The following is a 56,306-nucleotide window of genomic DNA, read 5'->3' as shown; positions in this document are numbered from 1 at the left end:
AGGAACTTCTCGAAGTTCCAGCGGACGTCGCCGGTGTGGCCGCCCGCGTCCGGGGTATCGACCAACGCATGGTAGAGGGGGTGTCGCCTCTCCCCGTTGACGTCGGTTTTCTCCGTCATCGGGAAGGTGACCCCGTAGGTGGTGGAACAGAACTGGGAGATCTCGTCGGGAGTTCCCGGCTCCTGCCCCATGAACTGGTCGCAGGGAACCCCGAGAACGGTGAAGCCGCGGTCGGCGAACCGTTCCTGAAGTCGCTGGAGACCTTCGTACTGGGGGGTGAGGCCGCACTTCGAGGCGACGTTGACGACGAGCACGGCCATGCCCTGGTACTGCCGCAGGTCGGCGGGGCCGCCCAGCAGGCTTCCGATCCGAACGTCGAAGACAGACATGAGCCCGATCCTAGGGGACCGGGCCGACGCGTCTCCGGGCGCGCGTCACGGCGATGTGATGATCAACCCAGCCTGTTCACGAACGTGGCCAGTGAGTCGCCCGCGTCGCCGAGCGCCGAGAACGCGCTGTTCACGACGTTCGCGGCGTTGGCCGGCTGACTCAACAGGTAGAAAATCACGAAAGCGAGAGCTATGAGCTTCATGTTCTTCTGACTCAGCATCGGCGCCGCCCCTCTTTGTGACGCAGTGACACACTGACCCTATTCAGTTGTGCCCTCCTGCATGTGCGCGTAACGAGAGTCTCATGCGACGGTAAGGTCCAGCGAGTGATGGCGGTCACGAAAACGAGCCCCGCACCTTGTCGGTACGGGGCTCGGCGATCGACAGCCGTCAGGGGATCGCGCTCACGAACTGCGACAGCGACTCGGCCGCGTTGCCGAGCCCGCCGGCGCCACTGCGGACCACGCCCGCCGCACTGTCGGGCCGGCTGATGATCCACCACGCCGCGAAGGCGATGGCTCCCCACTTCGCCCACTTCTTCATTGCGATCAGCGCCTTCCGTATTCGACCAGTCACTCACAGTGATTCCCTGTGTCGAGTACATCCGGCCCCCCGGGTTGGCAAAGAAACAGTCACACACCGGACAGTGACCTCACGGTGCCACGCCACCGCTCATTTGGTGATCACGCTCTTCGGCACGGCGGTGTCGTTCTTGAGGGCATCGAACAGCTGGAGCGCCTTGGCGCGGTCCCAGGTGATGTAGGAGCCCGCGGCCGGCGACGACCCGGCGCCGCCGATCGGCACGGTGGTGGTCACCCCGTCGCCGCCGCTGACGCCGCGCATCGACCACATCAGGCGCGCGAGGTCGATCAGGTGGTCCCCGTCGTCGACGAGGAAGTTCCCGGTGCTGTTGAGGGCGAGGGGGATGCTCCGGAACGGGTTGAACAGCACGCCCGGACTGGAGGACTTCTTCATGAGCGCCCCGAAGAACTGCCGCTGCCGGTCGACCCGGTCGAGGTCGGCGCGTGCGGACGCGCGGGTCCGCACGTAGCCGAGGGCCTGGCCTCCGGTGAGCGTCTGGCAGCCGGGCCTGAGATTCAGGCCGGCCTTGGAGTCTCTCATCGGCTCCTTGATGCACATCTCGACGCCGCCGATCGCGTCGACGATGCCGACGAACCCGCCGAACCCGATCTCGGCGTAATGGTCGATGCGGATGCCGGTCGCCTGCTCGACCGTGCGGGTCAGCAGCTTGGGGCCGCCGAAGGCGAACGCCGCGTTGAGCTTGTTGGAACCATGCCCGGGGATCGGTACGTAGGAGTCCCGCGGGAGGCTGACCAGCGTGGTGCCGCCCGCACCGGAGTGCAGCAGCATCATCGAGTCGGTACGCCGGCCCGCGGCCCTGCCGGTGGCGAAGTCACTGCGCTGCTGCCTCGACAGCCCTGCGCGGCTGTCGGACCCGACCACGAGCCAGTTCGTGCCCGGGGTGTCGGCGGGCCGTCCCGGGTAGTCGAGCGCGCTCTCGCGCTTGAGCCGCGAGTCCAGGTAGAAGTAGCCGCCGACCACGAGCAGCACGAACACGACGAGAAGGATGAGCAGCACGCGGCCGGGGCGCCTGCGACGGCGCACCCTCCGAGGCATCGTGTCCCCGTCGTGGCGGCCGCGTAGCTCGTCGTGGCCGAAGTAGGGATGGTCGTCGGGGGTCTTCACGCCGGTGCGGCGATCCGGCCAGCTGTCGTCCATCCCGCCAAGATAGACAATCCGCGCAGTCTTCGCGTCCTTCCGCTGCATGATGTGAAATCTCTCCTTGTCGCCACACTGTGCGATCTCCCCTGCGATCGGGTCACCCCCAAGGTGCAGACTCGTTTCAGAGGTCTGGCGAGCCGAGGGGGCTGGATGGGTGCACGCCTGCGCGGTCGGGCATGGCCACGTCGTCTCACGCGTCTCGTCCGCAGGCGCGAGCGCACCCGCCCCGCCGCGGCCCTCCAGTTGCCCGAGCTGACCGCGCACACCTGGACCTCGCGCGCCGGAGAGCTGGCCGAGACGCGCCTGCGCGTGGTGGCGTGGCGGCTGCCCGCGCTCATCTCGCAGGCCGTGCGACTGGCCTGGCGGGCGAGCAGGGCCGACACGTCGGTGACGATCGGGCTCAATCTCGTGGCGGGCGTCTTCACCGCGTTCGGACTGCTCGCCACCACGGGCGTGCTCACCGCGCTCTTCGCCGGCGGCCCCACGCCCGACCGGGTACGGGCGGCTCTGCCGTCGCTGGTGCTCGTCGGGGTGGCCACCGCGTTGCGAGCCGCCTTCCAGGCCGGGGCCGGGTGGGCTCAGGCACGGCTCGAACCACAGATCGACCGCATCGTCGAGACGCGGCTGTACGAGCTCACGACCGCGGTCGAGCTCGCGGCACTCGACGACGCCGACTTCCTCGACGACATGCAGCGGGCCAAGACCCGTGGCGTCACCGCCGCGCCGACCGTGGTGAGAACCGCCGTCGACGTGCTCACCGGGCTGGTCGGCCTCGTCGCGGCCGCCGGCACCCTGGGCGTGCTGCATCCCCTGCTGCTCCCGCTGTTGCTGCTGACCGCGCTGCCCGAGGGTTGGGCATCGGTACGAGCGGCGCGCATGCGCTACCTCACCATGCTGACGCTCGTGTCGAGCCACCGGCGCAAGTACATCCTGTCCGAGCTGATGGCCGATCGCGGGCACGCCGCCGAGGTGCGGTCGTTCACCATGCGCGGCTTCCTGCTTGGGGAGTACGACGCCCTCGCGTCCTACCAGCGGGATGTGGAGCTCGACCTGGCCCGGCGCCAGACGATCGCCAAGGTCAGCGGCGACGTCCTGCAGGGGATCGCGACCGCCGTCGTCTACGGCGCCCTGGGCGTCATGCTGTGGACGGGGGCCGTCCCCCTGGCGGTGGCCGGCACGGCCGTCCTCGCCATCCGCACCGGGCAGACCTCCCTGGCCAATCTGGTCTACGCGGTCAACCGCTGCTACGAGGAGGGCCTGTACTTCGGCGACTATCTCGGCTTCTGCGCCGACGCCGAACGGCGGATCCCGGCGTTCGCCGGAGAGGGCGGCGGCCGGGCCCCGGACGACTTCGAGCGGATCGTCGTCGACGACGTCACGTTCACCTACCCCAAGGCGGACGGCACGTCGCTGAACGGAGTGACCATCGAGGTGCGGCGCGGCGAGATCGTCGCCCTCGTGGGCGAGAACGGCTCCGGCAAGTCGACCCTGGCCAAGATCATGGCCGGCCTCTACGATCCGGACGCCGGTGAGGTGCGCTGGGACGGCATCTCACTGCGCGGCGTCGCTCCAGAGGCACTGCGCCGGCGCATCGCGGTCATCGCCCAAGAGTACACGCACTGGCCCATGACCGCCCGGCAGAACATCACGATGGGCCTCGAGCGAGGTGGCGACCGTATGGTGACGGAGGCCGCGGTGGCGTCCGGCGCCGACGAGGTCGTCGCCGAGCTGCCCCGGGGCTACGACACCCTTCTGGACCCTCGCTTCGAGGGAGGCGTGGAACTGTCCGGCGGGCAGTGGCAGCGGCTCGCCGTGGCGCGCGGCTTCTACCGCGACGCGCCCCTGCTGATCTGTGACGAGCCCACCGCCGCACTGGACGCCCGCGCCGAGCACGCGCTGTTCGAACGGATCCGGACGCATGCCGACGGCCGTACGGTCCTGCTCATCACGCACCGGCTCGCCAGCGTCCGCCACGCCGACCGCATCTATGTGCTGGACCACGGCCGGGTCATCGAGCACGGCGACCACGACACCCTGATGTCCCTGGGCGGCCTGTACGCCGAGCTCTACAGCCTGCAGGCCTCGGCATACGGCCAGGAGCCGGTGACCGGAGCGCTCGACGGCGAGGTGGGCAGATCCGCGTGAGGCGGCGCTCCGGCACGCCCCGGATCCGGCGGGGGCCCGGACCTCAGAGCACGCGCGAGGCGGGACGCCGACCCGGATCGAAGGGTCCGCCGGTCAGCCGCGCGTGGTGTACGGCACGCCCGGCGGCGAGCCGGTGCGGGTGCCACGCGTGTGCACCGACATCGCGTGCTGGACGAGCGTGATGAGGATCGACTTGGTGGAGTCGCGGTTGCGGGCGTCGCACTGCACGATCGGCACGTGCGCGCTGACCGACAGCGCCTCACGCACGTCCTCGGTGCCGTACTGGAACTCGCCGTGGAAGCCGTTGACCCCCACGACGAACGGCACCGCCGACTCCTCAAAGTAGTCCACCGCGGCGAAGGAGTCGGCCAGCCGCCGGGTGTCGACCAGCACCACAGCGCCGATCGCCCCTTTGATCAGGTCGTCCCACATGAACCAGAACCGGTGCTGTCCCGGCGTGCCGAACAGGTAGAGGATCAGGTCGCTGTCGAGCGTGGCCCGGCCGAAGTCCATCGCGACCGTCGTGGTGGTCTTGTCCGGTACCGCGGAGAGGTCGTCGATTCCCGCGCTGGCCGCGGTCATGACCGCCTCGGTGGTGAGCGGCATGATCTCCGAGACGGATCCGACGAACGTGGTCTTGCCCACGCCGAAGCCGCCACCCACGATGATCTTTACCGAGGTCATCGCATTGCTCGGCCCGCGGGCGATCGGATCAGAGTTTGCGAAGTCCACTGAGAACCCTTTCCAGCAAGCGCACGTCGGGCTGCTCGTCGGCGGCACGCGACTGGTGCAGCCTGAGTAGTCCCTCATGCGCCATATCAGCGATGAGGATGCGGGCGACTCCTAGCGGAAGCCGCAACAGAGCAGAGATCTCGGCCACCGACCGCCACGCGCGGCAGAGGTCGATGATGGCCTTGTACTCGGGAGTGAGCGTGGTGATGTCACGCGGCGGATACGGCGCGACCGAGACCAGCGCCTCGATGGCCAGTTCATACCGGGGCCTCGTGCGCCCCCCGGTGACGGCATACGGGCGTACGAGCGAACGTGGATCGCCGGTCTCGGCGGAAGATGGCTCCGCCTGCGACGAATCCCGGGGCCGGCCCGGTGTGCCACCGTATCCAGCACCGAAATGCCTGCCGTGGTCCACCACGGTGCCTTTCGTCAGCGTCCGTCAATGTCTCGATCGTCCCGCCATTTCAGCGAGGCGGCCCCGCTCCCAACTCGGTACGCAGCGCGGGCGTCAGCACGCGGCCTACCCGCTCCACCAACAGGGTCATCTCGTACGCGACCAGACCCAGGTCGCACTCCGGAGCGGCGAGCACCGCGAAGACGGAGCCGTTGCGGATCGCCATGACGAACAGCAGCCCGCGCTCCATCTCGACGACGGTCTGGCTCACGCCGCCCGCGTCGAAGATCTGGGCGGCTCCCTGGGTGAGACTGGTCAGACCTGAGGCGATGGCCGAGAGCTGGTCGGCCCGTTCCGCTGGGAACCCGTCGGAGAACGCCAGCGGAAGCCCGTCGGAGGAGACGACGACCGCATGGGCAACCTTCGGAACCCTGCTTACGAAGTTCGTCACCAGCCAACTCAAGTCCTGCCGGTTCGGATCCCTCAAGGCGTTTCTCCCGTCCTGCTCGAATCATCGGGGTTGGTGGCCTGCGCCCTGCCCCGGTGCACACCCTGCTGAAAGCTGGCGAAGCGGTTTCGAATGGTATCCGCCGACTGCGGCGGCGTCTGCGGCGGTGGCGGTGCGGCCGACGGAGCGGCGGCCGGCGCCGCGGCGGCCGACGCGGCGTGAACCGCTCCGGGGACGCGGTTCTTACCGGGCACCCGCTTGGGCAGTCCCGCCGAGGTGCGCCCGCCGGAGTTCGGCTGCCGGACGATCTCGGCTGCCTGCCAGCCCTCGTCCGCCGGAGAGCTCCACACCGGCGGAGCCGTGTCCGCCGCCGGGGTCGTCCGGCGCTGGAACCACTCCGACTCCATGGCGTCGAAGATGGGCGAGCGTTCCTGCCGCTTCGGCAACTCGGCCGGCGGTGGCCCATCGTCCCAGGAGACGCCCCCGGGCTGCGCCTCCCACGACGGCATCTCCTCCGCCTGCGGCGCCATGCCCCGATCACGGTCCGGGGGCACGGCCGGCTGCGAACCGGTGGGCCGTCCGAGCGGGCGCGGTGGCCCCGCGGGCCGGCCGAACTCCGGTTGTGCACCGGCGCCGCCGAAGTCCGGATGCGCCGCCGCCGGCCCGCCGTAACCCGCCTGCGGCCCGGTGCCGCTGAAGTCGGGCTGCGCGCCGGGTTGCCGGCCGACGATCGGCTGCGGCGCGGTGCGCGTGTCGGGCTGGACGGGAGCCGGGTAATCCGCCTGCCCGGGAGCCGCGTAGTCCGCCTGCGCGGGAGCCGGGTAATCCGCCTGCGCGGGAGCCCCGTAGTCCGCCTGGACGGGAGCCGCGTAGTCCGGCTGCGGGCGAGCCGGGAAGTCCGGCTGGACCGGCGGCTGGAACGGGTCCCGGTGTCCGTCGTAGTCGGACGGGGCCGACGGGGACAGGGACGGCTGGTCGTCCCAGCGGCGGCGCCCGATCGCCTGGCGGTCGCCCGCGCCCGAGCCGATGGCCGCGGGCGGGCGGGCGGAGTTGATCGCGGGCACCTCCGGCACCATGTCGAGCTGCCTGCGGCGGGCCGACTGGTTCTCGTCCGAAGCGACGGCACGGGCCGGCAGCAGCGCGAACGCGGTGATACCGCCGGACAGCGCTGCACGGAGCTCCACCCGGATGCCGTGCCGGCCGGCCAGCCGGCCGACGACGAACAGGCCCATGCGACGTGCCACCGAGACGTCCACGACGGGCGGGTTCGCCAGCCGCCAGTTCGCGGCCTCGAGCTCTTCGGCCGTCATGCCCACACCGTTGTCGGTGATCTGCAGCATGGCGCCGCCGCCGCTGAGCATGTGGCCCGAGATCGTCACCTTGGTGTGCTCGGCCGAGAAGACTGTCGCGTTCTCGACCAACTCCGCCACGAGGTGGATCAGGTCGTTGACGACCGGGCCGATGACGGACACGTCGCCCTGTACGCGCACGCCGACCCGGTCGTACTGCTCCACCTCGGAGAGGGATGCGCGCACGATGTCAACGAGGGGCACCGGCTGGTTCCAGCGCCTGACCTGCTCCTGGCCGCCGAGGACGAGGAGGTTCTCGCAGTTGCGGCGCATGCGGGTGGCGAGGTGGTCGAGCCGGAACAGGCTGGCCAGCCGCTTGTCGTCCTGCTCGCCCTGCTCGAGGTCGTCGATCAGGCGGAGTTGCCGCTCGATGAGCGACTGGCTGCGCCGGGACAGGTTGACGAACATGGCGTTGACGTTGCCTCGCAGCATCGCCTCGTTCGACGCGAGCCGCACCGCCTCGCGGTGGACCTCGTCGAAGGCCCGGGCCACCTCACCGATCTCGTCGCTGGAGTTGATCTGAACGGGTTCGACCTCGATCCCGGCGGCCGCGGCCTGCGGATCACGGAGCCGCTCCACCAGCCCCGGCAGCCGGCTGCTCGCCACCTCGAGGGCACCGTCACGCAGGCGGCGCAGTGGCCGCACCAGCGATCGGGCGACGATGACGGTGGCACAGATCGCGAGGAGGAGACCGACCAGCAGAACGGCCGCATCGGTGAAGCCCGCGCGCCACGCGTCGTCCTTCAGGCCGCGGCTGTCGCTCACGAGGGAGGCGCTGATCCTCTGCTCGACCTTGCGCATGTTCTCGAGACGGGCCGTCGTCGCCGTCCTCCAGCTCTGCGCGGAGCGCGCGTTGAGCTGCGACCGCACCCCCAGCGTCGGCGAGTTACCCGACGCGATGAGGATCTGCTGGAAAAGCGCCTCGATCTGACCGATCTCGGGACCGGTGACCGTGTCGTCGAAGAACTGCCGCTGCGCGGTGGTGGCGGTCGAGCGGAACACCGTGAGCTGGCTGTCCTGCTGAGAACGGGTCGTCTGCAGCAGATCCCGCTCGGCCGGGGTCGAGAACCCCCCGGCGAGGAGCACGACCGTGGCCATCGCGCGTTCCTGCGAGGCCAGATCCTTCGCCCGCGCGAGGGCGGCGAAGGAACGGGTGCTCTCGGCCAGTTCCGCGTCGGGGCTTCCCTGCGAGATCAGGTCGTTGAAGTCCAGCAGCGCGGAGATCAGCTGGGAGTAGACGGCGATGGCGGAAGTCGCCGACGCGTTCGTCTGACCAGCGAGTTCACGAAGACCCGCCAGCGAGCCGAGGCGATACCGCAGGTCTCGTACCTTCGCCCGCACGAGCGGCGAATAGGAATTGCCGATATCGCCGATGAGGCCGCGCACGATGACGACGGCACGGTCGGTATCAGCACGCTGCTTACTCAGCGTGTCGTCCTGCTCGCGTCCCGCTGCCATGAGGTTCTGCGCCATGGAATCGCGCTCATCCTCGAGTTCCTGCACCAGATTGGCGAGGCCATCACCGAGCGTAGCCAGATGTTCAATTCGAGTGAACACCTGGGCATCGCGAATGTCGTCTCGCACGCGCAGTCCCGCAAGAATTCCGGCCACCATGGCCGGGATCATGATCAGCGCGATGAGGCGCACCGGCACACGCCAGTTCCGCAGCCTCAGTCGGCTCGATCCGGAACGCTGGTCTGCCTGCGCGTCCTTGACGTTCCGGAGGGACTCAGCTTCCGAACCTGGGGCGTGGTCCCGCTCCGCTGCTGGTCGCACTTCCCTCCATCACCTCTCACGGATAGATCGGCGTCGGGAAGTGCCGGAGCGCGGTTTAAACGCCCACGGCCTCTGACACCTTTGGGGCGACGGCCATTGGAGCACAGAGTAATCCAAACACCAAGTCGAACATTGGTTATTGCTCGCTTAGGGTAACTATCACCTTTTTTCCGGTTTGTCCACACATGACGGGTTTGCGTCTCACGTACGTAAACATCCCCGCAAAGCTGGGGTGTTACGGAGGGTCACTGCGCTAGAGTCGCCGACGTTCAGCTGCCCAAGGCGGCTGCTTCCCCCACATTTCGTCCTCTTGAAGGAGCGCTCATGAAGTTAACTCGTCTACGCCGCGCGGCGCTCGGAGGGGTGCTGGCCGCCGCGCTCGCGTTGTCCGCCGCCTGCGGCGGTGGAGACGCCGAGAAGTCCGCCAACGGGCTCGAGAAGACCGACCTCAACGTCGCCGTGATGCCCATCATGGAGGGTGCCGCTGTCCAGATCGGCATCACCAAGGGGTACTTCAAGGCAGAAGGCCTCAACGTCAAACTCCAGGTGGTGAGCGGTGGCGCCGAGGCCCTGCCCAAGCTCAAGGGCGGCAGCCTCGACATCAGCCAGGGCGGCCACGTGGTCTGGCTCCAGGCCGCGGACTCGGGCGCGCTGAAGCCGAAGATCATCGCTGAGGCCTCCTCGATGACGAAGAACCTCAACGCCATCCTCGTGGCGAAGAACTCCCCGATCCGGAGCCCCAAGGACCTGGCCGGCAAGAAGATCGGCACCAACGCCAAGGGCAACCAGATCAGCCTGCTCGTCCGCGCCGCCCTCGAGCCCTACGGCGTCCAGATCGACGAGGACAAGGACCTCGTGATCGCCCCCTTCCCCAACCAGGAGCAGCTGCTGAAGACCGGGAAGGTCGACGCGGTGGTCGTGCCCGAGCCGTTCGTCACCCAGCTGCAGCAGTCCATCGGCGCGCTGTTGCTGACCGACTTCTCGACCGGCCCGACCAAGGACATCCCGATCACGGGGTACGGCGCCACCGAGGAGTTCGTCCAGAAGAACCCCAAGACGGTGGCCGCCTTCCAGCGCGCCATCGTCAAGGCCCAGGCCGACGCCGCGGACCGAGCGGTCCTGCAGGAGGTCGTGCCCAAGTACACGAAGATCCCGGCCCAGGTCGTGAGCGTCGTCAACCTGAACGGTTACCCGACCTCCACCAGCACCATCAGGATCAAGCGAGTCGCCGACGTCATGAAGCAGTTCGGCTATCTGAAGACCGACGTCGACGTCAACGCCATGGTCATGCAGAACGGATGAGACGCGCTCACATCCTCCGCGGCGCGGCCGGGGTGGCGGGAGCGGTCGTGGTAGCCGAGCTGGTCTCCAGGACCGGGCTCGTCGATCCCGACTCGCTGCCGCCGGCCTCGGTCGTGCTGTGGCGGGCCGCGGAACTGGTGGTGGACACCGAGTTCCTCACCGATGTGGCCAACACGCTGAAGGCGTGGCTCGGCGGCCTGCTCCTGGCGACGGTCGTCGCCGTGGCGGCCGGGGTCGTGCTCAGTTCCACCCCCTGGCTGAACAGGGCCACCCGGATCGTGGTCGAGTTCATGCGCCCGATCCCGTCGGTCGCACTGATTCCTCTCGCAATAGTCACGTTCAGCTCACCTACCGAGACGAAAATGTCACTCGTCTTCTATGCGGCGAGCTGGCCCATCCTTATCAACACGCTGTACGCGCTGCGCGACGTCGACCCGGTCGCCAAGGAGACGATGCGCAGCTTCGGGTTCGGCAAGACCTCGGTGCTCGTGCGGGTGAGCCTGCCCAGTGCGGCGCCGTTCGTGGCGACCGGCGTCCGGATCGCGGCCGCTGTGGGCCTGGTCGTGGTCGTCAGCACGGAACTGGTCGCGGGCGCCGGCGAGGGCGTCGGCGGCTATCTGATGGAGACGCAGTCGGGCGGCGGCCGCCCCGACCTGATGCTCGCCGGCGCGGTGTGGGCGGGGCTGCTCGGCCTGCTCATCAACACGGCGCTGGTGGCGATGGAGCGGCGGGCGTTCCGCTGGCACACCGTACGGACGGCGGCGACGGCATGAGCGAGCGGGAATGACGACATGAGCGTCCTCACGAGCGAGCGCCCGAGCGGCGAGCGCCATGGCGAGCCGGGAAAGAGAGGCCGTCGCGGCGCTCCCGCGCTCGCCCTGGCGATCCTGACCGGAGCCGCCGCCCGCCTGTGGCTGATCGTGCTGCTGACCGCCGGGTGGGAGGTCGGCACCCGGATCGCCAAGGACCCCTTCTTCCCCCCGCCGTCCACGATCCTGCGGGTGATGCACGAGATCTGGTTCTCCGGCCCGGTCTCGCAACTGCTGCTCACCGACAAGGCGATCGACGACTTCCGCCCGAGCTTCATCAACCTGTTCGGCGGCTGGTCCCTCGCCGCCGCCGGCGGCGTCCTCCTCGGCATCGTCATCGGGCGATCCCGGGCGGTCGGCGAGATCCTCGATCCGCTGCTGCAGTTCGGCCGGTCGATCCCGCCGCCGACCCTGATCCCCTTCTTCATCGTCATCCTCGATCTGGGCACCCCGATGCAGGTCACGACGATCGCGTTCGGCGTGGTCTGGCCGGTACTGCTCAACACCATCGACGGAGTGCGCACGGTCGACTCCCTGCAGCTGCAGACGGCTCGGGTGTTCGACATCACCGGAGCGCAGCGGCTGCGGCGCATCATCCTGCCGGCCGCCGCCCCGAAGATATTCGCCGGGCTCCGGGTGAGCCTCGGCTTCGCCCTGATCCTCATGGTGATCTCAGAGCTCATCGGCAGCACGACCGGCATCGGCGCACATCTGATCAACTCGCAGCAGAGCCTGGAGCTGCCGGAGATGTGGGCCGGGATCGTCCTGCTCGGCCTGCTCGGCTGCCTCTTCAACGCGATCTTCGTACTCGTGGAACGCCGCTTGCTGTCCTGGCACCGCGGTGCCAGGCGCCTCGACTCGTGATGGTGGTTTGAGTGCTCGAAGTAGAGAACCTGACCCACGCCTACGGCGACGCCCCGCCCGTCATCGTCGGCATCGACCTGGAGGTCAAGCCCGGCGAGCTGGTCAGCATCGTCGGCCCCTCCGGCTGCGGGAAGTCCACGCTGCTCCGCTGCGTCGCCGGGCTCCAGTCGCCCACGGGCGGCCGGGTCCTGCTCGACGGCAAGCCCGTGGACAAGGTCCCCGGCAATCTGGCCGTCGTCTTCCAGGACTACAGCCGTTCCCTGTTCCCCTGGATGTCGGTCCGCGACAACGTCGCGCTGCCCCTGCGCCGTCGCGGTCTCGGCCGGGCGGAGCGTCGCGAGGCCTCCGGGAAGGCCCTCGAGTCGGTCGGCCTCGCCGACGCCGGGGCGAAGTACCCCTGGCAGCTGTCCGGCGGCATGCAGCAGCGCGTGGCCATCGCCAGGGCACTCGCCTACCGCCCGGAATTCCTGATCATGGACGAGCCGTTCGGCTCCGTCGACGCCCAGACCCGCGAGGATCTCGAAGACCTCCTCCTGCGTGTGCGCGGCGACTCCGGCATGACGATCCTGCTCGTCACCCACGACATCGACGAGAGCGTCTACGTCGGCCACCGGGTCATCGTGCTGAGCCGCTCCCCCGGGCGCGTACGCGCGGACCTGCCGGTGGGGCTGCCGTCGGCGCGCGACCAGATCACCACGCGCGAGCGGCCCGAGTTCGTGCACCTGCGCGCCGAGGTCGGGCGGCTGGTCCGCGGGCACGAGACGCCGGCGGACCCGGCGTCGTGACGGCCCCGGGTCACGTCGCCGCCGGCCTGGGCGGGGGTACCCGCGCGCTCGCCGGGATGCCGCCTCGCCGAGGTCACTTGGCGTCGGCGTAGCAGTCCACCGCGGCGATCTCCATCGGGAACACCACCTGGGTGGCGCCGAACAGCAGCCGCCCGGCCTCCGCGGCGGCGGCCCTGATCGCCGCCGCGACCTCATCGGCGAGTTCCTCCGGAGCGTGCACGATGACCTCGTCGTGCTGAAAGAACACCAGGTGCGGGCCCTGCCCGCGGTCCGGTCCCGGGGTGAGCCGGTCGAGCCGGCCGCGCAGGAGCGCCATGAGCGCCAGCGCCCAGTCGGCGGCGCTGGCCTGGACGACGAAGTTGCGGGTGAAGCGGCCGCGGCTGCGCAACGCCGCACCCGCCCGCGTCTCGTCCTGCCCGGCGAAGCCGTCCGAGGTCAGATCCCGCCAGGCGGCCGACGGCGGCGGGCAGGTGCGGCCCAGCCGCGACCGGACGAGCCGCCCCGCCTCGCCCGCGCGGGCCGCCGCCTCGACGTAGCCGAAGGCCTCGGGGAAGCGATTGCGCAGCACCGCGAGGAGCTGGACCGCCTCGCCGGTACCGCCTCCGTACATCGCCGACAGCAATGCGATCTTGGCCTTGCCGCGCGCGTCGTCGCGCGTCCCGAAGGCGTCGGACAGGGCCGCATAGAGGTCCCCCTTCGCCGCTGCGGCGGCGAAGGCCCGGTCGCCGGCGAGGGCGGCGAGCACCCGGGGTTCGAGCTGCGCCGCGTCGGCGACGACCAGGGTCCATCCGGGGTCGGCGACCACCGCGCGCCGCAGCACGCGCGGGATCTGCAGGGCGCCGCCGCCCCGGGTGGCCCAGCGGCCTGAGGGCACCCCGCCGACGACGTACTCGGGGCGGAAGCGGCCGGCCCGGACCCAGGAGTCGAGCCAGGTCCAGCCGTGCGCGGCGTGGATCCGCGCGAGCTCCTTGTACTCCAGCAGCAGCGGAACGGCGGGATGGTCGACCCGGCGCAGGACATGGGAGCGGGTCGACGGCACGATGACGCCGTCCGCGGCGAACGCCTTCACCAGCTGGGCCGGGGAGTCGGGGTTCACCGGCCTGCGAGTGGTGAACTCCCGGGCGATCCGGTCGGCGAGCTCCTGTAGCCGGCGGGGTCGCAGCCCCGGCGCGGGGCGGGGACCGAGCAGCTCGGTCAGCAGCGCGTCATGCCGCTCGGCCGACCACGGCAGTCCTCGGTGGGTCATCTCGGCGGCGATCAGGCCGCCGGCCGACTCGGCCGCGGCCAGCAGCCCGAGCCGCTCGGGTTGCTCAGTGGCTGCGATCCTGCGGCGCTGGTCGGCGTGCACCGCCACGAGCGCGGCCATCTCGTCGTCGTCGTCGGCGTCGCCGAACAGCGTGGGCTGGCCGCCGCCGGCCGGCGTGGCGTCCCCCGGCACCGGCTCGCCGCGCAGCCGGGCATAGGCCGCCTGGACCGATCGCGGCTGCCCGTAGTGCCCTTCGTGGGACAGGGCGAGCGCTTCGACGAGTTCGAGATCGTGACAGCGGGCGACGCGGATCCCGGCCCGGAGCAGCCGGGGATAGATCCGGCCGGTCGCCGCCCACACCCATCGCGGCGAGCCGGCGCTCTCGCGGGCCGCGATGGCGGCGACCAGATCGTCGACCCGCTCCTCAGGTCCGGCAGGAGTACCGTCCTCGGCCAGCGGGCGGAGCACTCCTGCCCCGTCCGCCGTCACCCCGGCCGCGATCCGCACGGCCCCCATTCTGGCCCCGGCGGCCACGGGCCGCGGCGTCGGCCGCCGCGCCCGTGGCGTGCCACGGTGAGATCGCGCGGATCAGGCCGCGAGGGGGACCTGGGTTCCGGCGGGGACGTCGCCGTACCGGTCGACGATCTTGTTCAGCTCCAGCTGGTAGTAGAGCGAGCCGAAACCGAAGATGCCCAGCAGGAAGCCGATGCCGCCGTTGCACGAGGGGGTGAGACCGGCCGCGCGCTGCGCGTTGGCGATGTGCCCGGCGAGCTTGACCCAGACCACCAGGTTCCAGATGCCGAGCGTGATCCAGCCGAAGAAGATCGACAGAACCGCGCTGGTGGTTCCCACCTTGTGGCGCGGGTCGAAGCGCTCGAGCTCACCGTGGACCTTGACGTACCAGACGATGCCGTAGATGCCGAACGTGATGATCGGCAGCCCCAGCCAGACGGCGATGGGGTTGCGGCGCTTCATCTGCAGGCCCGAGGCGGCCGCGGGCCCTTGTCCCGGCTGCGCGTACGACTGCTGCTGAACGCTCTGCTGTGGTTGATTCATATCTTCGCTCCCGCTGAGATCTTCACGGTCTTGTAGACCGCCGTACTGTACGGCAGGTTTAAGCGGGTACGCAGCGAATTAGCAGTATTTACCCGGCATATGCGAGAATCAGGTAAGCGGGGCAGCGGCCAGGGGAATGGTGAACTCATCCTCGAGCGGCGGTTCGACTTCGTGCTCACGGCACCCGGTCGCCGCGAAACAGCGGATGCGCAACTCTTCCCCAACCACGTCGAGGCGCAGGAAGCTCTTGAAGAACGGCGGCGTGTCCCAGTCGGCCGCCTCCGAGCGGAACCGCTGGAACACCTTGCGCACCGGAAACCGCAGCCTGCGGGTGCGCTGCCGACTTGGAACGCCGAGCAGGAACGCCACCATACGCGCACGCAGCGACGGCTCGGCCGCGCCGGGATCCTGCCGGGTGGGCTTCAGGTCCAGCCGCCGCGCAATGGCCGCCGCCGCCTCTTCGGGCGACAGTTCGAAGAACCGCCGAAGGCGCAGCCGCCGGCCGTACAGCCTGCTGTAGAAGGAAAGGCTGTCGCCACGCAGCGGGTAGCACTTGAAGGCGGCCTCGTCGACGAGGTTCTGCCGCGGAATGGTGTGCGTGGCGTGCATGAAGGCACCGCCGCCACCCGACACGATGTACTGAATCACCCGGTCGTCCACGCGCACCGGATATCGCTGGTAGTTGTGGATGTCCCCGCCTATGGCGGCGACATAGTGATGGGCCGGATCACGAACGATCTCGTCGACGGTGCCACCGCCCTCGATCGGGCCCGGATTGTGCCGGCCGTCGACATAGATCGGCTTGCCGGTGATGAGCAGCTTCGGCTTCGGCCCCGCCGAGACGCCGCGCAGCCATTCGGCCTGCTCCCGGTCGATGCCGCCGACGATGCCGGTGTCGATGCCGACGATCCGCAGCGCCGGGAAGTCGAGCGCCCAATACGGCGCCGGCTGCTCGGCCTTCTGCGCGGGCGCGGCGCGCAGCTTGCGCGCCTCCTCCAGGGCGGCGAGGTCGGGCCGGTCCGGCCGGCGCCAGAGCAGCCGCGCCAGCCGTCCGAAGGGTCCGCGCCATGGGGCCGGCTCCGGCTGGTCGGTCAGGCCGAAGAACACCCGCATGAAGCCGCCGAGCCCGTCGTACCAGTCGTGGTTGCCGGGAAGGGCGTAGATCGGCCGCGGATACCCCTGGTACGGCCGGAAGAACTTGTCGGGGTAGTCGTTCACGCTGCCGGTCGGGTAGATCACGTCACTGCTGATGACCATGAAGTCGGTGCCCTCGCCGACGGCGAGCAGGCCGGGCACGACGGCGTACTGCGACTTGTCACCCTCCCCGGTGTCTCCCAGCACCAGGAAAGAGAACTCCGGCTCCGGCCTGCCGACGACGCGCAACGGATCCGCCCCGCCCGCTCTCAACGCCTCGACCCACCGCCGCCGGACGTCGTCGGACGGGTCCCCGAACCACCGGGCGATCACGTCGTTGCGTGACGCCCAGAGCACCGACGGGCGCAGCCAGGAGAAGCGGGGCGGGTCGCCGGGCAGCAGATCGACGAAGGTGCCGGGCTCACGGCATCCCCATCCCGCCCCGTCCGCGGACCGGCGGGAGGACGGTGATTCTGGGGCCTGCACTGGCGCCTCCGGGGGGAGCGGGGAACAGAGCGCGGCACCACGATCGCGGGGAGTAGACATATCCGTCAACCGCACTTTTGCTCACCGAGCGCCTGACGTCGCGGCGGTGTCCGGCACCGGCCTGCGACCTGGCGGCGCGGGGCCCCACGTGCCACCGCCGGCGGCGGGACGCGGGCGTCGCCCCCGGGGCGGCTAGGGCCGCGGCGGCGCCTGGTACTCCCCGGTCGCCGGGAAGGGCGGCTGCGCCGGCCACCCGGCGGGCGGGGCGAAGGGTTGCGCGGGCGCGCCGTGGCCCTGCGGCGGTACGGCCGGCTGGTCGGGCGCGGTCGGCCCGTTCGGCGCATTCTCCGGGTTCTGCGGGTTAGGCGCGTTCGGCGCGGTCCCGGCGTGGCGGCGGCCTCTCGGCTCGGGAGCCGGGACCCCCTCGGCGAGCGTCTCGAGAAGTGCGGGGACCTCCGCGGCGGGCAGCCGGAAGGTGCTCGTGCACACGCCGCGGTTCCAGAAGCTGAACACCATGACCCCGGGCTCAGGGTGCCAGCTGAGCCGCAGCGCCCGGTCCTCGCCCCTTGCGTCGAAGAAGACCTCTCCGACTCGGGGCAGCGGGGTCGCGCCTGACATGGCGCCATAGTGGCCCGGTCAGCCGCGGCTTGTCCAGAAACAGCGCAGTACGGCACCGTGGGATCACCCATCGTAGGGCGAGGATCTACCGGCCGGACGGCCTCGGTGCGCCTGACGGCCGCCCTATCGCGGGCCGAACGCCGTGCGATCGTCAGTGTCGACGATCTCCCTGCCCAGGGGCAGCAGCGACACCGGGATCAGCTTGAAGCTGGCGATTCCGAGCGGGATGCCCAGGATCGTCAGGCACAGCGCGATGCCCGAGAACAGGTGCCCGAGTGCGAGCCACCAGCCGGCGAAGATCACCCAGATGACGTTGCCGATGGCCGAGGCCGCGCCCGCGCCGGGGCGTCGCACCACCGTCTTGCCGAACGGCCAGAGCGCGAAGGCGGCGATGCGGAAGGACGCGATGCCGAACGGGATGGTGATGATGAGCAGGAAGCAGATGAGGCCGGCGAGCGCGTAGCCGAGCGCCATCCAGAAGCCGGCGAGCACGAGCCAGATGACGTTCAGGAGAGTTCGCACTCTTCAACGGTAACCGGGAAATGACGGTGTGTTCACGGCCTGAGCACATTGAGCGCGCCCGGCACGACGGTGGCCGTCACGGGCAGCGCGCCCGCCGTCTCTCCGTCGGCGCCGTAGGGCAGGTCGCGGTCTGCCTCGACGCGCACCTCCCGGCCGCGCAACACCTCCACCTGCGGGCGCCCCACGTGCGAGCCGTCCGCCAGCTCGCGCATCACGGCGAAGAAGAGCGGCTTCGGCGCGTGCCGGATGATCACCACGTCGAGCAACCCGTCGTCGACGCGCGCGTCCGGCGCGATGTGCCGTCCGAACCCGTAGAAGCCGGAGTTGGCCGTGACCACCGTGTAGCCCCGCCGCTCGTGCGGCGCACCGTCCACGGTCACGCGGTAGGCCGCCGGCCGCCAGCCGGCGACCGCCCTCAGCGCGCCGACGTAGTAGGCCGCGGACCCGCGCAGCAGCCTGCTCTCGTTGGCGTTGCGACCCGCCACCGCGTCGACGCCGGCGTAGACGCTGCCGAGGACGGCCGTGCCGTTGGCCATGATCACGTCGACCGGGCGCGGCTCCGCGTGTAGCAGGAGGTCGGCCAGTTCGGCCGGATCGGCGGGCACGCCGAGCTGGCGGGCGAAGTCATTGCCGCGCCCGGCGGGCACGATGCCGAAGACGGCACCGGTACGGGCGAGCGCGCCGCCCACGCTGCCGATCATGCCGTCGCCGCCCACGCCCAGCACCACGTCGCCCCGCTCGGCGGCGGCCCTGGCGAGGGCCCGCGCGTGCTCCAGGCCCGCGCTGTGCTCCACGACCACCTGCGCCCCGGACTCGCGCAGCAGCCGGGCGAGGGGGATCACCGCCGCGGCGCCGGAGGCCGTCCCCGAGCCGCCCGCGGCGGGATTGACGACGGCGGTGAACGAACGCACGGGCGTCACCGTCCCGGGGCGGGCGGGTGGTCGGGGACGAGGACGCCGGGGTTGAGGATCCCGGCCGGGTCGAGCCGGTCCTTGACGGCCCGCAGCACCTCGACGCCGAGCGGCCCGATCTCTCTGGCGTACCAGTCACGATGATCGGTGCCGACGCCGTGATGGTGGCTGATCGTGCCTCCGGCAGCGATGATCGCGTCGTTGACGGCCCCCTTGGCGCGCGCCCATCGCGCCACGGCGTCGTCGCCCCCCGCGGACAGCACGGTGAAGTAAAGGGACGCGCCGGCCGGATAGACGTGCGAGATGTGGCACATCACGAGGGGCCGTCCCGCCCCGTGTCCCGTACCGTGCGGGCCGGCTCCGGCAGCGGGCGCGAGGGAACCGGTGAGCGCTTCGCGCACGGCGGCGTAGAGCGCCGGGATCCCCGACCAGAACGCCGCGGTCTCCAGGGTCTCGGCGAACGCGCCCACGTCGAGCAGGGCGTCCCGCAGGTAGGGGGCGGCGAACCGGCCCCGTGCCCAGCTCTCCCCCGGCCCCCCGCCGAGCGGCTCGCCCCCGAAGGTCCGCAGCACGGCCCCGGCCGCGGCCCGCCGGGACGCGACGTCGCCCGCTACCCCCTCGAAGCCGACGATCGCCAGGCAGCCCCCGGCCTCCGGGCCGGCGGCCGGCCCGCCGGACTCGTGCGCACGGGCGAGCCCGACCATCGTCTCGGTCTCGTCGGCCAGCCGCAGGACCGTGGGCAGAGGGCCGTCCTGCGCGAGCGTGCGCAGGGCGGCGGTGCCCTCCGCGAAGGCCGGGAACCGCCAGCCGTCGTAGACGGCGGTCTCGGGCGCTGGTCGCACCCGTACCGTCACCGAGGTGATGACGCCGAAGGCGCCCTCAGAGCCGAGGACCAGCTGGCGCAGGTCCGGCCCCGCGGCCGACTTCGGCGCTCTGCCCAGCTCGAGGGTGCCCTCGGGGGTCGCGACCGTCAGCGCGACCACCATGTCGTCGAACCTGCCGTACCCGGTCGAGGCCTGTCCGCTGGAGCGGGCCGCGGCGAACCCGCCCACCGTGGCCCATTCGTACGACTGGGGGTAGTGGCCGAGGGTGAGGCCGTGCTCGCGCAGCAGTTCCTCCGCGCGGGGGGCGCGCAGCCCCGGCTGCAGGGTCGCGGTGCGCGAGAGCGGGTCGACGGCGAGCAGCCGGTCGAGCCTGCGCAGGTCGAGCGCGATGCGCGGCCGGTCACCGGCGCGCGATGAGCCCGAGCCGGCGCGGGGCGGCGCGAGCCCGCCGACGACCGAGGTGCCGCCCCCGAAGGGGATCACCGTGACCAGGTGCTCGGCGCACACCCCGAGGACGCCGAGTACCTCTTCGTGCGTGCCCGGCAGGACGACCGCGTCGGGGGCGTCGGAGACGTCGCCGGCCCGGACGCGGAGCAGGTCGGGGGTCGACTTGCCGCGCGTGTGCCGGATCCGGGTCTCGGCGTCGGTGCGCAACCCGCCGGCACCCACCACGCCGGCGAGCGCGTCGGCCGCGGCGCCGGGCAGCCGCGAGGGCGGCACCTCGATCGACTCCAGGGCCACCGGCGGCACCTTGGGCGGCCGCACACCGAGGAGATCGCGCAGGAGCTCCACCGCCGCGGCCGGCAGCGGCGTGGCCCTGGCGGGATCTCCCCAGCCGCTCCAGAGCATGTCCACCGGGACACCCTTCCGTGGCCGCCCGGCCGATCCGGGCTTGACTTACACTGTGACATATGACGTCTAATCGTCACAAGAGAATCGACCACGACGCCGTACTCGACGCCGCGCGCGACAGCGTGCTCGATGTGGGCGTGCGCCGGACCACCCTGACCGACGTCGCCCGCCGCGCCGGGGTGTCGCGCATGACCCTCTATCGCCGCTGGCCGGACGTGCGGACCCTGGTCGGCGATCTCATGACGCGGGAGTGGATCGCGCTCGCCACCTCGGTCACCCCTCCGGGCGACGGCCGGCCCGCCCGCGAGGCGATGGTGGAGAGCCTCGTCACCGGCGCACGGGCGTTCCGCGAGCACCCGCTGATGCGCAAGATCATCGATGTCGACCCCGAGCTGCTGCTCACGTACCTGCTCGATCGGTGCGGGGCCAGCCAGCAGCGCTTCCTGGAGTTCTTCGAGGCCGGGCTGCGCGCGGGTCACGAGGACGGCACCATCCGCCCCGGCCATCCGGCCCGCCAGGCACGCGCTGTCCTGCTCGTCGTCCAGGCCTTCACGCTGTCGTTGCGGACCATGACCAGCGATTCCGACCCGGATCTCGGCACGGCCGCCTTCGACGAGGAGCTCCGCCACCTGCTGGACAGGGCGCTGGCACCATGACCACCACCGGTACCGGGAGCGCCTCGCTCAACCGCGAGCGCAGGGCGCGGGAACTCGCGGAGCTGGACGGGCTGCGCGTCGACGTCCTGATCGTCGGGCTCGGCGCGACCGGCGCGGGCGCCGCGCTCGACGCGGCCGCGCGGGGCCTGTCCGTCGCGGCCATCGACGCCTGTGATCTCGCCTTCGGCACCTCCCGCTGGAGCTCCAAACTGATCCACGGCGGGCTTCGCTACCTCGCCTCCGGGCAGCTCGGCATCGCCCGAGAGAGCGCCGTCGAGCGGGGCGTGCTCATGGAGCGCACTGCGCCGCATCTGGTGCGGGCGCTGCCGTTCGTGCTGCCGCTCACGCCTCTCGTCCCGCCCTCCCAGGCGGCCGTGACCCGCGCAGGCCTGGCCGCCGGAGATCTTCTGCGGCGCGCGGCGGGTACCGGCCGGGACACCCTGCCCAGGGCACGGCGGCTGTCGCGGGCCGAGACGCTGCTCCTGGCGCCGGGGCTGCGCTCGCACGGCTTGCGCGGAGGGCTGCTCTCCTGGGACGGCCAGGTCTGTGACGACGCCCGGCTGGTGACCGCGACGGCCCGTACCGCCGCCGCGCACGGAGCCCGCGTCCTGACCCGCTGCCGCGCGCTGTCGCTGGCCGGTGACGGCGCGCGGGTACGCGACGAGCTGACCGGTGAGGAGCTGACGATCCGCGCGCGGAGCGTGATCAACGCGGCCGGGGTGTGGGCCGGGCGGCTCGCCGAGGGCGTACGGCTGCGCCCGTCCCGCGGGACCCACCTGGTGCTGCGGGCCGAGAGCCTGGGCGGCGCCGCCGGGCCGGGCCCGGGACCGGGGGGGCCGGCGGCGGGTCTGTACGTGCCGGTCCCGGGCGAGCCCAACCGGTTCCTGCTGGTGCTCCCGCAGGACGACGGACGGGTCTACGTGGGGCTCACCGACGAACCCGCCGACGGGCCCATCCCGGACGTTCCCGAGCCGACCGAGGGTGAGATCGGGTTCCTGCTCGACGTGCTGGGCTCGGCACTGGACGTCCCGGTGCGCCGCGACCAGGTGATCGGCGCGTTCGCCGGGCTGCGGCCGCTGCTGGACGACGACCGCCGCGGCGGGCCCGGCCGCACGTCGGACCTTTCCAGGCGCCATGCCGTCCATACCTCGCCGGACGGCGTGATCACCGTGGTCGGCGGCAAGTTGACGACCTACCGCCGGGTCGCGCAGGACGCCGTGGACGCGGTGGCGGACGCGCTGGGCGCGAGCGCGTGCCGTACCGGCCGGCTGCCGCTGGTCGGCGCCGCCGACCGGCGCGCGCTGTCGGCCGTCGACGCCCCACGCCGGCTGGTCCGCCGATACGGCACCGAGGCCGCCGCGGTCGCGGCCCTCGGCCGGGAAGACCCGGCGCTGCTGGAACCGGTGGCGCCGGGTCTGCCCGTGACCGGCGCCGAGCTCGTGTGGGCCGTCCGCCACGAGGGGGCGATCGACGAGGCCGACCTGCTCGACCGGCGGACCCGGATCGGCCTCGTGACGGCCGACCGCGCGGCCGCCCTGCCCGCGGCCGCCCGTGCACTGACGTACTGAGTCACCGACGTTTTCACGTACGGCAGAGCGGATGATGCCCGCGTGACTTCTGGGGCGTGACCTACCTCACGTGCCATGGCCGGACGGATTTAAGTAAGGTTAGTCTCACCTAAGTCCTGGCAATGGAGCGGGAAGGCGGGGACGGACCCCTTGGCGGATTCCTCACGTGGCGACGGGTGCGAGCACTGCCCCGGCAGCCACACGGGTGCGCTTCCCTGCATGGCCAGCGCCTCCGTCAAGGCCCGCGCCTGGCTGGCGATCGAGCATCCGGGGCCGTGGCCCGAGTACACCGAGACGATGGACGTGCCCGACCCCATCGCGCGGACCATCGAGGCCGCCGAGCGGCTCGGCATTCGCTGCCAGTTCATCCGGCGCTCCGGGCGGCGCCGCCAGACCCCGCCGCTCTGGGTCTACGCCGGCCACTGTGCCACCGACGGCGCACCGGCGGACACGGTCTGGCTGGAGGGCCGCGAACTGACCGACCCGGCCGAGCTGGGTGAGCTCGATCTGGCCGGGCTGGCGTCCGGGGTCCGCCCCGGGTTCGGCGATCCGGTCGCCGGGCCGCTCCTGCTGGTGTGCACCCACGGGCGCCGCAACGCCTGCTGCGCCCGTACCGGGGCGCCACTTGCGCGTGAGCTGCGGGCGCGCTTCGGCGACGCCGTGTGGGAGACCACCCATGTCGGCGGCGACCGCTTCGCGGCCAACCTGGTGTGCCTGCCGCACGGGCTCTACTACGGCAACCTGGGCGTTCCCGAGGCGGTGACGGCCGTCGAGGCCTATCTGCGCGGCGAGGTCGTCCTCGACCGGCTGCGCGGCCGCGCGGGCCTGCCCGAGCCAGCGCAGGCGGCCGAGCACTACGTGCGTCTCGACTCGGGTATTCTGGGCGTCGAGGCCGTGCGAGTGGAGTCCCTCAGCGGAAACTCCCCCTACGAGGCGATGGTCACCGCCGCCGGCCGACGTTACCGGGTGATGATCGAGCACTCGGCGGGTACGGACCCGTGCGGTCCGCTGTGCGAGGAGAACCTCGACACATACGTTCTTGAGGCCCTGACCCTTCTCAACGAGGCAACGCTCGTGTAGCCTCTCCGAGGCCCCATTCGCGGGTAGCCGTGCCGTGCGGTCCCAGTATAGGGAACAGAGCGGCACGTTGAGACGTTGGAACTTTCGGCACTTCCCAAAGTACTTCCAACGTCCATGTCCGAAATTGTTCAGCAAAACCAACGAGGTGAGTGTTCCATGGCTCAGGTACGTCGGCAGGCTAACCTTCCCCGTCCCAGCTGGGGCTGGCAGGACGCCGCCGCGTGCCGGGGGGAAGACCTCGTGCTCTTCTTCGGCCCCGACGGTGAACGTCAGCCCGAGCGCGAGATTCGCGAGCGTAAGGCCAAGCAGGTCTGTATGGGCTGCCCGGTACGCACGGAGTGCCTTGACTACGCTGTCTCCCGGCCCGAGAAGTACGGCACGTGGGGCGGCTTGAACGAAGACGAGCGCGCTTCCGAGCGCCGCCGCCGCATGCGCCGCGCAAACGCCGCTTAGACGCGCCCCCCGGCAGACGAACGCTACGGCCCCGTGCTTCCCGGCGGCGGGGCCGTTTGTGTTCCCGCAATCAGGATCTCCATCCCCACATATCGGCACATCGCAATCATGATCACGATCTCGAGCCGGCCAGCAACGAGATGACGTCCTCGTCCGTGAGCTGCTCGAAATGGTGGTAGAACTGCCCGACCGCGTAGAACGACCGTGGGACGGCGAGGACCACGACCTCGTCGGCCTCCTCCTCCAGCGCGCGGACCGTCCGGCCCGCCCCCACGGGCACCGCCAGCACCAGCCGCGCCGGGTCGAGGCGCCGCACCGCCCGCAACGCCGCCCGGGCGGTGCCCCCGGTGGCGAGCCCATCGTCCACCAGCACCACGGCCCGGCCCTGGGCCTGCGGCAGGCTCCGCCGGCCACGGTAGACGTCCACCCGCCGCTCCAGTTCCGCCCGCTCGCGCCACACCGTGTCCGCCAGGTCCTCCGGGGTCAGGCTCAGCCGGTCGAGCAGAGCATCGTCGAACACCGGATCACCGCCCTCGGCGATCGCGCCCACGCCCAGCTCCGGCTGGAACGGATAACCGATCTTGCGGGTGACCAGGACCTCGAGTTCCGCCTTGGCGCCGGCGTCGGTCAGCCGCGCGGCCACCTCGAAGGCCACCGGTACGCCGCCGCGAGGCAGCGCGAGGACCAGCGGGTCCTCAAGGCACAGCGGCACCAGCCGTTCGGCGAGCAGCCGGCCGGCCTCGGCCCGGTCGGTGAACGGCAGCCGCACGCCCCCGCTGAGGTCGGGGGAGGTCAGGGGCACCGGGATCACCTCTCGGTCGATCCCTACCCGTTCTGGCGCGGCGGACTCCCGCCGGCGGGTCCGGTCGGCGCGGGGGACGCGGGGGCGACGCGGGGTCGTGGCGGTGCGCCGCCACGACCCCGCGACCGCGTAGCCGGGTGATCAGGGCCGGTTGCGGCCCGACCTCCGCATCTCCTTGTGAATGATCTTCCAGTGCCGGGTCTGTTCCGCCCGGAGCCGGGCGTCGGTACGGCCGGCCATCCAGGCCGCCTCACGGCGCAGTTTGTTCCAGCTGTCCAGCCGCCGGCGCGGCAGGTCGCCCGACTCGACCGCCGCCCGCACCGCGCAGTCCGGCTCGGCGCCATGGGCGCAGTCGGAGAACCGGCAGTCCTCGGCGAGCTCCTCGATGTCGGAGAACGTCTGGGACAGGCCCGCGTCGGCGTCGTACAGCCCGACCCGGCGCAACCCCGGAGTGTCGATCACCAGGCCGTTCCCGGGGAGTACCAGCAGCTCCCTGTGGGTGGTCGTGTGCCGACCCCGGCCGTCGGAGGCGCGCACCTGCTGCGTGGCCATCAGGTCGGCGTCCGCGAGCGCGTTGACGAGCGTCGACTTGCCCGCTCCGGACGGCCCGAGCAATACCGCCGTACGGCCTCGCCCAAGCCGCACGGACTCGAGCCCGCTGCCGGCCAGTGAGGACACGGCGTGGACGTCGGCGCCCGGGGCCGCCTCGGCCACGCGATCGAGCAGTGCCGGCAGGTCGCCGGCCAGATCGGCCTTGGTGACGAGGACCACCGGCCGGGCCCCGCTCTCCCAGGCGAGCGTGAGCAGCCGTTCGATGCGGCCGAGATCGGCACTGTCCTCCCCCGGCTCGTGCGCCGCCGGTTCGACGACGTAGACGACGTCGATGTTGGCCGCTAGCACCTGGCCGCGGGAGTCGGCGGACAGCCCCCCGCGCGACTCCCGCGCGACTCCGCCGCGGACGATCGCGGTGCGCCGCGGCAGCACCGCCTCGATCAGAAGCCCGCCGTCCGGCTGACGCCGGACGACCACCCAGTCACCGACACAGGGCCGGGCCACCGGGTCGTCGGCCGCCGCCCGGCGCAGATCACCGCCGAGCGGGGCGCGCGCCTCACCCTCGGCGGACACGATGTCGCAGGCGCCCTTGTCGACGCGCACGACACGAGCGGCGACCAGGCCGTCGCCCGCCGCACGGCCGCTGAACGCGGCCGACCAGCCGTCGTCCCAGCCGAGATCGAATAGATCGAAAGCAGAATGTTCTTCGAAAACCACTACCTGCACCCTTCGGGATACAGGTGCCCCGGCGCGGCGCGAGAGATCGCGCGGCCGACCCGGACGCGGGCGTCAGCTCAGACGGGCACCCTGGAGGATCGAACGTCGGTGGGCGTTCACGGCAAAGACAGCCATCCAGGCCCACCTCCTTCTCTCCAGGCATGCGCCGCGGCGTTCGCGGGGCCCTCATGATAACCGGGTCAGGGCGGCGGCGCACGAGCCGCGGAGCCGGACTCAGGTCACGGCGCGGATCGCGCGGGCACGGGCGGTGCCGGCGCTGGGCCAGATCTTGTCGATCTCGGCGTTGAGCGCCGCGCCGATCAGCACCGCCAGCGCCGCGACGTAGAGCCAGCCGAGAATGGCGATGGACGCGGCCAGGGAGCCGTAGATTGAGACGCCCGACAGCGAACCGGCCAGATAGAGCCGGAGCAGGAAGCTGCCGGTGATCCAGATCCCGAGGGCGACGACCGCGCCGGGGACCTCGCGCCACCAGGCCGTGCGCACAGGAACGCTCATGTGGTAGAGCGTCGCGAGGAACAGCACCGAGAGCGTGACGACCACCGGCCAGTAGAGCAGGGCGATGACGTCCGTGCTTGCGGGCAACGCCTTGCGCACGAGCGCGGGGCCGGCCATGAGCAGCGGAATGACGATCAGCATGACCAGCAGGCCCACGAGGTACAGGAAGAACGCCCTCAGCCGGGTCCTGACGATGCCCCTGATGCCGGACAGGCCGTAGGCGATGGTGATCGTGTCCACGTAGACGTTGAGCGCGCGGGAGCCGGCCCACAGCGAGATCAGGAAGCTCAGCGAGACGATGTCGACCCCGCCGCCGTGGATGACGTCGTCGATGAGCGGTTCGACCACCGTCGTGACCGCCGGGCCGGTGAGCACCGTCTCGGCCTGCGCCACCATCCAGGCGCGGATCTCTTGCACGGTGGGCTCGCCGAGGGCTCCCCGGAAGTGCCCCATCGTGCCGATCAGGCCCAGCACCAGCGGCGGCATCGAGAGCAGCGCGAAGAACGCGGCCTCGGCGGCGAGCCCGGTCACCCGGTGGCGGAACGCCGCGACCGCGGTGTTGCGCACCAGCAGCCACGCGATGCCGCGAATCCCGCGAATCCCCGCGGCGCGCGTCGGCGCGGGAGCTTCGGCGACGCGTGGAGCGTCGGAGACGGTCGTCACGATGCTCTACGGTAGAGGCTCGCTCGTGCGGAACATACCGTCTTGGCCATTTCGGCGGTCCGTTTCACGCAATCTTGGTCACTCAATGTGGCGTCAAGGATGCGCACCGTGAGATTGCGGTTCGGTGCACCTGGGAAGACTACCGATTCCAACGGGGTGGTCACCGTGGGTAGAGCGCGTGACCGCTCCGCGACCGTATGAGTAACGCCGCCTAGGTTCGCGGTGCGGCCGATCCGGCCCTGGACGCAAGGAAGCGCCATGATTCTCCCGCTCATCACTGCTATGACGCTGAAAACCGGCAGACCGATGAAGATCGCCAAAGATTCGGACAAGCTCAAGCCCGGCGCCCAGAGATCCAGGCGGTCGACCGCCAAGACCGGGTTCATGCTCATCGGTGTGCTGATGGTGGCCGCGACCATGCTGCGGGTGGCCAGGCGCCGCCCGCGCTGACCGATCCGGTCCCGTGCGCGCGACGACGCGGCGGAGCCGTGGACGACAATGGAAATGTGATCTGCAAGGCGTGCCGGGAGCGTCACCACGACGAATGCCGTGGTGGCTCCTGGTGCGACTGCCAGCATCGGACGTCCCCCGAGAAGGCGGCCGAGCCGCCGGTCAACTGGAGCAGGCAGGGGTGAGAGGGCACGTTGTTCCCGTCCGCGACGTGAGGCCTCTCACCCGTCCGTATGCCGGACGCGGCTGGACAATTCTCCATGGCGCGTGTCACAGTCGGTACATGGCTGCCGCGGACCCGTTGCTCGTAACGCGCCGCCATGTCGACTTGCTGCGTGTACGCAGCGCGATCTGTCTGTGACGCCCGCCCACGCCCTTTGATCATTCAGGGTGCGTGGCCCGCCGGCGTCTCCGCATGACTCACCCAGCATGAACGCCCGCCGTCGCCCCGGTGGAGCACCAGAGTCAGCCAGCGCGCCACGCGCCGCTCCCACAAAACGAGGACGCGCGCCGTGCCATCTCCATCCGATCGTCCCGTTCCTACGAGACGTCCCGCCGCCAGGCGCAAGCGTGGCGAGGGCCAGTGGGCCCTCGGCTACCGCGAGCCGCTCAACAAGAACGAAGAGAACAAGAAGAACGACGACGGGCTCAACGTCCGGCAGCGGATCATCGACGTCTACTCCAAGACCGGATTCGACTCCATCGATCCCGCCGATCTTCGCGGCCGGTTCCGCTGGCACGGGCTATACACCCAGCGGCGGCCCGGGATCGACGGCGGCAAGACTGCGATCCTCGAACCCGAGGAGCTCGACGACCGGTACTTCATGCTCCGCGTCCGCATCGACGGAGGTCAGCTCGACCCCGCCCGGCTGCGGGCCATCGCGAACGTCGCCAACAAGTACGCCCGTGGCACCGCCGACGTGACCGACCGGCAGAACATCCAGCTGCACTGGATCGAGATCGAGTCGGTACCCGCCATCTGGGCCGAGCTGGAGGCCGTCGGGCTCTCCACCATGGAGGCGTGCGGCGACACCCCGCGCGTGATCCTCGGCTGCCCGCTGGCCGGTATCGCCGAGGACGAGATCATCGATGGCACCCCGCAGATCGAGGACGTCCACGACCGGTACATCGGCTCGCCGCTGTTCTCCAACCTGCCGCGCAAGTTCAAGTCCGCCATCTCGGGCTGCACGGCGCACTGCACCGTCCACGAGATCAACGACGTCGCCTTCGTCGGCGTGGTGAACGAGAACGGCGAGGTCGGCTACGACGCCTTCGTCGGCGGCGGCCTGTCGACCAACCCCATGTTCGCCCAGCGCCTCGGCGCCTTCGTCAAGCCCGAGCAGGTCCACGAGGTCTGGGCCGGCATCATCTCGATCTTCCGCGACTACGGCTACCGGCGGCTGCGGCACCGCGCCCGGATCAAGTTCCTCGTGAACGACTGGGGAGCAGAGAAGTTCCGCGAGGTGCTCGAGAAGGAGTACCTCGGCTACGCGCTGCCCGACGGGCCCGCCCCGGCCGCGCCGCTCCCCCGCCGCGACCACGTCGGCATCCACCCGCAGAAGGACGGCAACCGCTACGTCGGCTTCGCGCCCCGGGTGGGACGGGTCAGCGGCGACCTGCTGCACGTCATCGGCGACCTGGCCGAGGAGTACGGCTCCGGGCGGGTCCGTACGACCGCCGAGCAGAAGCTGGTCATCCTGGACGTACCGCCCGACCGCGCCGACGACCTCGCCGACGAGTTGGAGAAGCACGACCTGCAGGTCGGCCCGTCCACGTTCCGGCGGCAGACCATGGCCTGCACCGGGATCGAGTACTGCAAGCTCGCCATCGTCGAGACCAAGCAGCGGGCGATGGACCTCATCGACGAGCTGGAGCGGCGGCTGCCGGACTTCACCGAGCCGCTGACCATCAACGTCAACGGCTGCCCGAACGCGTGCGCCCGGATCCAGGTGGCCGACATCGGGCTCAAGGGCCAGCTCGTGATGGACGAGAACGGCGAGCAGGTCGAGGGCTTCCAGGTCCACCTCGGCGGCCAGGTCGGCGCCACGTTCGGCAAGAAGGTGCGCGGCCTCAAGACCACCTCGGCGGGTCTCACCGACTACGTCGAGCGGGTCGTACGGAGATTCGACGCGCAGCGCACCGAGGACGAGACCTTCGCCCAGTGGGTCCAGCGGGCCGGCGACGAGGACCTGAAATGAGTGAGCGAGCCGCACCCTTCTACTGCCCCTACTGCGGCGAAGAGGACCTCGAGCCTTACGAGCGTGACGGTGGCTGGTACTGCCGCGGCTGCGCGCGCGCCTTCACGCTGAAGTTCCTCGGGATCGGAGCGCGCAAGTGACCGTGGAGATCGTCCGGCCCACACTCGATCTTGAGGACGTGGTCGACTCGGCGGCGGACGCGCTCGAGGGCGCCTCTGCCCTCGAGATCGTCCGCTGGGCGGCCGCGACCTTCGGCGACCGCATCTGCCTCACCTCGTCGATGTCCGACGCCGCCCTGATCCATCTCGTGTCGAAGGTAAAGCCGGGCATCGACGTGCTGTTCGTCGACACCGGCTATCACTTCGCCGAGACGATCGGAACCCGCGACGCCGTCGAGGCCGTCTACCCGGTGAACGTGATCAACGTGACGCCGAGCCGTACGGTCGAGGAGCAGAACCGCGACCTCGGCCCGCGGCTGCACGGCCGTAACCCGGACCTGTGCTGCCACCTTCGGAAGGTGGAGCCGCTCGGCCGGGCCCTCGAGGGCTATATGGCCTGGTTCAGCGGCATCCGGCGGGACGAGACCTCCAGCCGCCGGGACCGCCGCGTGGTCGAGTGGGACCGCAAGAGGGGCATGGTCAAGGTCAATCCGATCCTCGCGTGGTCCGACGAGGACATGGACAACTACATCGAGGACAACGGCGTGCTGGTGAACCCGCTGCACTACGACGGGTACCCCTCGATCGGCTGTGCCCCGTGCACCTCGCCGGTGGCACCGGGCGAGGACCCGCGCAGCGGCCGGTGGGCCGGGATGGGCAAGACGGAATGCGGTATCAACCTGTGACGCCGTCCGTGCGTGATCTCGTGGTCGTCCGGGCGGACGACGGTGAGATCACGCACGAGCACGAGAAGGTGCCGCTGGTGGCCGTCGCCCACGGGAGCAGGGATCCGCGGGCGGCGGCGACCGTCGAGGCGCTCCTCGACGCCGTACGGCGCCGGCGACCCGCGCTGCCGGTGGTCGGCTGCTACCTCGACCACGCGACGCCCGACCCGCTGAGGGCGCTGGGCCGGCTCGCCGCTGAGGGCGCCGATGCCGCCGTCGTGCTGCCGCTCCTGCTCACGGCCGCCTACCACAGCAAGATCGACATTCCTGGCGTGCTCACCGAGGCGTGCACCCGGCACCCGCGGCTGCGGCTGCGCACCGCCGCGACGCTCGGCCCGCACCCGCTCATGCTCACCGCACTCGAGCGGCGGCTGGCCACGCCCGAGACCGGGGTCGAGGCGGGTGACCCGTCGACGGCGGTGGTCCTGGTGTCAGCGGGGTCCAGTGATCCGGCCGCCAACGCGGTGATCGACGGCATGGCCCGGCAGTGGCGGCGAAGGGGCTGGTGGGACGTCGCGGCGGCCTACGCGTCCGCGGCGCGGCCCACGCCGGCCGAGGCGGTCCGGTCGCTGCGCGAGGCGGGCGCCCCGCGCGTCGTCGTGGCGTCGTACTTCCTGGCCCCCGGCCACTTCGCCGACAAGGTGCGCGCCGAGGCGCTGGCCGCCGGTGCCACGGCGGTCTCGCCGGTGCTGGGCGCGGCCCCGGAGCTGACCGACATCGTGCTGCAGCGCTACGACGAGGCGCTCAGCGCGACCGCGGTCGCGACCGGTTGATCACGATCACCGCGGCGGTCGCGACCGGCCGGCCGTGGTGACGGCCGGCTGATGGCCAGGTGCCGGTCGGCTGACGGCCGGGTGACGGCCGCCGCAGCCGCCACGGTCGCCGCCCGTCAGCCGAGACGGCGGTCGCGGTCCCTGTTCAGCCAGGACACCAGTGCCTTGCGCACGGGCTGGGTGTGCTCGTCGTCGATGACCACGACGTCCCCGAGGATCGCCTTGGCGGTGACGCGCACGACCGGCACGGAACGGCCGGGCGGTGGCTTGCGCACCTTGATCTTCTTGTCGCCGAGGACCGCGACCCCGCTGAGCAGCACCTCGACGCCGTCGGGCACGATGATCTTCACGTTGCCGAGGATCGCGGTGGCGGTGACGTCGACCTCGCCGTCCGTCACGTGCGCTCCCCGGAGGTCGAGCACTACGTCACCGAGGACCGCGACCGCCGAGAGCGGATCGTCGACCCGCCCCACGATGCGCTGCTTGCTGTCGCCCAGCACCGCCACGGAACGGCGCTGCTCCTGCGGCACCTGTGCAACCTGGGGCACCGCCGCGCCGGCCGGGGCGCGTGTGGCGGGCAGGTCCGCGGTGATGGTCTCGAGTTCGGCGCGGGTGACCGCGCTGTAGGCGGCCTCGGTCCGCTCGGTGAGGTCGGCGAGGGTCAGGCGGCCTTCGACGGAGGCGACGCGCAGCCGTTCGACCGTGTTCTCTCGCTCGGCGTCGGAGGCGCGCACGGACGGCGCTTTCGGGCTTACGGCGCCGGGCTCGGCGGGCGACGTCATGCCGACGACGCTACCCGAACGGCGCGAACCCGCCCATCCGCCGGAAGGAGGATTTCACGCTGTTCTCCGCCGTGAGGCCCGGGCTGGCATAAAGAAATGAATTGCGGTTCAATCCTTAGGTGGCCTACCGCAGAACCCCACGGGTGCAAGCCCGGCTGAGCCAGTCCCGGGAGCGGATCTTGTCCGCGGCGCTGGCGCTCGTGGCCGAGCAGGGCTACGCGGGCTGCTCGGTCGCCGCCGTCGCCGACCGGGCGGGGATCGCGACCGGCAGCGTCTACCGGCACTTTCCCGCCAAGGCCCTGCTCTTCGCCGACGTGTTCCGCACCGTCTCGCAGCGCGAGGCCGATGCCCTCGCCAGTGCCGCCGAACGAGCGCCGGGCGGCGCCCGGGCCCGGATCGCCGCCATGATCGAGACATTCGCGGGCCGCGCACTGCGCGCTCCGCGGCAGGCGTACGCGCTGCTCGCCGAGCCGGTCGACCCGGCGGTCGACGCCGAACGGCTGATCTTCCGCCGGCTTCACCACACCTTGTTCGCCCGAGTGATCGCGGACGGCGTCGCCGCGGGCGAACTGCCGCCGCAGGACGTCGAGGTCAGCGCCGCCGCCCTGGTCGGCGCGGTCGGCGAGGCACTCGTAGGCCCGCTCGCCGCCGGGTCCGCCGGTCCCGACACCATTCCCGCACTCATCGCCTTCGCCCAACGCGCAGTAGGAGCCGGCCATGACACATGAAGTGATCAATCAGGTCCCCCCGCTCGTCGGCCACGACCTCGCCGACGACCCCGCCCTGCTCGAGGGGCTCGACCGCGAGAGCGCGGGCTGGGCGGCCGACGAGGTCCACGAACTCGGCCGGCTCGCGGGCACCCGGCAGGCGCAGGAGCAGGGGCGGCTGGCGAACGAGCATCCGCCCGTGCTGCGAACCCACGACCGGTACGGCAACCGGATCGACGAGGTCGAGTTCCACCCCGCCTGGCACGAGCTCATGCGCACGGCGGTCGCCCACGGTCTGCACGCGGCGCCGTGGGCACAGCGCAGAGAGGGCGCCCACGTCGCCCGGGCAGCGAAGTTCTACGTCTGGCGGGTCGACGCGGGCCACGGCTGCCCGATCTCCATGACCTACGCCGCCGTTCCCGCGCTGCGCCAGGCCCCCGAGCTGGCCGAGCGGTACGAGCCGCTGTTCACCTCAAGGTCGTACGACTTCGGGTTGCGGGCGCCGCTCACCAAGGCGGGGCTGCTCGTCGGCATGTCGATGACCGAGAAGCAGGGCGGCTCGGACGTGCGCGCCAACACGACCCGCGCCGTGCCCTCGGCCGGCGGCGGTTACCGGCTCACCGGCCACAAGTGGTTCACGTCCGCGCCGATGTGCGATGTCTTCCTGACCCTCGCGCAGGCGCCCGGCGGCCTCACCTGTTTCCTGGTGCCACGGGTGCTCCCCGACGGCTCGCTCAACCCGATGCGGCTGATGCGGCTGAAGGACAAGCTCGGCAACCGCTCCAACGCCTCCTCGGAGGTGGAGTACGACGAGGCCGTCGCCTGGCGGGTCGGCGACGAGGGCCGCGGCGTCCGTACGATCATCGAGATGGTCAACATGACCAGGCTGGACTGCGTGATCGGCGCCGCGGGCGGGATGCGGCACGGCCTGGTCGAGGCGGTGCACCACGCCTCCCACCGCAGGGCCTTCGGTCGCTACCTCGTGGACCAGCCGCTGATGCGCAACGTGCTCGCGGACCTCGCGGTGGAGTCCGAGGCGGCGACCGTGCTCATGACGCGGCTGGCGGGCGCCACGGACCGTTCGGTGCGGGGCGACGACACCGAGTCGGTGTTCAAGCGACTCGCGCTCGCGGTCGGCAAGTACTGGGTCTGCAAGCGCGCGCCCGCGCACGCCGCCGAGGCCCTCGAGTGCCTGGGCGGCAACGGCTACGTCGAGGACTCCGGCATGCCGCGGCTGTTCCGCGAGTCGCCGCTCAACTCGATCTGGGAGGGCTCGGGCAACGTCGCCGCGCTCGACGTGCTCCGGGCGATGACCCGCGAGCCGCAGGCGGTCGACGCCTTCTTCGCCGAACTCGACGCGGCGGCGGGCTCCGACGCCCGGCTGGACGAGGCCGTACGGTCGCTGCGGGCCTCCCTCGGCGACCCGGCCGACGCCGAGGCCCGCGCCCGCCGGATAGTGGAGCTCATGGCCCTCACCCTGCAGGGCGCGCTGCTCGTCCGGCACGGCCATCCCGCCGTCGCCGACGCGTTCTGCGCCTCGCGGCTCGGCGGCGACTGGGGCCGGGCCTTCGGCACCCTGCCCCCAGGGCTGGACCACGCCACGCTCATCGAGCGGGCCGCCCCCAAGATCTGACCGCCCTCGAGCCACGATCGGAGCGTCGTGTTCACTGTCCGGATCGCCGTCCGTGGGTACGAGCTCGACACCCAGGGACATCTCAACCAGGCCGTCTATCTGCAGTACGCCGAGCACGCCCGATGGGAGTGCCTGCGAGCGGCAGGCATTCCCGGGGACAAGCTCTTCGCGACCGGGGTCGGCCCGGTGCAGTTGGAGTGCACCGTTCGATTCAAGCGGGAACTGCGCGGTGGGGACGAGACCGAGGTGAGCTGTGAGTTCGAGTGGGGCGAGGGCAAGACGTTCCGCGTCCTGCAGGAGATCCGCAAGCTCGACGGCACCGTCGCGGCGGAGGTGATCGGCATCGCCGGGCTGCTCGATCTCCGGGAGCGCCGCCTGGTGGCCGATCCGGGCGGCCGCCTGCGCGCGCTCGCGGACGACCCGGCGCTTCTCGGCCTGGCCTGACCGGTGGGTCGGCCTGGCCGGTTGCGGACACCGGGCCACCGCCGCGTTCCCCGAGGCGTCCCATCGTCGGGTGGAGGAGGCGGCGATGGCGGCGATGCGAATCCGGCGACGAGACCTGTGGCGGGCCTACTTCAAGGGCGCGCCGCGCCGGCTGCGCCGTGCCTACGTGTGGGTGCCGCTGCTCATCGGGCTGATCTGTGTCTTCCTGGCCGTGGGAGCGCTCGTCGCCGCAATGGACTTCCGGCGCAACGCCGTCACCACGACCGCGATCGTCGAGGAGATCCAGCGCCCGGCGCCGCTGATGAGCGAGGACGGCCTCACCACGCACCGCTTCTACGGTCGCGTCCGCTACACCGTCAACGGCGCGACCGTACGGTCCCGCGTGCTGCTGTACCGCTGCGTGTCCAGCTCCTGCTCATTCCGCCAGCGGACGGGCGACACCGTCGAGATCGCCTACGATCCCCGAAAGGTCACCCACGCCACGCGCGCCACGGCCGCGGAGACCGGAGGGACCACGATCGGCTGGATCTCCCTGCTGGTGATGATCGCGGCGATCAGCCTGTTCACGGGTGTCGTGAATCTCCTTCTCGGCCGCCGGGAACCCGGAAAGTAGCGGGCACCCGCGGCTTCGGTCCATGCCCCGGTCCTGCCGCTCCCGGGTCGGCGTAGGGTCGGGGACGTGTTCGGGCCGATCGCGGAGACCCTCGAGACCGAGCGGCTCACACTGGAACCGCTCGAGGTGGGCCACGCCGACGAGATGACCGAGGTGCTCGGCGATCCCGAGCTGCACGTCTTCATAGGCGGTGAGCCGGCCACCCTGGCGGAGTTGCGTGCCCGCTACCGGCGTCTCGTCGCGGGCCCGGCGCCGTACCACCAGGAGGGCTGGCTCAACTGGGTCGTGCGCAGGAAAGACGACCTGCTCGCCGTCGGCACCGTCCAGGCCACCGTGACGCCCGGCGCGGAGGGCCCGCAGGCGGCCATCGCCTGGGTGATCGGCGTGCCGTTCCAGGGACGCGGCTACGCCGGCGAGGCCGCCGCCGCGCTGACCGGCTGGCTGCGTGATCACTCGGTCGCGGGTCTCGTCGCCAACATCCACCCCGAGAACCTCGCGTCCGCCGGCGTCGCCCGGCGCATCGGCCTGCACCCCACCGATCAGTACGCCGACGACGAGGTCGTCTGGCGTGGCTGAGGCGGCCGGAGCGACACGGTGATCACGCTCCCTACGTGATGAAGTCTTATGAGGTCAACTGGCCACGTGGGTAGACTCTGGTGCTGCTCGCGAACGTCTGCGGGTACGGGAGTCAGCAAGGGGCCGTGACCCACCGCGGATTCGGACAGGGAGTGGCAATGCGCGAGGTCTGGCCCGGGCAGCCGTATCCCCTTGGCGCCACTTGGGACGGCACGGGCACCAATTTCGCGCTCTTCTCCGAGGTCGCCGAGCGCGTCGAGCTCTGCCTCTTCGACGACGACGGGAGCGAGGAGCGCTGTGAGCTCACCGAGACCGACGCGTTCGTCTGGCACGGCTATCTGCCGGGCGTCGGCCCCGGGCAACGATACGGCCATCGCGTCCACGGGCCGTACGACCCGGCCCGCGGAGACCGGTGCAATCCCGCGAAGCTGCTGCTCGACCCGTACAGCAAGGCCGTCGAGGGCGAGCTGCGCTGGCACGAGGCGCTGTTCTCCTACCGGTTCGACGCCCCGGAACCCTCCGACCCCCGTGCGCTGAACAGCGACGACAGCGCGCCGTACATGCCCAAGAACGTGGTGATCAACCCGTTCTTCGACTGGGGCGACGACCGGCCGCCGCGCACCCCGTACCACGAGACGCTGATCTACGAGGCGCACGTGCGGGGTCTCACCAAGCTGCACCCGGCCATCCCAGAGGAGCAGCGCGGCACCTACGCGGGGATCGCCCACCCCGCTCTGATCGAGCATCTGCTCGACCTCGGGGTCACGGCCGTCGAGCTCATGCCCGTGCACCAGTTCGTGCCCGAGCACGCGCTGGTCAAGCGCGGGCTCACCAACTACTGGGGCTACAACACCATCGGCTTCATGGCGCCGCACAACGCCTACAGCGCCTCGGGCCAGCGCGGCGAGCAGGTGCTGGAGTTCAAGGCGATGGTGCGGGCGCTGCACGAGGCGGGCATCGAGGTCATCCTCGACGTGGTCTACAACCACACCGCCGAGGGCGACCACCTCGGCCCCACTCTCTCGTTCCGCGGGATCGACAACGCCTCCTACTACCGGCTGCGCGACGACGACAAGCGCTTCCTGGTCGACTACACCGGCTGTGGCAACAGCCTCAACGCGCGGCACCCGCACTCACTGCAGATGATCATGGACTCGCTGCGCTACTGGGTACTGGAGATGCACGTCGACGGGTTCCGGTTCGACCTCGCGTCGGCGCTCGTCCGGGAGCTGCACGACGTGGACCGGCTCGCGGCCTTCTTCGATCTCGTGCAGCAGGACCCGGTGGTCTCCCAGGTCAAGCTGATCGCCGAGCCCTGGGACGTCGGCGAGGGCGGCTACCAGGTCGGCAACTTCCCGCCGCTGTGGACGGAGTGGAACGGCAAGTACCGCGACACGGTCCGGGACTTCTGGCGCGGGGAGTACTCCACGATGCCCGAGTTCGCGTCCCGGCTGACCGGCTCGTCCGACCTGTACGAGCACAGCGGCCGGCGGCCGGTCGCCTCGATCAACTTCGTGACCTGCCATGACGGGTTCCCGCTCACCGATCTGGTGTCCTACGACGAGAAGCACAACGAGGCCAACCTCGAGGACAATCTCGACGGCACCGACGACAACCGGTCCTGGAACTGCGGCGTCGAGGGCGACGCCGACGACCAGGCGGTGAACGACCTGCGCGCCAGGCAGAAGCGCAACTTCCTCGCCACGCTGTTCCTGTCGCAGGGCGTGCCGATGCTGCTCGCGGGCGACGAGGCCGGCCGTACCCAGCGGGGCAACAACAACGCCTACTGCCAGGACAACGAGATCTCGTGGGTCCACTGGGCCGAGCCCCGGCAGGACGCCGGCGACGCGCCGCCCTCGAACGGGTCGCACTCGCGCGACGCCGACGAGCTCGACTTCGTGCGCACGCTCTCGCGGCTGCGGCGCGAACATCCGGTCTTCCGGCGGCGGCGGTTCTTCGAAGGGCCGCAGCCGGGGCGCGACGGCGTGCGCGACATCGCTTGGCTGACGCCGGCCGGTGAGCACATGACCGACGAGGACTGGCACACCGGCTACGCCAAGTCGCTCGGGGTCTTCCTCAACGGAGACGCCATCACCGAGCCCGACCCGCGGGGGCAGCGGGTGCGCGACGACTCCTTCCTGCTCCTGATCAACGCGCACTCGGAGGACATCTCCTTCGCGCTGCCGGGCCCGGAGTTCGGTGAGCGCTGGGAGTTCGCGCTCGACACCGCCGATCCCGCGGGCCTGGACGAGCGGGAACCGGTGAAGGCCCGGAGCAGCGTCAGGGTTCCGAGCCGGTCCCTGCAGGTCCTGCTCCGCAGCGGCTGAACGGCTGAGTCGCTGAACGGCTGGGTCGCCGAACGGCTGAGTCGCTGAGCGGCCGGTCAGGGTCGGCGCACCGTGCTCACGGCCGGTGGGCGGCGCTCAGGGCCGGTGGACCGCGATGGCGGTGAGCAGCACCAGCACGAAGGTGGCGAAGGCGACCGCACCGTGCACGGCGATGGCGACGGAGGGGAACACCTGCTCCCGCCCGCGCGCGTGCCGGCCGCCGCGGTGCCCGACCAGCCACCGGGTGAACATGACGAACCCCATCAGGGCGACGATGACCAGCGTCACGAAGGCGCACCACGCGTAGACCTCGCAGGTCGTCGCCACGTAGAGGACCCACGCGATGAGCCCCACGGCCGCGATCAGCGGGTGTCCCACGACGAGCGCCGACGGGTAACGGGTCACTTTGATCGCCTGCCGCCGCAGCCCTCCGGTCTCAAGCCAGGACGACAGCAGGCGAAACCCCGCCACGGCGGCCAGAATCCATGCGACAAGTGCCGCAATCTCCACCCCTGGACTCCTTTCACCACCCTCATCCCCACCCTGCCGTCAGTCTCCCCCGAGAGCTGCCACAACATGCGCAATCCGTATGGATAGTGATACGGACTGTTACCGACCATGTCGCCGCTCGGTGCCTCATGAGCCGTACGGCATGCTTGGCCCATGGATCTCAGCGGCAGGTCGTACCTAGTGGCCGGTGGTGCCGGGGTCGTTGGCGAGTGCGTCACCCAGGCCCTCCTGGGGCGGGGCGCGACGGTCGTCGTACCGTCCCGGTCGCCGGAGCGACTCGACCGCCTCCGTTCACTGACCGAGACGCCGCACCTGCACACCCTGCTGGGCGACGTCGGCGATCCCGCAGGCGTCGAGGAGGTACGCGACCGCATCACCGCCGCGATCGGCCCGCTCGACGGGGTGGTCGCCTCTCTCGGCGCCTGGTGGGAGGGCACGCCGCTGACCGACGTGAGCCTGGAGACGTGGCAGCGGATCCTGCACGACAACCTCACCTCGCATTTCCTGGTGGGGCGTACGTTCCTGCCGCTGCTGAACGGGCGGCCGGACGGCGTCTACATTGCGCTGAGCGGCATCGCGGCCCTCCGGCCCATCCCGCTCTCCGGACCCATCTCGGTCACCGACGCGGCGCAGACCATGCTGATGCGCACCTTCGCCGCCGAACTCGGCGGGCCCGATGGCGTCAGCGGATCTGGCGGGCCCGCCGGCGCCGGCCTGACCGGCGCGCCGGCGGCACCGCCGCGGATCCATGAGGTGGCGATCCTCACCCCGGTGGTGACCCGCCACTGGGTCGAGGAAGACCCGATCGAACCGGGCTGGCTGTCGGGCGAGCAGGCCGGCTCGTACATCGCCGACGTCGCCGGGCCGGGGTTTCCGGCCGAGCCCTTTCAGCTGCGGCTCCCCGCGGACTGGGACATCTGGGCCTGATCCGCGCGGCGGGACGCCTCAGGTCCGGCGGCGGCGGAGGAGACCGGTGCGCCTCGGGCCGGCGCCCACCGGGCGGGCGCGCACCTTGACGACGGACCGGAGCACCACGAAGAACAGCAGGGTGCCGGCGAGAAGCAGCGCGATGCTGCCGAGGTGCTGCCAGAAACCCCCCGATTTGAACACCATGACCCCGGAGCCGAGCAGGAAACCGGCGAGGGCGACGAAGACGCCGAGTACCTCGACCACGTTGACGAGGCTCTCCGACACGATCTTCTGCGCCGACTCCGAGTAACGCGACAGGTCCTTCTTGACGTCGTCGAGATAGGACTCCGACTCGGCGCGCAGCCGGGCGCTGATCTCGTCCGAGGCCCGTTGGACCTGTTCGTCGAGCAGTTGCGTCGTCTTGATCATCTCGCGCTCGCGGACGTAGTCCTGGTGCACCAGGTTCATGCCGACCGGCAACAGGGCGATGGCGCGGTCGACCGACTGCAGCGCCTCGTCCAGCCGGCCGAGCCGCCGCAGCGCGAACGACCGCCAGTAGTACAGGTTGTAGCCGTCCTCACCGCGGCCGATCATCTCGTCACTCAGGGCCATGATCCGCTCAGCCTGGTCGGGCAGGTCCAGCCCGAACCACAGGGCGTGCAGGCAGGCGGTACGGCACGCGCTGTCGAAGTCCGGCAGGTCCACGGCGCGGTCCAGCAGCGGCCGCCCTCGATCGGACCGCCGCCCCAGCGCCGCGAGGGCGGCCAGGATCGCGATGTAGGCGTCGTCGCGGAAGTCCTGGAGCCCCTCGGCGCACCGGACGCCGAGCTGCTCGAACTTGAAGTCGTACCGGAGCCGCGCGACGTGCACGTAGGTGAGCACGCGCAGGGCCGTCGTGGGATGGGGATGGGCCGAGCAGCGGCGCCGGTCGTCGCTCGTGGGCACGCGCTGGCCGGTGTCGCGGGCCTGCCAGGCCAGGTTGGCGACGAGCCGCCGTACGACCTCGAGCGGCACCTCGGCGCGGGCGACGATCTCCGCCAGCTCGAAGATCCAGTCGAGGGATCCGCCAGCCTGGATCAGCGGCGAGATCGCGGTCTCGATCAGGGCGACCCGTCCGGCGAAGGACGGCTCGTTGCGGATGGCCTCGTCCAGGTGAGCCGTCTGCGGGGGAATCTCGGGCGTTGCGGGCACCCGGGTTACGTTAGGCCATACCGGAGGAAGAGCACGCCGTCGTCGAGATAGACCGCCGTGGGTTCGAGCTCTGCCGGTTCGATGAGGTCGCCGAGCAGGCGGGTGTGGCGGTCGCCGCCGCCCATGAGCGCGGGCGCGACGTTGAGGCAGAGCTCGTCGGCGAGGCCCGCCTCGATCAGGGAGGTGGCCAGCACCGGCCCGCCCTCGCACACCAGGTGCTCGAGACCGAGCCTGCGCAGCTCCCGTACGGCCTGGCCGAGGTCGACCTCGGCGTCTCCGGCGGCGAGCACGTGCGGGCGCACCGCGTCGGGCACCTCGCCGCTCTTCAGCGCCGCCGCCGAGGTCACCACGAGAGTCGGCGACTCGGCCGCGGTGAACAGCGGCAACGTCCAGTCCAGGGACAGCGAGCCGCTGACCACGACGATCGGGGCGGGCGGGCGGCCCCGGCGTTCCCGCAGCCCTGGGCGCAGCCGCGCCGGACCGATCTTGCCGGTACGGATCGTGGCGGCTCCGACGAGGATGCCGTCGGCGAGGGCCCGCAGGGTGCGGAACACCCGGAAGTCGGCCTCACCGCCGAGACCGTCGGTCCATCCCTCGCCGTCGGTCGCCGAGCCGTCGGCGCTCATCACCATGCCGATCCGCAGCCACGGCCCGGTGACGTCCCCGTACGCGTCGTACGGATCGATGTCGGTGGCCGGTTCCGGCAGCAGTCGCCGCATAGGCGCAGGCTATCCCGCCCGCCTCGGGCGGCTCGCCGCCGTGGGGCGTCGGTATGGGGTTGCCGCCGGTGTCGATCAAGGGCCGTGGTGCCCATGGATGCCCCGATCCTTGATCGACAAGCCTGGGTCACGGCGTTCGCCGGGGGGCGGCGACGTTGTCAGAGGTTCCTGCGAGGATGGGTGCATGGATCTGCCGATCAGTCTGCCGCTGTCGCCGATGCTGGCCAAGGCGGTCAAGACCCTCCCCGAGAGCGGTCCCGACGGCGATGTGCTGTACGAACCGAAGTGGGACGGCTTCCGCTGCGTGGTGTTCCGCGACGGCGACGAGGTCGAGCTCTCCAGCCGCGGCGAGCGGCCGCTGACCCGGTACTTTCCCGACCTCGTCGAGGCCGTCCGCCGCGAGCTGCCGGAGCGCTGCGTCGTCGACGGCGAGATCGTCATGCGGTCCGGGTCGGTGCTCGACTTCGACCTGCTGCAGCAGCGCATCCACCCGGCGGCGTCGCGCGTCAAGCTTCTCGCCGAGCAGATTCCGGCCTCGTTCGTGGCCTTCGACCTGCTCGCCATCGGTGACGAGTCGCTCATGGAGGTGCCGTTCCGCGAGCGCCGCGAACGGCTGGCCCGCGAACTCTCCTCCGCCGGGGCCCCGATCCACGTCACCCGGGTCACCGGCTCCTACACCGAGGCACGGCAGTGGTTCGACGAGTTCGAGGGGGCGGGGCTCGACGGGGTGATCGTCAAGCCGCTCGACGCGCCCTACCAGCCGGACAAGCGCGCCATGTTCAAGGTCAAGCACGAACGCACGGCCGACTGCGTCGTCGCCGGTTTCCGGTGGCACAAGTCCGGGCCGATCGTCGGTTCGCTGCTGCTCGGGCTCTACGCCGATGACGGCCGGCTGCAGCATGTCGGCGTGTCCGCGTCGTTCCCGATGAAACGGCGGGCCGAGCTGGTGAAGGAACTCGAGCCCTACCGCATGGAGGACCTCGCCGGCCATCCCTGGGCGGGATGGGCACAGCAGACCGATGCGACCACCGACCGGATGCCCGGCGCGGTGAGCCGCTGGACCGGCAAGAAGGACCTGTCCTGGGTGGCGCTGCGGCCCGAGCTCGTCGTCGAGGTCGCCTACGAGCACATGCAGGGCGACCGGTTCCGGCACACGGCCAGGTTCCGCCGCTGGCGCGAGGACCGCACTCCGCAATCGTGCACGTACGAGCAGCTCGAGGTACCGGTGGCCTACGACCTCGACGACATCCTCAGCGGCGCCTGAGCACGGCCGGACCACCGCGGGACCACCGCGGGACCACCGCGGGACCACCGCCGCGGCCGTCGTCGGCGAGCCGGCGGCCGTCGTCGGCAAGCTGTCGGACGGCCGCGGGACCACGTGTCTCGGGTCCGTGGTCCCGCGGCCGGTCACGCCCGCCCGCTGTCAGGGGCGGTGGTGCTGCCCGGTCAGGGGCGGTAGTTCTCCTGCTCGACGGTCTCCTTGATGATCTGCTCGTCCGACTTGGCCGCGAACGTCGCGACGGGCTGGTACGGCCGCAGGTAGGTCTGGTTCAGGCCGGGCACCTGGTCCTCGATGACGTAGGTGGCCTTGATGTAGGACTCGGCACCGGGCGTGGAGACCTGGGCGAGCACCTTGAAGTCGGCCTTCATCTCGTCGCGGTCGATCCGGGTCATCACGTACCCGCGCTGGTTGTTGTAGAACTTCAGGTGCGGGTTGATGCCGAGGAACGGGTGGCTGGCGGGGTCGGAGTCGGTTCCATTGCCGCCGGTGGTGATCGAGGACGCCACGAGCTCGGCGCCGACGGTCTTGGAGGTCGGGTCGTCGTAGTCGAGCTTCAGCTCGCTGGCCCAGTGCGCGTGCACGTCGCCGGTGAGCACGACGGGGTTGCGCACCCGGGCGTCCACCCAGCCCTTGGTGATCCGCTCGCGCGAGGCGACGTACCCGTCCCAGGAGTCCTGGCTGGTGATCTTGGCCGGGCCGGCGTTGTTGTCGCGCTGGGCGAAGAACACCTGCTGGCCGAGGACGTCCCAGCGGGCGCGGGACCGGCGGAACCCGTCGATCAGCCACCGCTCCTGCTCGTGGCCGGTGATCGAGCGGTTCGGGTCGATGGCCGCCGGGCAGTCGCGGTAGCCGTCCCCGCAGCCTTGGTCGTCGCGGAACTGCCGGGTGTCGAGCATGTGGAAGTTGGCCATCTTGCCCCACCGGATCCGCCGGTAGAGCTGCATGTCGATACCCCTCGGCACCGAGGTGCGGCGCAGCGGCATGTTCTCGTAGTAGGCCTGGAACGCCGCAGCGCGCCGCGCCAGGAAGTTCGGCTGCGGCACCTCCGGGCGCTCCGGCACCTCGTCGGCCCAGTTGTTGTCGACCTCGTGGTCGTCCCACACGACCGCCCACGGCGCGGCGGCGTGCGCGACCTGGAGGTCGACGTCGGCCTTGTACTGGCCGTGCCGCTGCCGGTAGTTGGCCAGCGTCTCGGTCTCGGGCCCGTCGTGGTGGCGGACGTTGCCGCCGGGGATGGTGTAGCCGCCCTTGGTGTACTCGTACTGGTAGTCGCCCAGGTGCAGGATCAGGTCGGGCTCCTCCTCCGCGAGCCGGCGGTAGGCGCTGAAGTAGCCGTGCTCGAACTGCGAGCAGGACACGAAGGCCATCGCCAGCGCGGACCCGTAGGAGTCCGGCTCGGGTGTCGTGCGGGTGCGACCGACCGGCGACACGTGGTTCTCGACGCGGAAGCGGTACCAGTAGTGGCGGTCCGGCGCCAGGTCGTCCAGCTCGACGTGCACACTGTGGGCCGAGGAGGGGCGGGCGGTCGCCGTGCCCCGGCGGACGACGCGGCGGAACCGCTCGTCGGTGGCCACCTCCCAGTGGACGGGGTACGTCCTGTCCGGCATGCCGCCGAGGCCGTCCTCGGCGACCGGGGCGAGCGCCAGCCGGGTCCACAGCACGAAGCCCTCGTGGTCGGGGTCGCCCGAGGCGACGCCCAGCGTGAAGGGGTCGGAGGGCAGCTTGGCACTGCGCGAGGCGGCGGCGGACGCGGAAGCGGCGGCGGGCCACGCCGCCACGGCGCCCACAGCCGCGCCGGTGACGAGGAAGGAACGACGGTTCACACTGAAACGGCCATCTGACATAAAGGGCACCTCTCGCGGCGATCCAGACATTGGCTCGCTCGCAGCCTCACGAAGATCCATAACACGGCGGTTCCGGTCAGATGACGACCCGCCCAACAGCTCCCGTCGTACGGGCGACGCCCGCGCCGTGGGGCTTCCTGCACTCGAGCGGAGATCGGACCGATCTCCGGAGAGGCTCGCCTTCCACTCCTACATCGAGCAAGCGTACGCTTGGTAGCGATGTCCGGCGGGCCACGGCGAGAGGACGGCGATGGGCGAGCTGCAGGAGTTCTCGAACCTGATCGGCGGCGAGTTCCGGCCCGCCGCCGGTGGCGAGACGCTCGACTCGGTCAATCCCGCGACCGGCGCCGTCTGGGCGCGCGTCCCGCGGAGCACCGCCGAGGACGCCGACGCCGCCGTCACGGCCGCCCGCGCGGCGTTCCCGGCGTGGTCGGCCATGCCCGCCGCCGGGCGCGCGCACTTCCTGCGCAAGGTGGCCGAGGTGTTCGTGGCCAACGCCGAGGAACTGGCCACGATCGAGACCCGCGACAACGGCCGCATCATCACCGAGACCGCCAAGCGGGACGTGCCCGGCATGTCCTATCTCTGGCACATGGCCGCCGCTGAGTGCGGCACCGCTGTCGAGGGCAAGACAGTGATCCTCGGCCCGGGCGGCATGGGCTTCACGCGCCGCGTCCCGTACGGCGTGGTGGTGGGCATCATCCCGTGGAACTCCCCCATCTCGACCTTCTCGGCCAAGGCGGCGTTCGCCCTGGCCGCGGGCAACACTGTGGTCATCAAGCCGGCCGAACAGGCGTCGGTGTCGACGCTGCGGCTCGGCGAGCTGCTGCGCGAGGTCCTGCCCCCCGGCGTGCTCAACATCGTGTCCGGGCTGGGCAAGGAGACGGGAGACGCTCTCGTCCGCCATCCGGGCGTGGACCGGATCAGCCTCACCGGCTCGACCGAGACCGCCCGGGTCGTGACCCGCGCCAGCACGGACGCCCTCAAGCCGCTGGCGTTCGAGCTGGGCGGCAAGTCGCCCAACATCGTGTTCGCCGACGCCGATCTCGACGCGGCGGCCAAGGGCGTCTCGACGGAGAGCGTGTTCACCGCCAACGCCGGCCAGGTGTGCGTCGCCGGCTCGCGCATCCTCGTCCAGCGAGAGGTCCTCGACGAGCTGATCGGGCGGGTGACCGCCATCGCCGCGCGGATCCGCCTCGGTGAACCGCTCGACCCCGCGACCACGATGGGCCCGATCGTGTCCAGGGAGCAGTACGAGCGCGTCACGTCCTATCTGGAGATCGCGGCCAAGGAGCGCGCGGAGCTGGTGTTCGGCGGCCGGTTCGGGCCGGAACTCGTGGACGAGCCGTACGCGGGAGGCTACTGGGTGGAGCCGACGCTTTACAGCACCACCGACAACTCCCTGCGTGTCTGCCAGGAGGAGATCTTCGGGCCGGTCGCGGTGGTCCTCCCCTTCGACACCGAGGAGGAGGCCGTCGCGATCGCCAACGATTCGTCGTACGGCCTGGCCGCCGGAGTGTGGACCCGCGACCTCGGCCGCGCCCAGCGGATGTTCCGCGACCTCCAGGCCGGGACGATCTGGGTGAACACTTACCGCAAGATGCCGCCCGGCCTGCCCTTCGAGGGGATGAAGGACAGCGGCTACGGCCACGACTCCGTACTCGCCAACACTCGCGAGAAGTCCTGCATCGTGAAGATCTAGCCTCGCGCGCGCTCTACAGTGGCGTACGCCGTGTCGTCGTCGTGCTCCCACGGTCCGGTACGGCGCCACCCATTCGCCGCGAGCAGGTCATCCGCGGCACTCTCGATGCCGTCGCTGCCGCCATCCGCGCGCACAGTGGTCTCCAAGGTCTCTATGACGACGGTGGACTCGGGTATCTCCTCCTCGTCGCGGCCGTCGGCGATCTCCTGCGCAGTCGCGGTGACGTCGGCCACCGCGACTGCGAGGATGCCGGCGGTGATAACGACCGCGGCGACGTAGTCGCTGGCCTCGGGGTCATAGCGCGGGAGCCAGTTCGGGAGCTCATCAGGGAACTCAAACTGATCACCGATCATGGAGGAACCCGTCCGGGCCGCCGGAGCCTGCGCTCCGCCCCCACTGCCGGGCGGTCACGTAGCACATGACCGCATGGTGCCACAGATCGCGGTTATCGACAGGTGACGCCGAGGCCTGTTCCGCGAGGGGTCGCGGCGGTGCGGGAGGTCACCGAGATCCCACCGGTCCGTGCGCTCATCCACGCCATCGCGAGCCGATCCGCGGTGAACGCGAAAGGATGGACGCATGAACGACGACCTCACCCCCGAACGCCTGGGCACGCTCGTGCAAGTCTTCGTCCAGATCTTCACCGCGACGCCGGAGGATCTCCCGATCGTGGAGCGCGCCCGGATCACCATGCTTCGCCTTCCGGATGAAGCCGCGCAGGAGATCGGTCACCTGGCCGCTGAGATCGCCGAAGTCGCGGCGACCCGGCCCCGCGAGGAACAAGCGTCTGACCCTGCGCCCCCGGCGAGGCCGAACGCTGCGCCCTCGCACGGGCAGAAGGCGAACGGCCCGGCCGCAACGACCGGGCTGCCACATCAAAGCCCGGAACGGGCCACGTCCAAGGTGGCCGATTAGCTGCCCTTTCGACTGCCCGCGTAAGGCGAGACAGCCGTCTCGGCAAGTGGAGATCTACTTCTGTCGTGCAGCCATCGCCGCGGATGGCTTGCGGTTAGGGTCGGGGCGTGGACGATCATGTGCTGGCGGGCCGGTACCGGTTGACCTCGCTGCTGGGCCGGGGTGGGATGGGGGCCGTCTGGCGTGCTCACGACGAGCATCTTGGCCGGGAGGTGGCGGTCAAGGAACTGCGCCTGCCCGAGCATCTGACCGCCGACGAGCGGCGGACCTTGATCGCGCGGTTGGACCGGGAGGCGCGTGCCGCCGCCGGGCTGAAGCATCCGGGCATCGTCACCGTGCACGACCGGGTCACCGGTGACGACGGCCGCCCCTGGATCGTCATGGAACTGGTGCGCGGGCGTTCCCTGGAGGAGCTGCTGAGAGCGGAGGGGCCGCTGCCGCCGGTGCAGGTCGCGCGAATCGGCTTGCGGATGCTGGCCGCCGTGCGCGCGGCGCACCAAGCGGGCATCACGCACCGGGACATCAAACCGGCCAACGTGCTGCTGGAGGACGAGCGCGTCGTCTTGACCGACTTCGGGATCGCGGCGGTCGACGGCGATACGACCCTGACCATGTCGGGTGCGGTCATCGGTACTCCCGCCTTCATGTCGCCCGAGCAGGTGCGTGGCCTGGGGGCTACCGCCGCCTCCGACCTGTGGTCGCTCGGTGCGACGCTCTACGCGGCGGTGGAGGGCCGTCGTCCGTTCGAAGGCGCGAGCACCGGAGCGGTCTTCGTCGCCATCACGACCGAAGATCCCGCTCCCGCCGAACGGGCGGGACCCCTTGAGCCCACGATCATGGCGCTGCTGCAACGCGACCCGGACCGGCGCCCGACCACCGACCAACTCCACGCCCAGCTCACCCGGCTCGTGCACACACCCGCCCCGCCGACCGCTCCAGACCCGTCCCCGGCCGCTCCGGACCCGGTGCCGACGGCTCTGGACCCGGTGCCGGCCGCTCCGGACCCGGTGCCGACCGCTCTGGACCCGTCCCCGGCCCGGCCGCCGTCACCGCGGCGCAGACGACCCGTCCTCATCGCAACCGCCGCCGCGGCGGTGCTCGCCCTCACCGCGGCCGTGGTGGTGTCGGCGTTCATGTCGCGGAAGGCCTCGCCGGACGCCGGCGCGGGCAAGGGCGCGCTGGTCGGCGTGACCATGCCGGGGAACTCCTCCGAGCGTTGGATCCACGACGGCGAGAACGTCAAGAGCTCGCTGGAGAAGCTTGGCTACAAGGTCGACCTCCAGTACTCCGAGAACGACAACGCCACCCAGATCGAGAACCAGATCACCAAGGGTGCCAAGCTGCTGATCGTCACCGCGATCGACGGCGCCGCGCTCACCACCCAGCTCCAGCGGGCGGCCGACAAGCACATCCCGGTCATCGCCTACGACCGGCTGATCCACAAGTCGCCGAACGTGGACTACTACGCCACCTTCGACAACTACAAGGTCGGCGTCATGCAGGCCACCTCGCTGCTGGTCGGTCTCGGCCTGAAGAAGGAAGACGGCTCCGACGGCACCGCCAAGGGCCCGTTCAGCATCGAGATCTTCGCGGGGTCGCCGGACGACGACAACGCCACGGTCTTCTACAACGGCGCGATGGACACGCTGAAGCCGTACCTGACGAAGGGCACCCTGGTCGTCAAGAGCGGTCAGACCGACTTCATGACCGCCGCCATCCGGCGCTGGGACCCGGCGACCGCGCAGAATCGCATGGAAGACCTGATCACTCAGAACTACACCCGCGGCCCCAAGGTCCAGGGCGTGCTCTCGCCCTACGACGGTCTGTCGATCGGCATCCTGTCCGCCCTCAAGAGCGCCGGCTACGGCACCGCCGGCCGGCCGTACCCGGTCGTCACCGGCCAGGACGCCGAGGTCGCCTCGGTGAAGTCGATCATCAAGGGTGAGCAGTTCGCCACCATCCACAAGGACACCCGCCGGCTCGCCGCGGTCACCGTGAGGATGGCCGACACGCTGCTCAAGGGCGGCAAGCCCGAGGTGAACAACACCACCGACTACAACAACGGGGTCAAGGTCGTCCCGGCCCACCTGCTGAACCCGGTAGTGATCTACAAGAACAACTACCAGAAGGACCTCATCGACACCGGTTTCTACACCGCCGCGGAGCTGCAGTAGCGGATCACGGGCGGGACCTGCCCGAAACGGTTATGCGAACCAGATGATCGTCTGCCCGTGCGACCGGGTCCAGGCGAGCGGCATCCCGTCCAGCGCGAGCACGTTGTGCAGCGCCTCGCTCGGCGGCTTCGGCAGCGTGTCGTAGGGCAGCACGTCCGGTGCCTCGTTCGCGATCCAGTGCCCAGGAAGCCTGCGTACCACCTCAGCGAACGCCTCCCGCCGCGGCGCCGGCACCTGGTACATCACGGAGTTGTGGAACACCACCAGCGTCGCGTCGGCCGGCGCCTGCGTGGCCAGCGCCGGCAGGTCGTCCACCAGGTCGCCGCGTACGAGTAGCGGTGGCTCGGCCGCGGCGACGGCCGCCGCGGCCCGCAGCCGGGCGCGGCGGTGTGTGTGCTCCGGCCAGATGAGGGCGTCGAGCCACGCGACGTCCGCGGAGTCGGTCACCTCGAGCGGGTTCAGATCCAGACCGGCCCGCCACACCACATCGGGTATGCCGGACGGCGGCGCCACTCCGGTCGCCACGCACTCAAGGACCGGTTCGCCGGAGCCGACCACGTGATCGCCGTAGCGGTAGGCGTACCGGTCGGGGTAAAGGCACAGCCCGGCGGACGCGCCGACCTCCAGCAGTGCGAGCGGCTGGGGCAGCGCGGCGAACACCGGCAGCAGTACGGCACACCGCCCGACCTCGTTCGTCTGCGTGGTCCGGGTGCGTATCTCCGTCTCGATCGCCGCCCAGTTCGCCACCGCGTAGTCGTGGAACGCGGCCGGTTCCTCGACCGGGCCGCCGAGGAACCGTACGACGCCGAATAACAGGTTCGGCTGCCGCTTGATCGGCGGGAGCGTGTCGAGCCGTGCGAGCACCTCCTCGTCGCGGGAGACCGCGAGCGACAGGCGTTCGTATGCGGGCGACACGCCGTGCGCCTCCCTGGCGGCGAACTCGGCGTATTTCGCAGCGGTCGCCGCCATATAGAGCCTCCCTGGCTGAGGCGCGGCGTCCTCGTGACGGCCAACATCAACTCTAGACACAGCACACTCCACCCATATGCGCTCCGCGCCGGAGCCCGGACCGGAGCGAGCGGCCCCCGCAGCGGCGATGTCGCTCAGCGAGCCGATGGGGAAGGCTTCCGGGTCCTTGAGTTCGTCAGCGCTCAGGCATCGACCTCGCCCTCACCTTCCTGGTCAGCAAACGCACAGAGAAGTCGTGTTTGAAGCTGGGACACTCTCACCGGAAAGCGGGTAGTGACAGCTTCAGGGACGCCAGACCACGACGGCGATCTCTCGCGTCCGCTCGGAGAACCGGCCGTTGTCTGACGTCTGCATCAACAGGCGACGCAGGTCCGTCTCGAACGTCGGCAGGTCAGCAGCGAACAGGTGTGGCGTCGAGCTGGAGAGCGAGAACACCACCGAGACGATGTCGTCGACTCCGCGGTCCACGATCTGATTACCGCTGACCTCGATCCGGCTCGGGCCGGTGAAGCCGGCCTGTCTCATGATCTCCTCTTCGCCGGCGCGGGTCCCGGTGGGCAACAGGCTTCGACCCGCGCGGCGAACCGGTCCCAGGTATCTGGCGACCAGCTCGTCGATGCGGTCCCACGGGGGACGCGGGTGCGGCAGCGGATCAACACCCGGCATGCCTCGATGCGTGGTCGCGTGGACATGGACCCATGCACCACTTGGGTCGAGCATGTCGCGGAGCCGACGGGCTACGAGGGCCTGATCCATCCAGTGGAACGACTGGGCGAACGTAACTACCCGGAAGCCGCCGAGGTCAGCGGGCAGGTCCTCGGCACGCAGTTGCCGCCACCGGACGTTCGTCGCGTTGGTCTCGCTGGCACGACGGGAGGCCTGAATGATCATGTCGCGGTCCGCGTCGACGCCGACCGCCGTCTCGAACATGGGCGCAAGCAGGAGACTCAATGACCCAGGACCACAGCCGACGTCCAGCAGCCGACCGCGGCCGTCGAGGCTGAGCTCCTTGCGGATGGCGTCGGCAAGGCTGGGCGGGTAGGGCATTCGACCGACGGCGTAATGTGGAGCGCTGTCCGCATACAGCGTTTCATCCCACTCCCAGTCCTTGGCCATCAGGGGATGGTACTGCCGCTGTCGGATGCGTCGGCGCAGCACGGGGGGCGCCGGTAAGATCGTCGGCTCATGGACGCGAGCGCGGGGAATGAGATGGTCGCCGTCCCGGCGGGGCGGGTGACGCTCTCGGACCGGCGAACGTGGCGCAGCTGGCCGGTCGAGCTTGCGGCGTACCGGCTCGCGGCGGTCCCGGTCACGCAGGCGCTGTACGCACAGGTCACCGGCCGGCGGCCGAGCACTGCGCGAGGCGACCGGTTGCCCGTCGAGGGCGTCTCGTGGACGGACGCGGTCCGGTTCTGCAACGCCCTGTCCGAGAGCGAGGGGCTGGCGCCCACGTACCGCCTCCACGCCGACACCGGAGATGACGCCGGGGACGTCGAGTGGGACGCGTCCGCTGACGGATACCGGCTGCCGACCGAGGCCGAGTGGGAGCACGCATGCCGCGCCGGTACGGTCGGTCCGCGGTACGGGGAGCTCGACGAGATCGCCTGGCACCGCGGCAACTCGCACGAGCGGACGCACGACGTCGGCGGCAAGCGGCCCAACGCGTGGGGCCTGTACGACATGCTCGGCAACGTCTGGGAGTGGTGCTGGGACGTCTACGACGCCGAGGTCTACGGCACTTACCGGGTGCTGCGCGGCGGCGGGTGGTTCGACGAGCGGTGGAGCTGCCGGGCCTCGGTACGGCGCCGCAGCCACCCGACCCTTCGGATCGACGACGTGGGATTCCGCGTCGCGCGTTCCCCGCTCCCGGACCGCCGGCCGCATCCTCCGTTGTGAGGGTGCGCGCCGCCCGGCCGCCGGTAGAGTCTGGGGCGACCCGACGGCGCCGGTGAAAGGGGAGGCGATGCCCATCTTCGGCGTGGACGTTGCGTCCTATCAGGGAGAACCGGATTGGCGGAAGGTCCATGGCGCCGGGATCCGGTTCGCCTTCTCCAAGGTCACCGAATCCACGAACTACACGAATCCGACGTGGTCCCACAACAGGGCGGGAATGCTCGCCCTCGGCGATTTCCTGCCGGGCGCCTACCATTTCCTGCACGGCGGGAACGGCGCGGCACAGGCCAGGTACTTCCTGTCCAAGGCCGGGGACGTCGGCCGGGTCGCCGTCGCCCTGGACGTGGAGGCGTCCGGCGCGAACGCCGCCACCGCCCGTGACTGGGTGGCCGAGTTCAAGGAGCGCACCGGCGGGCACCCGGTGATCGGCTATTACCCGCGCTGGTTCTGGGAGCAGACCGGGCGGCCCGACCTGTCGTTCTTCGACAGCGTCTGGCAGTCGCACTACGTGACCGGCGGCGGATCCCCGAGTTCTCTGTACGGCAAGGTCCCGGCGGCCTGGTGGGCGACGTTCGGCGGCGAGCCGATCTCGGTGCTGCAGTACTCCAGCTCCGCCACCGTTCCGGGGATCACGGGCCGCTGCGACGTCAACGCCTACCGGGGGACACTCGACCAGCTGAAGGCGCTCGCGCTCGGCGACGACCTGTCGGCCAAGGACGTGTGGGAGTACGAGATCGACACCGGCGACGGCGAGAAATGGCGCGCGGAGTCGATCCTGGGGCACCTGGAGAAGGCCCAGGACGAGACCAACGCGATGCTCAGGGAGGCACTCGAACGGCTCGGCGGCCTCGATGCCCGGCTGACCGCACTGGAGGCGAAGGACTGATTCCCGCCGACAACGCACCATGACATCGATCGAGGACCTTGCGGAGCGGGAGTGTGTCCACCGGGAGCCCGGCTTCGACAACCTCTGGTACGGAGCCGTGCCGAACTCTGACAACGTCGCGGGCCAGGTGGTCATCTGCTCGTACTGGATCGAGGAGGCCAAGCGCACATTGCGCTGCGATAGCTTCGCCACCCTGAACCAACCCCTCTGATCACCCAAGGCATAACAGCGATCAGGGCTGAACGGACGCGGCCGGATTCCGCTCCGCAACGACCTGATCTGGGGCGACGGGTTCCGAAACGACATTCTGCCGTCCTGACGAACTGGCCCGAGCCGACGCACTGCGCGTTACGGCGCGCACTCCCGGCATTACGAAACGCTCCGCCGCCGGCGGTGGCCGCGTGGCCGATGAGCGCCTCCGGCATGGCTCCGCGTGATCTTGGCAAAGTCTGCCGTTTACCATGGCCGCCCAATCGCGATAGGCAGTGCCTCGGTCAGGGCGATCGTCAAAGGTCGCCTTGGCGATCAAACCCGATCCTGGAGGTATGCGTTGCCGGGTATCCGGAGACCCCGAAAACGAGCGCTCGCGCTCGCCGTCCCGCTGTTGCTGGGCGCCAGCCTGGCCACCGGCGGGGTCGCGTCCGCGCAGGCCAAGCCGAAGATCAAGGTCGCGAACGGTGTGACCCAGCCGGTCTTCTCCTATGCCGACGCCATTCGCGAGTACGTCTACGTCGAGTCGACCATCGACACCGACCTGGACGGCAAGAAGGATCGCGTGCGGGTGGACATCATCAGGCCGAAGGAGTCCGACCAGGGACTCAAGGTCCCAGTGATCATTGATGAGAGTCCGTACTACGACAACTCCGGACGAGGCAACGAGGCGGAGCGCAAGGTCTACGACGCTGACGGCGGACCGGCCAAGTTCCCGCTCTTCTACGACAACTACTTCGTGCCGCGCGGCTACGCCGTGCTCAACGTGGACATGATCGGCACGAACAAGTCCGACGGCTGCAACGACACCGGCGGCCGCGCCGACGTCCTGGGCGGCAAGGCGGTGATCGACTGGCTGAACGGGCGCGCCAAGGCGTACGGATCCGACGGCAGCCCGGTCAAGGCCACCTGGACCACCGGCAAGGCGGCCATGATCGGCAAGTCGTACGACGGCACGCTCGCCAACGGCGTCGCGGCGACCGGGGTCAAGGGTCTGGAGACCATCGTCCCGATCTCCGCGATCAGCTCGTGGTACCGCTACCAGCGGATGAACGGCGTCACGTACAACAACAACAACTACCAGACCTGGCTCGCGCAGTACGTCGACACCGAAGAGGACGCGAAGTGCGCCGCGACGCACGAGCGGATGAACGCCGAGGACGGCGACGAGACGGGCAACTTCAACCCGTACTGGAAAGAGCGCGACTACATCGACGGCACGCTCGCCGATGTCAGCAGGGTCCGCGCCAGCGTCTTCGCCGTGCACACGGTCAACGACCTCAACGTCAAGCCCGACCACTTCTCCACGTGGTGGAAGGCGCTCGCCGAGGAGGGTGTGCCGCGCAAGGTCTGGATCGGGCAGTACGAGCACGTCGACCCGTTCGACTTCCGCCGCGAAGAGTGGGTCAGCACGCTGCACCGCTGGTTCGACCAGTGGCTGTACAGCATCCAGAACGGGATCATGAATGAGCCGCGGGCGGACGTACAGCTCGGCCCGGACAACTGGATCACGCAGTCGGACTGGCCCGCGCGCAATGCCATCGGCCTGCCCCTGCGGCCGCAGGCGGACGGTGGCCTCGACCTCACCCGTGGTTCCGGCACCGCGACCTTCACCGACGCCCGGGTGAGCGAGAACGCGCTGGTCGCCGACCCGACCGTCGCCAACCCGAACCGGCTCGCCTATGTCAGCCAGCCGCTGCCGGCCGATGTGCGGTTGTCCGGCACGCCGACCGCCGACCTGCGGGTGAAGCTCGACAAGCCGACCTCCAACCTCACCGCGCTGGTGGTCGACTACGGCGAGGACACCCGGGTCGACTGGCGTACCAGGCTGGGCATCACCACGCTCACCGAGGAGAGCTGTCACGGTGAGAGCACCGCGGCGGACGACGCCTGCTACAAGAAGACCGTCACGAACACGGCGAACCGTCCCCTCGAGATCGTCGCCCGTGGATGGATCGACGCGCAGAACCGCTCGTCGCTCAGCCACCCGACGCCGCTCGAGCCGGGTAAGTACGCCCAGGTGCGCTGGCAGACCCTTCCCCAGGAGTACGTCTTCAAGGAGGGCCACCGGCTGGGGCTGATCATCGCCGGCACGGACGCCAGCTACAACGCCGACGCCGCGACGGGCGCCGCCGTCACGGTGGACCTGGCCGCCAGCAAGATCACCATCCCGGTGGTCGTCGGTGGCGGAACGTTCGAGTTCGGGCGGCAGACCAAGAGCAAGTGGCAGGGCCCGGGCAAGGTCGACCTGCCCAAGCCGGTCAGCAAGCTCCAGTGACGGCCGTCTGACCTCGGTCCCCCGGCCGTGATCATGCACTTGCGCA

General features: G+C 70.6%; 56 protein-coding genes (1 of these 56 running past the window's edge). 29 read left to right on the top strand and 27 right to left on the bottom strand.

What is annotated here, in order from left to right; genetic code table 11:
- From HKK74_RS33225 to HKK74_RS33210, 4 genes are all read right to left on the bottom strand, one after another.
- A protein-coding gene (locus HKK74_RS33225) for a glutathione peroxidase (RefSeq protein ID WP_187247363.1) crosses the window boundary here: on the bottom strand, positions 1–389 show its 5' portion. It extends 124 nt beyond the left edge of the window; the window shows 389 of its 513 coding nt (coding positions 1–389); its start codon is at positions 387–389; its stop codon lies off the left edge, out of view.
- Between the two features lie 62 nt (positions 390–451).
- Positions 452–610 (bottom strand): hypothetical protein, encoded by a 159-nt coding sequence (locus HKK74_RS33220; RefSeq protein WP_187247362.1) that lies wholly within the window; start codon positions 608–610, stop codon positions 452–454.
- 169 nt (positions 611–779) lie between these two features.
- Positions 780–932, bottom strand: coding sequence for a hypothetical protein (locus HKK74_RS33215; protein ID WP_187247361.1), 153 nt, complete (start codon positions 930–932; stop codon positions 780–782).
- Between the two features lie 129 nt (positions 933–1,061).
- On the bottom strand, positions 1,062–2,129 hold the full coding sequence (locus HKK74_RS33210; RefSeq protein WP_187247360.1) for an LCP family protein: 1,068 nt from the start codon (positions 2,127–2,129) through the stop codon (positions 1,062–1,064).
- Between the two features lie 153 nt (positions 2,130–2,282).
- On the opposite strand from HKK74_RS33210, the gene HKK74_RS33205 reads away from it, so the two are divergent.
- Complete coding sequence (locus HKK74_RS33205) at positions 2,283–4,277, top strand: ABC transporter ATP-binding protein (protein ID WP_187247359.1); 1,995 nt, start codon at positions 2,283–2,285, stop codon at positions 4,275–4,277.
- 93 nt (positions 4,278–4,370) lie between these two features.
- Here HKK74_RS33205 and HKK74_RS33200 read toward each other — a convergent pair whose 3' ends face one another.
- From HKK74_RS33200 to HKK74_RS33185, 4 genes are read right to left on the bottom strand one after another with little or no spacing between them, the layout of a single operon-like run.
- Positions 4,371–4,961: a GTP-binding protein gene (locus HKK74_RS33200; protein ID WP_187247383.1), complete on the bottom strand. Its 591-nt coding sequence runs from the start codon at positions 4,959–4,961 to the stop codon at positions 4,371–4,373.
- A 28-nt stretch (positions 4,962–4,989) separates the two neighbouring features.
- On the bottom strand, positions 4,990–5,424 hold the full coding sequence (locus HKK74_RS33195; RefSeq protein WP_376771580.1) for a DUF742 domain-containing protein: 435 nt from the start codon (positions 5,422–5,424) through the stop codon (positions 4,990–4,992).
- Positions 5,425–5,473: 49 nt separating this feature from the next.
- The gene (locus HKK74_RS33190; protein ID WP_376771579.1) at positions 5,474–5,854 is read right to left on the bottom strand and encodes a roadblock/LC7 domain-containing protein; all 381 of its coding nucleotides are present in this window, start codon (positions 5,852–5,854) and stop codon (positions 5,474–5,476) included.
- Positions 5,855–5,886: 32 nt separating this feature from the next.
- Positions 5,887–8,847, bottom strand: a complete 2,961-nt coding sequence (locus HKK74_RS33185; protein WP_222723035.1) for a sensor histidine kinase — start codon at positions 8,845–8,847, stop codon at positions 5,887–5,889.
- 453 nt (positions 8,848–9,300) lie between these two features.
- On the opposite strand from HKK74_RS33185, the gene HKK74_RS33180 reads away from it, so the two are divergent.
- The 4 genes from HKK74_RS33180 to HKK74_RS33165 are packed head-to-tail and all read left to right on the top strand — an operon-like array spanning position 9,301 to position 12,736.
- Complete coding sequence (locus tag HKK74_RS33180; RefSeq protein ID WP_187247356.1) at positions 9,301–10,278, top strand: ABC transporter substrate-binding protein; 978 nt, start codon at positions 9,301–9,303, stop codon at positions 10,276–10,278.
- A complete protein-coding gene (locus HKK74_RS33175; protein ID WP_187247355.1) occupies positions 10,275–11,051 on the top strand; it encodes an ABC transporter permease in 777 nt (258 codons plus the stop codon). The genes HKK74_RS33180 and HKK74_RS33175 overlap by 4 nt, the downstream gene beginning before the upstream one ends.
- Positions 11,052–11,069: 18 nt before the next feature.
- Positions 11,070–11,951, top strand: coding sequence for an ABC transporter permease (locus HKK74_RS33170; protein ID WP_187247354.1), 882 nt, complete (start codon positions 11,070–11,072; stop codon positions 11,949–11,951).
- Between the two features lie 11 nt (positions 11,952–11,962).
- Positions 11,963–12,736: an ABC transporter ATP-binding protein gene (locus HKK74_RS33165; RefSeq protein WP_187247353.1), complete on the top strand. Its 774-nt coding sequence runs from the start codon at positions 11,963–11,965 to the stop codon at positions 12,734–12,736.
- A 73-nt stretch (positions 12,737–12,809) separates the two neighbouring features.
- On the opposite strand, the gene HKK74_RS33160 is transcribed toward HKK74_RS33165, so the two are convergent.
- The 7 genes from HKK74_RS33160 to HKK74_RS33130 form a co-directional block, all read right to left on the bottom strand.
- Positions 12,810–14,498 carry a bifunctional 3'-5' exonuclease/DNA polymerase gene (locus HKK74_RS33160; protein WP_187247352.1) on the bottom strand — a complete coding sequence of 563 codons (1,689 nt, stop codon included), beginning with the start codon at positions 14,496–14,498 and terminating at the stop codon, positions 12,810–12,812.
- A gap of 72 nt (positions 14,499–14,570) precedes the next feature.
- Positions 14,571–15,038: a DUF4234 domain-containing protein gene (locus tag HKK74_RS33155; RefSeq protein WP_187247351.1), complete on the bottom strand. Its 468-nt coding sequence runs from the start codon at positions 15,036–15,038 to the stop codon at positions 14,571–14,573.
- Positions 15,039–15,146: 108 nt separating this feature from the next.
- On the bottom strand, positions 15,147–16,658 hold the full coding sequence (locus tag HKK74_RS33150; RefSeq protein WP_312882029.1) for a metallophosphoesterase family protein: 1,512 nt from the start codon (positions 16,656–16,658) through the stop codon (positions 15,147–15,149).
- Positions 16,659–16,850: 192 nt separating this feature from the next.
- On the bottom strand, positions 16,851–17,276 hold the full coding sequence (locus tag HKK74_RS33145) for a hypothetical protein (protein ID WP_187247349.1): 426 nt from the start codon (positions 17,274–17,276) through the stop codon (positions 16,851–16,853).
- A gap of 123 nt (positions 17,277–17,399) precedes the next feature.
- Positions 17,400–17,798, bottom strand: coding sequence for a YccF domain-containing protein (locus HKK74_RS33140; protein ID WP_187247348.1), 399 nt, complete (start codon positions 17,796–17,798; stop codon positions 17,400–17,402).
- A 32-nt stretch (positions 17,799–17,830) separates the two neighbouring features.
- Positions 17,831–18,709: a diacylglycerol/lipid kinase family protein gene (locus tag HKK74_RS33135; RefSeq protein ID WP_187247347.1), complete on the bottom strand. Its 879-nt coding sequence runs from the start codon at positions 18,707–18,709 to the stop codon at positions 17,831–17,833.
- Positions 18,710–18,714: 5 nt separating this feature from the next.
- Complete coding sequence (locus HKK74_RS33130; protein ID WP_187247382.1) at positions 18,715–20,382, bottom strand: FAD-binding oxidoreductase; 1,668 nt, start codon at positions 20,380–20,382, stop codon at positions 18,715–18,717.
- A 62-nt stretch (positions 20,383–20,444) separates the two neighbouring features.
- Here HKK74_RS33130 and HKK74_RS33125 point away from each other — a divergent pair, with 62 nt between their 5' ends.
- The 4 genes from HKK74_RS33125 (at position 20,445) to HKK74_RS33110 (ending at position 24,142) form a co-directional block, all read left to right on the top strand.
- Positions 20,445–21,041, top strand: a complete 597-nt coding sequence (locus HKK74_RS33125; RefSeq protein ID WP_187247346.1) for a TetR/AcrR family transcriptional regulator — start codon at positions 20,445–20,447, stop codon at positions 21,039–21,041.
- Positions 21,038–22,609, top strand: a complete 1,572-nt coding sequence (locus HKK74_RS33120) for a glycerol-3-phosphate dehydrogenase/oxidase (protein ID WP_187247345.1) — start codon at positions 21,038–21,040, stop codon at positions 22,607–22,609. Before HKK74_RS33125 ends, HKK74_RS33120 begins: the two co-directional genes overlap by 4 nt.
- A gap of 219 nt (positions 22,610–22,828) precedes the next feature.
- Positions 22,829–23,689 (top strand): ferredoxin family protein, encoded by an 861-nt coding sequence (locus tag HKK74_RS33115; protein ID WP_187247344.1) that lies wholly within the window; start codon positions 22,829–22,831, stop codon positions 23,687–23,689.
- A 156-nt stretch (positions 23,690–23,845) separates the two neighbouring features.
- Positions 23,846–24,142 (top strand): WhiB family transcriptional regulator, encoded by a 297-nt coding sequence (locus HKK74_RS33110; protein WP_187247343.1) that lies wholly within the window; start codon positions 23,846–23,848, stop codon positions 24,140–24,142.
- 112 nt (positions 24,143–24,254) lie between these two features.
- On the opposite strand, the gene HKK74_RS33105 is transcribed toward HKK74_RS33110, so the two are convergent.
- From HKK74_RS33105 to HKK74_RS33090, 4 genes are all read right to left on the bottom strand, one after another.
- Positions 24,255–24,944, bottom strand: coding sequence for a phosphoribosyltransferase (locus tag HKK74_RS33105; protein ID WP_312882027.1), 690 nt, complete (start codon positions 24,942–24,944; stop codon positions 24,255–24,257).
- 141 nt (positions 24,945–25,085) lie between these two features.
- Positions 25,086–26,213, bottom strand: a complete 1,128-nt coding sequence (rsgA, locus tag HKK74_RS33100) for a ribosome small subunit-dependent GTPase A (RefSeq protein WP_187247342.1) — start codon at positions 26,211–26,213, stop codon at positions 25,086–25,088.
- Between the two features lie 234 nt (positions 26,214–26,447).
- Positions 26,448–27,392, bottom strand: coding sequence for a YihY/virulence factor BrkB family protein (locus HKK74_RS33095; RefSeq protein ID WP_312882026.1), 945 nt, complete (start codon positions 27,390–27,392; stop codon positions 26,448–26,450).
- Positions 27,389–27,970 carry a hypothetical protein gene (locus HKK74_RS33090; RefSeq protein WP_187247341.1) on the bottom strand — a complete coding sequence of 194 codons (582 nt, stop codon included), beginning with the start codon at positions 27,968–27,970 and terminating at the stop codon, positions 27,389–27,391. The genes HKK74_RS33095 and HKK74_RS33090 overlap by 4 nt, the downstream gene beginning before the upstream one ends.
- On the opposite strand from HKK74_RS33090, the gene HKK74_RS42050 reads away from it, so the two are divergent.
- The 5 genes from HKK74_RS42050 (at position 27,937) to HKK74_RS33070 (ending at position 31,696) form a co-directional block, all read left to right on the top strand.
- Positions 27,937–28,203, top strand: coding sequence for a putative leader peptide (locus HKK74_RS42050; RefSeq protein ID WP_376771578.1), 267 nt, complete (start codon positions 27,937–27,939; stop codon positions 28,201–28,203). The two genes, HKK74_RS33090 and HKK74_RS42050, sit on opposite strands and share 34 nt — an antisense overlap.
- Before the next feature lie 151 nt (positions 28,204–28,354).
- Positions 28,355–30,040: a nitrite/sulfite reductase gene (locus HKK74_RS33085; protein ID WP_187247340.1), complete on the top strand. Its 1,686-nt coding sequence runs from the start codon at positions 28,355–28,357 to the stop codon at positions 30,038–30,040.
- Positions 30,037–30,180 (top strand): Insertion element protein, encoded by a 144-nt coding sequence (locus tag HKK74_RS33080; protein ID WP_187247339.1) that lies wholly within the window; start codon positions 30,037–30,039, stop codon positions 30,178–30,180. The genes HKK74_RS33085 and HKK74_RS33080 overlap by 4 nt, the downstream gene beginning before the upstream one ends.
- Positions 30,177–30,884: a phosphoadenylyl-sulfate reductase gene (locus HKK74_RS33075; RefSeq protein WP_187247338.1), complete on the top strand. Its 708-nt coding sequence runs from the start codon at positions 30,177–30,179 to the stop codon at positions 30,882–30,884. The genes HKK74_RS33080 and HKK74_RS33075 overlap by 4 nt, the downstream gene beginning before the upstream one ends.
- Positions 30,885–30,892: 8 nt before the next feature.
- Positions 30,893–31,696 carry a sirohydrochlorin chelatase gene (locus tag HKK74_RS33070; RefSeq protein ID WP_312882025.1) on the top strand — a complete coding sequence of 268 codons (804 nt, stop codon included), beginning with the start codon at positions 30,893–30,895 and terminating at the stop codon, positions 31,694–31,696.
- Positions 31,697–31,812: 116 nt separating this feature from the next.
- Here the strand turns inward: HKK74_RS33070 and HKK74_RS33065 are convergent, their stop codons facing one another.
- Positions 31,813–32,478 carry a DUF1707 SHOCT-like domain-containing protein gene (locus tag HKK74_RS33065; protein ID WP_222723034.1) on the bottom strand — a complete coding sequence of 222 codons (666 nt, stop codon included), beginning with the start codon at positions 32,476–32,478 and terminating at the stop codon, positions 31,813–31,815.
- 119 nt (positions 32,479–32,597) lie between these two features.
- Here HKK74_RS33065 and HKK74_RS33060 point away from each other — a divergent pair, with 119 nt between their 5' ends.
- The 6 genes from HKK74_RS33060 to glgX all read left to right on the top strand — a co-directional run bounded on the left by HKK74_RS33060 (position 32,598) and on the right by glgX (position 38,778).
- Complete coding sequence (locus HKK74_RS33060; RefSeq protein ID WP_187247336.1) at positions 32,598–33,206, top strand: TetR/AcrR family transcriptional regulator; 609 nt, start codon at positions 32,598–32,600, stop codon at positions 33,204–33,206.
- The gene (locus tag HKK74_RS33055; RefSeq protein WP_187247335.1) at positions 33,196–34,818 is read left to right on the top strand and encodes an isovaleryl-CoA dehydrogenase; all 1,623 of its coding nucleotides are present in this window, start codon (positions 33,196–33,198) and stop codon (positions 34,816–34,818) included. The genes HKK74_RS33060 and HKK74_RS33055 overlap by 11 nt, the downstream gene beginning before the upstream one ends.
- A gap of 27 nt (positions 34,819–34,845) precedes the next feature.
- Complete coding sequence (locus tag HKK74_RS33050; RefSeq protein WP_187247334.1) at positions 34,846–35,262, top strand: acyl-CoA thioesterase; 417 nt, start codon at positions 34,846–34,848, stop codon at positions 35,260–35,262.
- Between the two features lie 85 nt (positions 35,263–35,347).
- Positions 35,348–35,875 carry a DUF3592 domain-containing protein gene (locus HKK74_RS33045; protein ID WP_187247333.1) on the top strand — a complete coding sequence of 176 codons (528 nt, stop codon included), beginning with the start codon at positions 35,348–35,350 and terminating at the stop codon, positions 35,873–35,875.
- A 66-nt stretch (positions 35,876–35,941) separates the two neighbouring features.
- Positions 35,942–36,451 carry a GNAT family N-acetyltransferase gene (locus HKK74_RS33040; RefSeq protein ID WP_187247332.1) on the top strand — a complete coding sequence of 170 codons (510 nt, stop codon included), beginning with the start codon at positions 35,942–35,944 and terminating at the stop codon, positions 36,449–36,451.
- A gap of 158 nt (positions 36,452–36,609) precedes the next feature.
- The gene (gene glgX / locus HKK74_RS33035; RefSeq protein WP_187247331.1) at positions 36,610–38,778 is read left to right on the top strand and encodes a glycogen debranching protein GlgX; all 2,169 of its coding nucleotides are present in this window, start codon (positions 36,610–36,612) and stop codon (positions 38,776–38,778) included.
- Between the two features lie 96 nt (positions 38,779–38,874).
- Here glgX and HKK74_RS33030 read toward each other — a convergent pair whose 3' ends face one another.
- On the bottom strand, positions 38,875–39,288 hold the full coding sequence (locus HKK74_RS33030; RefSeq protein WP_187247330.1) for a hypothetical protein: 414 nt from the start codon (positions 39,286–39,288) through the stop codon (positions 38,875–38,877).
- 153 nt (positions 39,289–39,441) lie between these two features.
- On the opposite strand from HKK74_RS33030, the gene HKK74_RS33025 reads away from it, so the two are divergent.
- Positions 39,442–40,215 (top strand): SDR family NAD(P)-dependent oxidoreductase, encoded by a 774-nt coding sequence (locus tag HKK74_RS33025; protein WP_187247329.1) that lies wholly within the window; start codon positions 39,442–39,444, stop codon positions 40,213–40,215.
- An 18-nt stretch (positions 40,216–40,233) separates the two neighbouring features.
- On the opposite strand, the gene HKK74_RS33020 is transcribed toward HKK74_RS33025, so the two are convergent.
- Together HKK74_RS33020 and HKK74_RS33015 are read right to left on the bottom strand one after the other, a co-directional pair.
- Positions 40,234–41,388: a tetratricopeptide repeat protein gene (locus HKK74_RS33020; RefSeq protein WP_187247328.1), complete on the bottom strand. Its 1,155-nt coding sequence runs from the start codon at positions 41,386–41,388 to the stop codon at positions 40,234–40,236.
- A gap of 5 nt (positions 41,389–41,393) precedes the next feature.
- On the bottom strand, positions 41,394–42,107 hold the full coding sequence (locus tag HKK74_RS33015; RefSeq protein ID WP_187247327.1) for a dihydrofolate reductase family protein: 714 nt from the start codon (positions 42,105–42,107) through the stop codon (positions 41,394–41,396).
- Positions 42,108–42,291: 184 nt separating this feature from the next.
- Between HKK74_RS33015 and HKK74_RS33010 the strand changes: the two genes are divergently transcribed.
- Positions 42,292–43,371: an ATP-dependent DNA ligase gene (locus HKK74_RS33010; RefSeq protein WP_187247326.1), complete on the top strand. Its 1,080-nt coding sequence runs from the start codon at positions 42,292–42,294 to the stop codon at positions 43,369–43,371.
- Positions 43,372–43,553: 182 nt separating this feature from the next.
- On the opposite strand, the gene HKK74_RS33005 is transcribed toward HKK74_RS33010, so the two are convergent.
- On the bottom strand, positions 43,554–45,233 hold the full coding sequence (locus HKK74_RS33005) for an alkaline phosphatase D family protein (RefSeq protein WP_187247325.1): 1,680 nt from the start codon (positions 45,231–45,233) through the stop codon (positions 43,554–43,556).
- Positions 45,234–45,483: 250 nt separating this feature from the next.
- Between HKK74_RS33005 and HKK74_RS33000 the strand changes: the two genes are divergently transcribed.
- Positions 45,484–46,935 carry an aldehyde dehydrogenase family protein gene (locus tag HKK74_RS33000; protein ID WP_187247324.1) on the top strand — a complete coding sequence of 484 codons (1,452 nt, stop codon included), beginning with the start codon at positions 45,484–45,486 and terminating at the stop codon, positions 46,933–46,935.
- Here HKK74_RS33000 and HKK74_RS32995 read toward each other — a convergent pair.
- The gene (locus HKK74_RS32995; RefSeq protein WP_187247323.1) at positions 46,932–47,288 is read right to left on the bottom strand and encodes a hypothetical protein; all 357 of its coding nucleotides are present in this window, start codon (positions 47,286–47,288) and stop codon (positions 46,932–46,934) included. The two genes, HKK74_RS33000 and HKK74_RS32995, sit on opposite strands and share 4 nt — an antisense overlap.
- A gap of 226 nt (positions 47,289–47,514) precedes the next feature.
- On the opposite strand from HKK74_RS32995, the gene HKK74_RS32990 reads away from it, so the two are divergent.
- Both HKK74_RS32990 and chvE read left to right on the top strand, forming a co-directional pair.
- Complete coding sequence (locus HKK74_RS32990) at positions 47,515–47,850, top strand: hypothetical protein (RefSeq protein WP_187247322.1); 336 nt, start codon at positions 47,515–47,517, stop codon at positions 47,848–47,850.
- 107 nt (positions 47,851–47,957) lie between these two features.
- Positions 47,958–50,024, top strand: a complete 2,067-nt coding sequence (chvE, locus tag HKK74_RS39410; RefSeq protein ID WP_222723033.1) for a multiple monosaccharide ABC transporter substrate-binding protein — start codon at positions 47,958–47,960, stop codon at positions 50,022–50,024.
- 30 nt (positions 50,025–50,054) lie between these two features.
- Here chvE and HKK74_RS32975 read toward each other — a convergent pair whose 3' ends face one another.
- Both HKK74_RS32975 and HKK74_RS32970 read right to left on the bottom strand, forming a co-directional pair.
- Positions 50,055–50,993 carry a DUF2332 domain-containing protein gene (locus HKK74_RS32975; protein ID WP_187247321.1) on the bottom strand — a complete coding sequence of 313 codons (939 nt, stop codon included), beginning with the start codon at positions 50,991–50,993 and terminating at the stop codon, positions 50,055–50,057.
- Between the two features lie 282 nt (positions 50,994–51,275).
- Positions 51,276–52,109: a class I SAM-dependent methyltransferase gene (locus tag HKK74_RS32970; RefSeq protein WP_187247320.1), complete on the bottom strand. Its 834-nt coding sequence runs from the start codon at positions 52,107–52,109 to the stop codon at positions 51,276–51,278.
- Positions 52,110–52,202: 93 nt separating this feature from the next.
- On the opposite strand from HKK74_RS32970, the gene HKK74_RS32965 reads away from it, so the two are divergent.
- The 4 genes from HKK74_RS32965 (at position 52,203) to HKK74_RS32950 (ending at position 56,260) form a co-directional block, all read left to right on the top strand.
- On the top strand, positions 52,203–52,889 hold the full coding sequence (locus tag HKK74_RS32965) for a formylglycine-generating enzyme family protein (protein ID WP_222723038.1): 687 nt from the start codon (positions 52,203–52,205) through the stop codon (positions 52,887–52,889).
- A 67-nt stretch (positions 52,890–52,956) separates the two neighbouring features.
- Complete coding sequence (locus HKK74_RS32960) at positions 52,957–53,772, top strand: glycoside hydrolase family 25 protein (RefSeq protein ID WP_187247318.1); 816 nt, start codon at positions 52,957–52,959, stop codon at positions 53,770–53,772.
- Between the two features lie 19 nt (positions 53,773–53,791).
- Positions 53,792–53,983 carry a hypothetical protein gene (locus HKK74_RS32955; protein ID WP_187247317.1) on the top strand — a complete coding sequence of 64 codons (192 nt, stop codon included), beginning with the start codon at positions 53,792–53,794 and terminating at the stop codon, positions 53,981–53,983.
- 339 nt (positions 53,984–54,322) lie between these two features.
- Positions 54,323–56,260, top strand: a complete 1,938-nt coding sequence (locus HKK74_RS32950) for a Xaa-Pro dipeptidyl-peptidase (protein ID WP_246492217.1) — start codon at positions 54,323–54,325, stop codon at positions 56,258–56,260.
- Positions 56,261–56,306: the final 46 nt, after the last annotated feature.

The organism is Actinomadura alba, assembly GCF_014323705.1.
Classification (GTDB): Bacteria; Actinomycetota; Actinomycetes; order Streptosporangiales; family Streptosporangiaceae; genus Actinomadura_C; species Actinomadura_C alba.
The sequence above is the reverse complement of the archived record's forward strand: the minus strand, read 5'-3'. Positions and strand labels throughout refer to the sequence as shown.

Coding starts and splice junctions, on each gene's coding strand:
- HKK74_RS33220 (WP_187247362.1), bottom strand. CDS start 610: ATGCTGAGTCAGAAGAACATGAAGCTCATAGCTCTCGCTTTCGTGATT.
- HKK74_RS33215 (WP_187247361.1), bottom strand. CDS start 932: ATGAAGAAGTGGGCGAAGTGGGGAGCCATCGCCTTCGCGGCGTGGTGG.
- HKK74_RS33210 (WP_187247360.1), bottom strand. CDS start 2,129: ATGGACGACAGCTGGCCGGATCGCCGCACCGGCGTGAAGACCCCCGAC.
- HKK74_RS33205 (WP_187247359.1), top strand. CDS start 2,283: ATGGGTGCACGCCTGCGCGGTCGGGCATGGCCACGTCGTCTCACGCGT.
- HKK74_RS33200 (WP_187247383.1), bottom strand. CDS start 4,961: ATGACCTCGGTAAAGATCATCGTGGGTGGCGGCTTCGGCGTGGGCAAG.
- HKK74_RS33180 (WP_187247356.1), top strand. CDS start 9,301: ATGAAGTTAACTCGTCTACGCCGCGCGGCGCTCGGAGGGGTGCTGGCC.
- HKK74_RS33175 (WP_187247355.1), top strand. CDS start 10,275: ATGAGACGCGCTCACATCCTCCGCGGCGCGGCCGGGGTGGCGGGAGCG.
- HKK74_RS33170 (WP_187247354.1), top strand. CDS start 11,070: ATGAGCGTCCTCACGAGCGAGCGCCCGAGCGGCGAGCGCCATGGCGAG.
- HKK74_RS33160 (WP_187247352.1), bottom strand. CDS start 14,498: ATGGGGGCCGTGCGGATCGCGGCCGGGGTGACGGCGGACGGGGCAGGA.
- HKK74_RS33155 (WP_187247351.1), bottom strand. CDS start 15,038: ATGAATCAACCACAGCAGAGCGTTCAGCAGCAGTCGTACGCGCAGCCG.
- HKK74_RS33145 (WP_187247349.1), bottom strand. CDS start 17,276: ATGTCAGGCGCGACCCCGCTGCCCCGAGTCGGAGAGGTCTTCTTCGAC.
- HKK74_RS33130 (WP_187247382.1), bottom strand. CDS start 20,382: ATGCTCTGGAGCGGCTGGGGAGATCCCGCCAGGGCCACGCCGCTGCCG.
- HKK74_RS33125 (WP_187247346.1), top strand. CDS start 20,445: ATGACGTCTAATCGTCACAAGAGAATCGACCACGACGCCGTACTCGAC.
- HKK74_RS33120 (WP_187247345.1), top strand. CDS start 21,038: ATGACCACCACCGGTACCGGGAGCGCCTCGCTCAACCGCGAGCGCAGG.
- HKK74_RS33115 (WP_187247344.1), top strand. CDS start 22,829: ATGGCCAGCGCCTCCGTCAAGGCCCGCGCCTGGCTGGCGATCGAGCAT.
- HKK74_RS33110 (WP_187247343.1), top strand. CDS start 23,846: ATGGCTCAGGTACGTCGGCAGGCTAACCTTCCCCGTCCCAGCTGGGGC.
- HKK74_RS42050 (WP_376771578.1), top strand. CDS start 27,937: ATGCCGTGGTGGCTCCTGGTGCGACTGCCAGCATCGGACGTCCCCCGA.
- HKK74_RS33090 (WP_187247341.1), bottom strand. CDS start 27,970: ATGCTGGCAGTCGCACCAGGAGCCACCACGGCATTCGTCGTGGTGACG.
- HKK74_RS33080 (WP_187247339.1), top strand. CDS start 30,037: ATGAGTGAGCGAGCCGCACCCTTCTACTGCCCCTACTGCGGCGAAGAG.
- HKK74_RS33065 (WP_222723034.1), bottom strand. CDS start 32,478: ATGACGTCGCCCGCCGAGCCCGGCGCCGTAAGCCCGAAAGCGCCGTCC.
- HKK74_RS33055 (WP_187247335.1), top strand. CDS start 33,196: ATGACACATGAAGTGATCAATCAGGTCCCCCCGCTCGTCGGCCACGAC.
- HKK74_RS33045 (WP_187247333.1), top strand. CDS start 35,348: ATGGCGGCGATGCGAATCCGGCGACGAGACCTGTGGCGGGCCTACTTC.
- glgX (WP_187247331.1), top strand. CDS start 36,610: ATGCGCGAGGTCTGGCCCGGGCAGCCGTATCCCCTTGGCGCCACTTGG.
- HKK74_RS33025 (WP_187247329.1), top strand. CDS start 39,442: ATGGATCTCAGCGGCAGGTCGTACCTAGTGGCCGGTGGTGCCGGGGTC.
- HKK74_RS33015 (WP_187247327.1), bottom strand. CDS start 42,107: ATGCGGCGACTGCTGCCGGAACCGGCCACCGACATCGATCCGTACGAC.
- HKK74_RS33010 (WP_187247326.1), top strand. CDS start 42,292: ATGGATCTGCCGATCAGTCTGCCGCTGTCGCCGATGCTGGCCAAGGCG.
- HKK74_RS33005 (WP_187247325.1), bottom strand. CDS start 45,233: ATGTCAGATGGCCGTTTCAGTGTGAACCGTCGTTCCTTCCTCGTCACC.
- HKK74_RS33000 (WP_187247324.1), top strand. CDS start 45,484: ATGGGCGAGCTGCAGGAGTTCTCGAACCTGATCGGCGGCGAGTTCCGG.
- HKK74_RS32995 (WP_187247323.1), bottom strand. CDS start 47,288: ATGATCGGTGATCAGTTTGAGTTCCCTGATGAGCTCCCGAACTGGCTC.
- HKK74_RS32990 (WP_187247322.1), top strand. CDS start 47,515: ATGAACGACGACCTCACCCCCGAACGCCTGGGCACGCTCGTGCAAGTC.
- HKK74_RS32975 (WP_187247321.1), bottom strand. CDS start 50,993: ATGGCGGCGACCGCTGCGAAATACGCCGAGTTCGCCGCCAGGGAGGCG.
- HKK74_RS32970 (WP_187247320.1), bottom strand. CDS start 52,109: ATGGCCAAGGACTGGGAGTGGGATGAAACGCTGTATGCGGACAGCGCT.
- HKK74_RS32965 (WP_222723038.1), top strand. CDS start 52,203: ATGGTCGCCGTCCCGGCGGGGCGGGTGACGCTCTCGGACCGGCGAACG.
- HKK74_RS32960 (WP_187247318.1), top strand. CDS start 52,957: ATGCCCATCTTCGGCGTGGACGTTGCGTCCTATCAGGGAGAACCGGAT.
- HKK74_RS32955 (WP_187247317.1), top strand. CDS start 53,792: ATGACATCGATCGAGGACCTTGCGGAGCGGGAGTGTGTCCACCGGGAG.